The organism is Mycolicibacterium sp. XJ662 (genome assembly GCF_053484035.1).
Window position 1 is genome coordinate 224391 of the sequence record NZ_JBEFTL010000001.1, and the last position, 57554, is coordinate 281944.

Annotated in this window: 53 protein-coding genes and 1 pseudogene (2 of these 54 cut by a window edge); 22 read left to right on the forward strand and 32 right to left on the reverse strand. The window is 68.0% G+C overall.

Annotation, left to right across the window (positions count from 1 at the left end; genetic code table 11):
* The 4 genes from ABQE93_RS01190 to ABQE93_RS01205 form a co-directional block, all read left to right on the forward strand.
* On the forward strand, window positions 1-27 hold the 3' portion of the coding sequence (locus ABQE93_RS01190; protein WP_448405434.1) for a TgpA N-terminal domain-containing protein. The gene continues 1476 nt to the left of window position 1, outside the view; 27 of the gene's 1503 nt are visible here — the last part of the coding sequence; the start codon falls outside the window, past its left edge; it ends in the stop codon at window positions 25-27.
* Window positions 20-1447 (forward strand): glycosyltransferase family 2 protein, encoded by a 1428-nt coding sequence (locus tag ABQE93_RS01195; protein ID WP_448405435.1) that lies wholly within the window; start codon window positions 20-22, stop codon window positions 1445-1447. Before ABQE93_RS01190 ends, ABQE93_RS01195 begins: the two co-directional genes overlap by 8 nt.
* On the forward strand, window positions 1444-3381 hold the full coding sequence (locus tag ABQE93_RS01200) for a hypothetical protein (protein WP_448405436.1): 1938 nt from the start codon (window positions 1444-1446) through the stop codon (window positions 3379-3381). The genes ABQE93_RS01195 and ABQE93_RS01200 overlap by 4 nt, the downstream gene beginning before the upstream one ends.
* Window positions 3382-3478: 97 nt before the next feature.
* Window positions 3479-5197: an ArnT family glycosyltransferase gene (locus ABQE93_RS01205; RefSeq protein ID WP_448412337.1), complete on the forward strand. Its 1719-nt coding sequence runs from the start codon at window positions 3479-3481 to the stop codon at window positions 5195-5197.
* Here the strand turns inward: ABQE93_RS01205 and fgd are convergent.
* Window positions 5100-6110: a glucose-6-phosphate dehydrogenase (coenzyme-F420) gene (gene fgd / locus ABQE93_RS01210; RefSeq protein ID WP_448405439.1), complete on the reverse strand. Its 1011-nt coding sequence runs from the start codon at window positions 6108-6110 to the stop codon at window positions 5100-5102. The genes ABQE93_RS01205 and fgd overlap by 98 nt on opposite strands.
* 34 nt (window positions 6111-6144) lie before the next feature.
* On the opposite strand from fgd, the gene ABQE93_RS01215 reads away from it, so the two are divergent.
* Entirely contained in the window at window positions 6145-6891 is a 747-nt protein-coding gene (locus tag ABQE93_RS01215) for an MBL fold metallo-hydrolase (protein ID WP_448405440.1), read from the forward strand.
* Here the strand turns inward: ABQE93_RS01215 and ABQE93_RS01220 are convergent.
* Together ABQE93_RS01220 and ABQE93_RS01225 are read right to left on the reverse strand one after the other, a co-directional pair.
* Window positions 6884-7180 carry a hypothetical protein gene (locus ABQE93_RS01220; protein ID WP_448405441.1) on the reverse strand — a complete coding sequence of 99 codons (297 nt, stop codon included), beginning with the start codon at window positions 7178-7180 and terminating at the stop codon, window positions 6884-6886. The genes ABQE93_RS01215 and ABQE93_RS01220 overlap by 8 nt on opposite strands.
* Window positions 7177-7704, reverse strand: a complete 528-nt coding sequence (locus ABQE93_RS01225; RefSeq protein ID WP_448405442.1) for a GNAT family N-acetyltransferase — start codon at window positions 7702-7704, stop codon at window positions 7177-7179. The genes ABQE93_RS01220 and ABQE93_RS01225 overlap by 4 nt, the downstream gene beginning before the upstream one ends.
* Before the next feature lie 73 nt (window positions 7705-7777).
* Here ABQE93_RS01225 and ABQE93_RS01230 point away from each other — a divergent pair, with 73 nt between their 5' ends.
* Window positions 7778-8629, forward strand: a complete 852-nt coding sequence (locus tag ABQE93_RS01230) for an SDR family oxidoreductase (RefSeq protein ID WP_448405443.1) — start codon at window positions 7778-7780, stop codon at window positions 8627-8629.
* 29 nt (window positions 8630-8658) lie between these two features.
* On the opposite strand, the gene ABQE93_RS01235 is transcribed toward ABQE93_RS01230, so the two are convergent.
* The 6 genes from ABQE93_RS01235 to purT form a co-directional block, all read right to left on the reverse strand.
* Window positions 8659-9564, reverse strand: a complete 906-nt coding sequence (locus ABQE93_RS01235; RefSeq protein ID WP_448405444.1) for a putative endonuclease domain-containing protein — start codon at window positions 9562-9564, stop codon at window positions 8659-8661.
* 135 nt (window positions 9565-9699) lie between these two features.
* Window positions 9700-10113 carry a hypothetical protein gene (locus tag ABQE93_RS01240; protein ID WP_448405445.1) on the reverse strand — a complete coding sequence of 138 codons (414 nt, stop codon included), beginning with the start codon at window positions 10111-10113 and terminating at the stop codon, window positions 9700-9702.
* Window positions 10113-11333: an O-succinylhomoserine sulfhydrylase gene (locus tag ABQE93_RS01245; protein WP_448405446.1), complete on the reverse strand. Its 1221-nt coding sequence runs from the start codon at window positions 11331-11333 to the stop codon at window positions 10113-10115. The genes ABQE93_RS01240 and ABQE93_RS01245 overlap by 1 nt, the downstream gene beginning before the upstream one ends.
* Complete coding sequence (locus ABQE93_RS01250; protein WP_448405447.1) at window positions 11330-11743, reverse strand: rhodanese-like domain-containing protein; 414 nt, start codon at window positions 11741-11743, stop codon at window positions 11330-11332. The genes ABQE93_RS01245 and ABQE93_RS01250 overlap by 4 nt, the downstream gene beginning before the upstream one ends.
* 19 nt (window positions 11744-11762) lie before the next feature.
* Window positions 11763-12203, reverse strand: coding sequence for an Rv0361 family membrane protein (locus tag ABQE93_RS01255; RefSeq protein ID WP_448405448.1), 441 nt, complete (start codon window positions 12201-12203; stop codon window positions 11763-11765).
* A gap of 2 nt (window positions 12204-12205) precedes the next feature.
* Window positions 12206-13429 carry a formate-dependent phosphoribosylglycinamide formyltransferase gene (purT, locus tag ABQE93_RS01260; protein WP_448405449.1) on the reverse strand — a complete coding sequence of 408 codons (1224 nt, stop codon included), beginning with the start codon at window positions 13427-13429 and terminating at the stop codon, window positions 12206-12208.
* 65 nt (window positions 13430-13494) lie between these two features.
* Between purT and ABQE93_RS01265 the strand changes: the two genes are divergently transcribed.
* From ABQE93_RS01265 to ABQE93_RS01280, 4 genes are all read left to right on the forward strand, one after another.
* Entirely contained in the window at window positions 13495-15513 is a 2019-nt protein-coding gene (locus tag ABQE93_RS01265; RefSeq protein WP_448405450.1) for an MMPL family transporter, read from the forward strand.
* A 9-nt stretch (window positions 15514-15522) separates the two neighbouring features.
* Window positions 15523-16728 (forward strand): cytochrome P450, encoded by a 1206-nt coding sequence (locus ABQE93_RS01270; protein ID WP_448405451.1) that lies wholly within the window; start codon window positions 15523-15525, stop codon window positions 16726-16728.
* On the forward strand, window positions 16725-16916 hold the full coding sequence (locus ABQE93_RS01275; RefSeq protein ID WP_448405452.1) for a ferredoxin: 192 nt from the start codon (window positions 16725-16727) through the stop codon (window positions 16914-16916). Before ABQE93_RS01270 ends, ABQE93_RS01275 begins: the two co-directional genes overlap by 4 nt.
* A gap of 571 nt (window positions 16917-17487) precedes the next feature.
* Window positions 17488-18624 carry a PGRS repeat-containing protein gene (locus ABQE93_RS01280; protein WP_448405453.1) on the forward strand — a complete coding sequence of 379 codons (1137 nt, stop codon included), beginning with the start codon at window positions 17488-17490 and terminating at the stop codon, window positions 18622-18624.
* Window positions 18625-18628: 4 nt separating this feature from the next.
* Here ABQE93_RS01280 and ABQE93_RS01285 read toward each other — a convergent pair whose 3' ends face one another.
* Genes ABQE93_RS01285 through ABQE93_RS01295 form a run of 3 tightly spaced genes read right to left on the reverse strand, consistent with a single transcriptional unit; the run spans window position 18629 to window position 21152 of the window.
* Window positions 18629-19225: a hypothetical protein gene (locus ABQE93_RS01285; protein ID WP_448405454.1), complete on the reverse strand. Its 597-nt coding sequence runs from the start codon at window positions 19223-19225 to the stop codon at window positions 18629-18631.
* Window positions 19222-19857: a PaaI family thioesterase gene (locus ABQE93_RS01290; protein ID WP_448405455.1), complete on the reverse strand. Its 636-nt coding sequence runs from the start codon at window positions 19855-19857 to the stop codon at window positions 19222-19224. Before ABQE93_RS01290 ends, ABQE93_RS01285 begins: the two co-directional genes overlap by 4 nt.
* On the reverse strand, window positions 19854-21152 hold the full coding sequence (locus ABQE93_RS01295; RefSeq protein ID WP_448405456.1) for an adenylosuccinate synthase: 1299 nt from the start codon (window positions 21150-21152) through the stop codon (window positions 19854-19856). Before ABQE93_RS01295 ends, ABQE93_RS01290 begins: the two co-directional genes overlap by 4 nt.
* Window positions 21153-21241: 89 nt before the next feature.
* Here ABQE93_RS01295 and ABQE93_RS01300 point away from each other — a divergent pair, with 89 nt between their 5' ends.
* The 3 genes from ABQE93_RS01300 (at window position 21242) to ABQE93_RS01310 (ending at window position 23761) form a co-directional block, all read left to right on the forward strand.
* Complete coding sequence (locus tag ABQE93_RS01300) at window positions 21242-21820, forward strand: peptidase M50 (protein ID WP_448405457.1); 579 nt, start codon at window positions 21242-21244, stop codon at window positions 21818-21820.
* A 98-nt stretch (window positions 21821-21918) separates the two neighbouring features.
* On the forward strand, window positions 21919-22698 hold the full coding sequence (locus ABQE93_RS01305) for a site-2 protease family protein (protein WP_448405458.1): 780 nt from the start codon (window positions 21919-21921) through the stop codon (window positions 22696-22698).
* A 172-nt stretch (window positions 22699-22870) separates the two neighbouring features.
* Window positions 22871-23761, forward strand: coding sequence for a cation diffusion facilitator family transporter (locus tag ABQE93_RS01310; RefSeq protein WP_448405459.1), 891 nt, complete (start codon window positions 22871-22873; stop codon window positions 23759-23761).
* A 207-nt stretch (window positions 23762-23968) separates the two neighbouring features.
* Here the strand turns inward: ABQE93_RS01310 and ABQE93_RS01315 are convergent, their stop codons facing one another.
* Window positions 23969-24385: a DUF3151 domain-containing protein gene (locus tag ABQE93_RS01315; RefSeq protein ID WP_448405460.1), complete on the reverse strand. Its 417-nt coding sequence runs from the start codon at window positions 24383-24385 to the stop codon at window positions 23969-23971.
* Between the two features lie 93 nt (window positions 24386-24478).
* Here ABQE93_RS01315 and ABQE93_RS01320 point away from each other — a divergent pair, with 93 nt between their 5' ends.
* A complete protein-coding gene (locus tag ABQE93_RS01320) occupies window positions 24479-25324 on the forward strand; it encodes an Rv0361 family membrane protein (RefSeq protein ID WP_448405461.1) in 846 nt (281 codons plus the stop codon).
* 8 nt (window positions 25325-25332) lie between these two features.
* Here the strand turns inward: ABQE93_RS01320 and ABQE93_RS01325 are convergent, their stop codons facing one another.
* Window positions 25333-26346 carry an alcohol dehydrogenase catalytic domain-containing protein gene (locus ABQE93_RS01325; RefSeq protein WP_448405462.1) on the reverse strand — a complete coding sequence of 338 codons (1014 nt, stop codon included), beginning with the start codon at window positions 26344-26346 and terminating at the stop codon, window positions 25333-25335.
* A 131-nt stretch (window positions 26347-26477) separates the two neighbouring features.
* On the opposite strand from ABQE93_RS01325, the gene ABQE93_RS01330 reads away from it, so the two are divergent.
* Window positions 26478-27152, forward strand: coding sequence for a VTT domain-containing protein (locus ABQE93_RS01330; protein WP_448406479.1), 675 nt, complete (start codon window positions 26478-26480; stop codon window positions 27150-27152).
* Here the strand turns inward: ABQE93_RS01330 and ABQE93_RS01335 are convergent.
* From ABQE93_RS01335 to ABQE93_RS01370, 8 genes are read right to left on the reverse strand one after another with little or no spacing between them, the layout of a single operon-like run.
* On the reverse strand, window positions 27149-28345 hold the full coding sequence (locus ABQE93_RS01335) for a vWA domain-containing protein (RefSeq protein ID WP_448405463.1): 1197 nt from the start codon (window positions 28343-28345) through the stop codon (window positions 27149-27151). The genes ABQE93_RS01330 and ABQE93_RS01335 overlap by 4 nt on opposite strands.
* 2 nt (window positions 28346-28347) lie before the next feature.
* Window positions 28348-29004 carry an SRPBCC family protein gene (locus tag ABQE93_RS01340; RefSeq protein ID WP_448405464.1) on the reverse strand — a complete coding sequence of 219 codons (657 nt, stop codon included), beginning with the start codon at window positions 29002-29004 and terminating at the stop codon, window positions 28348-28350.
* Between the two features lie 22 nt (window positions 29005-29026).
* Window positions 29027-29914 carry an AAA family ATPase gene (locus ABQE93_RS01345; protein ID WP_448405465.1) on the reverse strand — a complete coding sequence of 296 codons (888 nt, stop codon included), beginning with the start codon at window positions 29912-29914 and terminating at the stop codon, window positions 29027-29029.
* The gene (locus ABQE93_RS01350) at window positions 29911-30507 is read right to left on the reverse strand and encodes a nucleotidyltransferase family protein (protein ID WP_448405466.1); all 597 of its coding nucleotides are present in this window, start codon (window positions 30505-30507) and stop codon (window positions 29911-29913) included. Before ABQE93_RS01350 ends, ABQE93_RS01345 begins: the two co-directional genes overlap by 4 nt.
* The gene (locus tag ABQE93_RS01355; protein ID WP_448405467.1) at window positions 30489-31265 is read right to left on the reverse strand and encodes an XdhC family protein; all 777 of its coding nucleotides are present in this window, start codon (window positions 31263-31265) and stop codon (window positions 30489-30491) included. Before ABQE93_RS01355 ends, ABQE93_RS01350 begins: the two co-directional genes overlap by 19 nt.
* An 8-nt stretch (window positions 31266-31273) precedes the next feature.
* On the reverse strand, window positions 31274-33676 hold the full coding sequence (locus ABQE93_RS01360) for an aerobic carbon-monoxide dehydrogenase large subunit (RefSeq protein ID WP_448405468.1): 2403 nt from the start codon (window positions 33674-33676) through the stop codon (window positions 31274-31276).
* Complete coding sequence (locus ABQE93_RS01365; RefSeq protein WP_448405469.1) at window positions 33673-34173, reverse strand: (2Fe-2S)-binding protein; 501 nt, start codon at window positions 34171-34173, stop codon at window positions 33673-33675. Before ABQE93_RS01365 ends, ABQE93_RS01360 begins: the two co-directional genes overlap by 4 nt.
* Window positions 34174-34192: 19 nt before the next feature.
* Window positions 34193-35065 carry an FAD binding domain-containing protein gene (locus ABQE93_RS01370; protein WP_448405470.1) on the reverse strand — a complete coding sequence of 291 codons (873 nt, stop codon included), beginning with the start codon at window positions 35063-35065 and terminating at the stop codon, window positions 34193-34195.
* Window positions 35066-35202: 137 nt separating this feature from the next.
* On the opposite strand from ABQE93_RS01370, the pseudogene ABQE93_RS01375 reads away from it, so the two are divergent.
* Window positions 35203-36179 (forward strand): annotated as a pseudogene (locus tag ABQE93_RS01375) (LysR family transcriptional regulator).
* Here the strand turns inward: ABQE93_RS01375 and nhaA are convergent.
* The 7 genes from nhaA to clpB form a co-directional block, all read right to left on the reverse strand.
* A complete protein-coding gene (gene nhaA, locus ABQE93_RS01380; RefSeq protein ID WP_448405471.1) occupies window positions 36176-38020 on the reverse strand; it encodes a Na+/H+ antiporter NhaA in 1845 nt (614 codons plus the stop codon). The pseudogene ABQE93_RS01375 and the gene nhaA overlap by 4 nt on opposite strands.
* Window positions 38017-39117 (reverse strand): glycoside hydrolase family 76 protein, encoded by a 1101-nt coding sequence (locus tag ABQE93_RS01385; RefSeq protein ID WP_448405472.1) that lies wholly within the window; start codon window positions 39115-39117, stop codon window positions 38017-38019. The genes nhaA and ABQE93_RS01385 overlap by 4 nt, the downstream gene beginning before the upstream one ends.
* Before the next feature lie 14 nt (window positions 39118-39131).
* The gene (locus tag ABQE93_RS01390) at window positions 39132-39773 is read right to left on the reverse strand and encodes a TrmH family RNA methyltransferase (RefSeq protein ID WP_448405474.1); all 642 of its coding nucleotides are present in this window, start codon (window positions 39771-39773) and stop codon (window positions 39132-39134) included.
* Window positions 39766-40665, reverse strand: a complete 900-nt coding sequence (locus tag ABQE93_RS01395; protein ID WP_448405475.1) for a hypothetical protein — start codon at window positions 40663-40665, stop codon at window positions 39766-39768. Before ABQE93_RS01395 ends, ABQE93_RS01390 begins: the two co-directional genes overlap by 8 nt.
* Before the next feature lie 12 nt (window positions 40666-40677).
* The gene (locus tag ABQE93_RS01400) at window positions 40678-41466 is read right to left on the reverse strand and encodes an SDR family NAD(P)-dependent oxidoreductase (protein WP_448405476.1); all 789 of its coding nucleotides are present in this window, start codon (window positions 41464-41466) and stop codon (window positions 40678-40680) included.
* Between the two features lie 14 nt (window positions 41467-41480).
* Window positions 41481-42278: a trehalose monomycolate transport factor TtfA gene (gene ttfA, locus ABQE93_RS01405; RefSeq protein ID WP_448405478.1), complete on the reverse strand. Its 798-nt coding sequence runs from the start codon at window positions 42276-42278 to the stop codon at window positions 41481-41483.
* 76 nt (window positions 42279-42354) lie between these two features.
* On the reverse strand, window positions 42355-44910 hold the full coding sequence (gene clpB / locus ABQE93_RS01410; protein ID WP_448405479.1) for an ATP-dependent chaperone ClpB: 2556 nt from the start codon (window positions 44908-44910) through the stop codon (window positions 42355-42357).
* Between the two features lie 169 nt (window positions 44911-45079).
* Here clpB and ABQE93_RS01415 point away from each other — a divergent pair, with 169 nt between their 5' ends.
* Together ABQE93_RS01415 and ABQE93_RS01420 are read left to right on the forward strand one after the other, a co-directional pair.
* Window positions 45080-45481 (forward strand): Rv0361 family membrane protein, encoded by a 402-nt coding sequence (locus ABQE93_RS01415; protein ID WP_448405480.1) that lies wholly within the window; start codon window positions 45080-45082, stop codon window positions 45479-45481.
* 30 nt (window positions 45482-45511) lie between these two features.
* Entirely contained in the window at window positions 45512-46162 is a 651-nt protein-coding gene (locus ABQE93_RS01420; protein ID WP_448406480.1) for a GAP family protein, read from the forward strand.
* Here the strand turns inward: ABQE93_RS01420 and ABQE93_RS01425 are convergent.
* Window positions 46157-46771, reverse strand: a complete 615-nt coding sequence (locus ABQE93_RS01425) for a TetR/AcrR family transcriptional regulator (RefSeq protein WP_448405481.1) — start codon at window positions 46769-46771, stop codon at window positions 46157-46159. The two genes, ABQE93_RS01420 and ABQE93_RS01425, sit on opposite strands and share 6 nt — an antisense overlap.
* Window positions 46772-46872: 101 nt before the next feature.
* Here ABQE93_RS01425 and ABQE93_RS01430 point away from each other — a divergent pair, with 101 nt between their 5' ends.
* The 4 genes from ABQE93_RS01430 (at window position 46873) to ABQE93_RS01445 (ending at window position 51221) form a co-directional block, all read left to right on the forward strand.
* Window positions 46873-47889, forward strand: a complete 1017-nt coding sequence (locus ABQE93_RS01430; protein ID WP_448405482.1) for an ABC transporter permease — start codon at window positions 46873-46875, stop codon at window positions 47887-47889.
* A gap of 16 nt (window positions 47890-47905) precedes the next feature.
* Window positions 47906-49072: an FAD-binding oxidoreductase gene (locus tag ABQE93_RS01435; RefSeq protein WP_448405483.1), complete on the forward strand. Its 1167-nt coding sequence runs from the start codon at window positions 47906-47908 to the stop codon at window positions 49070-49072.
* Window positions 49073-49229: 157 nt separating this feature from the next.
* On the forward strand, window positions 49230-50291 hold the full coding sequence (locus ABQE93_RS01440) for an NAD(P)-dependent alcohol dehydrogenase (RefSeq protein WP_448405484.1): 1062 nt from the start codon (window positions 49230-49232) through the stop codon (window positions 50289-50291).
* Between the two features lie 27 nt (window positions 50292-50318).
* The gene (locus tag ABQE93_RS01445) at window positions 50319-51221 is read left to right on the forward strand and encodes an aldose 1-epimerase (RefSeq protein ID WP_448405485.1); all 903 of its coding nucleotides are present in this window, start codon (window positions 50319-50321) and stop codon (window positions 51219-51221) included.
* Window positions 51222-51224: 3 nt separating this feature from the next.
* Here the strand turns inward: ABQE93_RS01445 and ABQE93_RS01450 are convergent, their stop codons facing one another.
* Together ABQE93_RS01450 and ABQE93_RS01455 are read right to left on the reverse strand one after the other, a co-directional pair.
* Window positions 51225-51899, reverse strand: a complete 675-nt coding sequence (locus ABQE93_RS01450; protein ID WP_448405486.1) for a methyltransferase family protein — start codon at window positions 51897-51899, stop codon at window positions 51225-51227.
* A gap of 45 nt (window positions 51900-51944) precedes the next feature.
* Window positions 51945-57554: the 3' end of a non-ribosomal peptide synthetase gene (locus ABQE93_RS01455; protein WP_448405487.1), read on the reverse strand. The gene runs 6861 nt beyond the window's last position; 5610 of the gene's 12471 nt are visible here — the last part of the coding sequence; its start codon lies off the right edge, out of view — the gene reads right to left on this strand; its stop codon occupies window positions 51945-51947.

Consider the following 57554-nt stretch of genomic DNA (forward strand, 5'->3'; position numbering starts at 1 on the left):
GCCGCCGGGGCACCGACCAGTGACTAAAGCCCTCACCCCAGCGCACCTGCCAGCCCACTTCTCGGCACGCACGGCGCTGAACCGTAAGTCACTCCTGCGATTCGGCGCACTGGCCGCGATTGTGGCAGGCACCGTCATTGCGGCGCCGCACATCGTCGCGCCACTGTTGACAGGTATCGTCGCTCTGTTCTACCTGGCTGCGACCATCGACCGGAACTACCTGCTGTTCAAGGGACTTCGCGAATCGGCGATGGTGCGTGTGACCCGCGAGGAAGCGTTGGCCCTGTCCGACGACGAACTCCCCGTCTATACGGTCCTGCTACCTGTGTACGACGAACCGTCGATCGTGACGAACCTGATCAACGGAGTCGGCAAGCTCGACTACCCACGCGACAAGCTGGAAGTGCTGCTGTTGGTCGAAGAGGACGACGTCGCCACCCAGGCGGCGCTGATCGGCGCCGAACTGGAATCGGTGCGGGTTGTCCTGGTCCCTCACAGCCTGCCGAAGACCAAACCGAAGGCCTGCAATTACGGGATGTCGCTGCCGGATCTACGCGGCGAGATGGTGACGATCTATGACGCCGAGGACATCCCCGAGCCGTTGCAGTTGCGCCGCGCCGTGGCCGCGTTCCGCCAGCTCCCCGACGAAATCGGTTGCCTGCAAGCAAGACTCGGCTACTTCAACGAAAAGCAGAATCTGCTCACGCGCTGGTTCTCCCTGGAATACGACCAGTGGTTCGGCGTCATCCTGCCCGCTGTCGAGAAGGCCCGCTGCGTGGTCCCGCTCGGCGGTACCTCAAATCACATGTCGACCGCCACCTGGCGAGAGATCGGCGGATGGGACGAGTACAACGTCACCGAGGACGCCGACCTGGGCGTGCGACTGGCGCGGCACGGCTACCGCACCCTGATCCTGGACTCGATCACGTTGGAAGAGGCCAACTCCGACGTGGTGAACTGGATCAGGCAACGATCCCGCTGGTACAAGGGCTACCTGCAGACCATGCTCGTGCATCTGCGCAACCCCTCGGGACTGCGCAGCGAAATTGGAACGAAGGCCATACTCCGACTGCTCAACATGACCGGCGGAGTACCGTTGACCGCCGTCTGCAACCTGGTGTTCTGGTTCACGATGCTGGTCTGGGTACTGGGACGCCCGCACTTCATCGCGATGGTCTTTCCGCCGACGACCTACTACATCTGCTTGGCGCTGTTCCTCATCGGTGCGCCGCTGTCGATCTACTCCGGGCTGGTCGTCACCAAAGAACTCGGCAAACCCCATCTGTGGCCAGCCGCACTTCTGACACCGGTGTACTGGCTGCTTCAGGCGGTGGCCGCCGTAAAAGCCATCTACCAGTTGCTCTTCCGACCGTTCTTCTGGGAGAAGACAGTTCACGGTCTGACAACTCCGCATATTTCAACACCATCCGCTGGAGGTTCTCGGTGACCGCAATCGTTCGGACGGTGGGCGTCGCCCTCGTCGTCGTCGCGGCCCTTTGGGCGCAAGTCATGCAACCCGAGCTGCCACGTGCCTCAGCGGACCCACGGGACTCTGGCGTTCCCGGCTCCAACGTGACGCCGCCGATCGTCTGGCCGGAGTTGGGGCTTCCGGACCGCATGGAGCTGATCGGGTCGAACCAGTCGACCAGCGTTTCGATTCCGGTGCCGTCGGGCGTGACACCGACGACGCTGACCGGTCAGATCGGATCGGTGGTCAACGTCCTCGAGGGCCGGATCGAGGTTTCCGACGGACGCGGCGTCGTGCTCGGCACGATCCCGGTACCAGCCGATATGGCCACCGTGCCGTTCAAAGTCGACATCTCACGCGCCGACGTCAACGACGGCCAGGCTCAGCTCAGTTTCGTGCTGCGCGACAAAACGGTCGCCGTCGACAGCTGTTCACAACGGCCCTCGCTGGCGTTGAGCCAACTGGCCGCGGCGTTCTCCGGCCCCACTCCGGCACCTCGCACGGTCGCGGATTTTCTGCCCGGCTACCTCGACCAGGTCCTCATCCGTGTTGGTTCGGCACCAACGGAAAGTCAACAGCAGGCCGCGTTGGATCTGGTCGCTGAACTGACCCATCTGTACCGGCCGATGCCCGTGCGGATCGAGGTGGACAGTTCCGACGGCCCGGTGCCGCCGGCGCGCAGCACAGCGCGGCGGGTGATCGACATTCGCGACGGTGGAACTGCGGCGCTGAAGGTCGAGAACGCCGGCACACAGGATGCGGCGTTGGCGATCACCGGCACCGGGCAAGAGCTGGTGCAGCAGGTCGACCTGTTCGCCGACCGCCGATTCAGCCTGGCCCAGACACCCTCGGCCGCAACGCTTTCAGCGCTGGAGGACCGCAGCCAGGCCACCAACATCAAGACATTCGCGCAGCTCGGCATGACCGGCGAGGCATCGGTGCTGGGGACCAGCACGCTGTACGCCGGCTTCGACGTCAGCAAGTTCGCTCTCGGGCCGATAAGTCACGCGAAGGTGCACTTCAAAGCCAAGTACACGCCCGTGGTCGGCGGCGAAGCATCGATCCTGATCCGCTCCGGGTCCACCGTGCTGGCCACCCATGTTCTCGACGAATCCGGCGTCCTCGACGTCATCGGTGACATACCTCCCGAGTCGATCACCTCAACGATCGGTATCGCTATGGAGCTGCGGTACAGCCCGCGTCAGGAATGCGCACCGTTGAACGATCGCATGACCTTCGCGCTGGACCCACAGTCGACGGTGACCGTCACACCCGGCACCCACAACCGTGGCGGGTTCCCGGTCCTGCCCATGGCGTTCACGCCGGACTTCGATGTAGCCATCGGCAACCCGGAGCACCTGACCTACGCCGCGCAAGCGATCAACCTGATGGGACAACAGACGACGGTGGCGCTGCGTCCCAAACTCACGTCGTTCGCGGAAGCCGCCTCTGCCGGCACTGGCCTGTTGGTGGTGACCGAAGGTAGCGAAATGGCAAGCGCCGGAATGACTCCGCCGATACAGCTGGGTGCAGCGAACACCGTCAACGTCAACGCGAGCCCAGATACCGAGCTGGATCTGGGCGGTCCGCTGGGCGTCGTACAAGCGTTCACTCACAACGGCCGTACCGTGCTGGCGATATCAGGCAGCGGTGACTGGTCTCTGGTCGCAGACGCGTTCAACTACATCCGCGGCCTCGACAACCGCTGGGCATCGCTGTCCGGCGACGTCGTTGCCACCGGCGCCGAGCGGCAGACCGTCAACCTCACCGTGCGCGAAGGCGGCGGGCTGATCAACGAATATCCCGGGGACCACTGGAAGTGGTGGGCATGGGTGTCGATCGCGGCCGGTGTCGCGATCGTGATCGCAGCGGCTGTGCTGCTGGTTGTCCGCCGGCGACGCCGTACCCAGTGAGGTGGTAACCGTACGGCCTTCCATCGCTGGCGGCGCAGGGTCAGTCGCCAGCGACCCCGCGCCCGCCACTGAACCTCGGCGCGCCTGGGGGGTCGGCCTGTTCGTTGCGCTGTCCACCCTGTACTTCGCCGTCGGGGCCGTACTCGTGTTGCAGTTCAACATGTTCGACCCGGATGCACCGAGCCGCGTCGCCAATGCTGGGTACGTGGTGATGAGCCGTCACCCGCACCTGTCGGCCATCGGCTTCGTCTGGAATCCGCTGCCGAGCATGGTTCAGATACCGATGCTTCCGTTCAGCCAGTGGTGGCCCGAACTGAAGACCCACGGGCTGGCCGGCGTCATGCAGAGCGCGTTGTTCATGGCGGCCGCGGCTGTGATGGTGCGGCGTATCGCGCTGGACCGCGGCGTGGGGAAGGCCTGGCGTTGGTTGGCCGTCGGATGCTTCGCGCTGCAACCGATGATCGTCATCTACGGGGCGTCCGGGATGAGCGAAGCGGCCCACACATTTTGTCTCCTGTGGTGCGTGCGCCACCTCCTGCAGTGGGTGCGCCTCGAGCGCGTGGGCGATTTGGCCTGGGCCGGCATCGCTTTGGGCCTTGGCTACCTCTGCCGCTATGAAACGGTCCCCGCCGCCTGCGGTGCGGCGCTACTCGTAGGGGCCTTCGCATTCCACGCCGCACGTCGATCGCAACGAGTCAACAACGCCATCCTCTGCGTCATCATCGTGATCTTCCCGTTGGCCACAGCCTTCATCGTCTGGGCACTGACCAGCTGGGTCGTTTCGGGTGAACTGTTCGCGACGTTGTCATCGCAATACGGCAACGACAGTCAGGTCAGCGCTGCAGCGGAGCGGGGCGGCCCGCTTGGCGAGGCCGCGTCCAGCGACTGGGTGGTGATCGCCGCACGATTGCTCGGTATGCAACCGTTCGTCGTGTTGGCTGTGGCGGTCGCCGTCGCGCACAGCGCGCTGCGCCGGAGAGCCGACGCGCTGGTGCCGGTCGCCGTGCTCGGGCCCGTTCTGGCATTCGCCGTGTGGGGTCAGTACACGTCGTCCACATTCGGCTGGTTCCGGTTCTACCTGCTGGCCGTCCCGCTGGTGATCTGTGTTGCGCTGGCACTGTGGGAGCCCGGTTCACCTGGCCCAGAGGTTCGATGGCGTGCCGAGAATGTAGCGGCTCGCGCGGGTGCGGTACTGCTGTGCGTCTCGCTGATGATCGGAATTCCGGTGACCCTCGCCGCGATGGCCGACGAACGGATCGGCAACCAACAACTTCAGTTCGGTCTGCGGTCCCTGGTCGACCCGCAGCGGTATCCGCCTGAGGAACAGTGGTACCGGCGGCTGATGGTCAACGACCGTGCGCTGGCCGACTACTTCGACCGCAAGCGACTGCCCGACGGCGCGGTGTTGATGGACACGTTCAACACGTGGGGGGTCTGGTTGGCGTCGGACCGACCACGCCAATTCGTGATCACCAGCGATTACGACTTCGCCTCGGCGTTGAACCGGCCGTGGGACTTCGGCGTGCAGTACATCGTGGCGAGCAACCCGAACATCAGCAATGCCGATGCACTGAACCTGCGCTATCCAACGCTATGGCAGGACGGCGCCGGGCTCGGCACGCTGGTGCATTCGGTGTACGGCGCGACGGGCGACGAACGGTTCCGGATCTACCGCACAACCGGGCGGCCGGCGGCCGCCGAGCCGACCGCGGGTCAGATCAGCCAAGCCGGCGCAACCGGGGCGCCAGATCCTTCTGAAACAGCTCCAAAAACCGGCGCTGATCGTGACCCGGCGCGTGGAACACCAGGTGGTTGAGCCCCCACTTCACGTACTGGCCAACCTCTTCGACGGCTTCGTCTGGATCTGATGCGACGATCCAGCGCTTGGCCACCTGTTCGATCGGCAACTCGTCGGCGGCCTTCTCCATCTCGATGGGGTCGTCGATGCTGTGCTTCTGCTCGGCCGTCAGCGACAGCGGCGCCCAGAACCGGGTGTTCTCCAGTGCCAGCTCCGGGTCGGGGTCATAGGAGATCTTGATCTCGATCATCTTGTCGATGCTCTCGGCGTTGCGGTCAGCCGCCTCGGCGCCTTCTTTGACCGCGGGGATGAGCTTGTCCTTGTACAGCTCCTCACCCTTGCCGGAGGTGCAGATGAACCCGTCACCGGCGCGTCCGGCGTACTTGGCCACCACCGGCCCGCCGGCGGCGATGTAGACCGGTATGCCGCCGTCGGGCACGTCGTAGATCGAGGCTCCCTTGGTGTGGTAGTACTCGCCGTCGAAGTCGACCCGGTCGCCGACCCACAGCTCGCGCATCAGGTTCACCGATTCGCGCAACCGCGCGAACCGCTCCTTGAACGCCGGCCACTCGCCCTCGTAGCCGGTGGCGATCTCGTTGAGCGCCTCACCGGTGCCCACCCCGAGGAAGATCCGGTCGGGGTAAAGGCAGCCCATGGTGGCGAACGCCTGCGCGATCACGGCCGGGTTGTAGCGGAACGTCGGCGTCAACACCGACGTGCCCAGCACGATGCGCTTGGTGCGTTCACCGACCGCGGTAATCCAGGACAGCGAGAACGGCGCGTGACCGCCCTCGTGCCGCCACGGCTGGAAGTGGTCGCTGACCGTCGCGCTGTCCATGCCGTGCGCTTCGGCCTCTACGCCCAGCTCGACGAGTTCCCGCGGGGCGAACTGCTCCGCCGACGCCTTGTATCCGAGTTTGAGTTCAGCCACGTCTCAGTTCTACTCCACTGCCTAGACTCGCGGGATGGCACCGGTCCTGACCGCCGTCACCGACACCGTCCATTTCGCGCACACCGAGCTCGTCAACTGGACCCTCGTCGCCGGCGGCGACGGTGTGCTGCTGATCGACGCCGGTTTCCCCGGCAGCCGCGACGACGTGCTGGCGTCGCTGCGCCAACTGGGCTTCGGCGTCGAGCAGCTGCGGGCGATCCTGTTGACCCATGCCCACGTCGACCATTTCGGTTCGGCCATCTGGTTCTCCAAAACCCATGGCACACCGGTGTATTCACATGCCGCCGAAGTGGGCCACGCCAAACGCGAGTACCTGGAGCAGGCATCGCCGGCCGACATCGCCAAGCACATCTTGCGCCCGCGTTATCTGGCGTGGAGTGTGGCGATCACCCGCAGGGGCGCGCTGACCCGCGAAGGAATACCGGCGGCCCAACCACTCACCGACGACGTCGCCGCGGCGCTGCCCGGCCAGCCGGTTGCGGTTGCCACCCCCGGCCACACCGGCGGGCACTGCTCCTATCTGGTCGACGGGGTGCTGATCAGCGGCGACGCGCTGGTCACCGGTCACCCGCTGGCCCCGCGCGGCGGGCCGCAGCTGCTGCCCACGCTGTTCAACCACGACCAGGACGGCTGCGTGCGCAGCCTGGGCACGCTGGCGAGGCTCGACGCCGAGGTGATGCTGCCGGGACACGGTCCCCTGTGGCGCGGGTCGGTCCGGGAGGCCGCCGAAACCGCCAGGCGCGAGGCAACTCTCAAATGAGGCTCTGGTAGCCGAACAGGAAGATCGCGGTCAGGCACAGCCCGCACCCCACCACGACGGCCGGCATCAGGATCATGCTGTCGAGTTCCTCATCGTCGAGCACGTCGTCCTCGAACCGGCCGAACAGCACACTTGCCACCCCCGTCTTGCGGAACAACCGGACCATCCGGCGCACCGCCCTGGTGTTTCGCCTCCGGCCGATGAACACGCGCGACGCGAGCCCGAGCGCAAACGTTCCGGCGGCAGCCAACAGAATCAGCCAGCCGACGGTCGTCTGCGTCAACGTCACATGCCCACTTCCGTGTCCGCGTCGATGGCCACGGTTTGCCCGTTGAGGGCTTTGACAAACGCGACGGGAAACACCTCACCGTCGGAGGGCAACGGTTCGTCCAGGCGGAGGTATCCGGTTGCGAGGTAGAGCGCTTCAGCCTCGGGTTGGCGGTCTCCGGTCGTCAGGTACACGCGCCGGTAGCCGCGTGCGGCGATCTCGGCCTCCAGCGCGGCCAGCAGCGCCCGCGCGTGGCCCTGGCGCCGAAACCGGCTGTCGGTCCAGATGCGCTTGAGCTCTGCGGTGTCGTCGTCGAAGCGCGAGAACCCGCCGCCGGTGACCGGCTGGTCGCCGAGCATCCCGATCAGCAGGCCGCCGCTCGGCGGGGTGAACGCGTGCGTGGGCACCGAACGCAGCCATTTCATGACGCGCTCCTCGGTGCCGCCGTAGCGACCCGCGTATTCCACCGCCAACTCGGCGAGTAGCGGCTGGGCCAGCGGGTCGTCCTGAGCGACCGGTACGAAGCGAAGGTGCATCACATCCATGTCTACCGCGAGGGGCTCAGCCGTATTCCGGCACGTTTCCCCCGAGAACTTGACAGGTGTAAAGTTTGGCCGCATGGACAACATCAGGGGCAAGACCATTGCGATCACCGGCGCTGCCCGCGGCATCGGCTACGCGACCGCGAAGGCGCTGCTCGAGCACGGCGCGCGGGTGGTGATCGGCGACCGTGACGTGGCCTTTCAGGAGTCGGCCGTCGCTCAGCTCACCAAGCTCGGGCCGGTGTCGGGATATCCGCTCGACGTCACCGACCGCGAATCGTTCGCGACATTTCTGGACAAGGCGCGCACCGACGGTGGCGGACACATCGACGTGCTCATCAACAACGCGGGCGTGATGCCGATCGGCCCGTTCCTCGAGCAATCCGAGCAGTCCATCCGGTCCTCGATCGAGGTGAACCTGTACGGCGTCATCGCGGGCTGCCAGCTGGTACTGCCGGGCATGATCGCGCGCCGCAGCGGACACGTCATCAACATCGCCTCGCTGTCGGGTCTCATTCCGGTGCCGGGCCAGGTGGTGTACGTGGGCGCCAAGTTCGGCGTGGTGGGGTTGTCGGCCGCGCTGGCCGACGAGATGGCGCCGCACGGTGTCGACGTCTCGGTGATCATGCCGCCGTTCACCAACACCGAGCTGATCTCGGGCACCAAGAACAGCGGAGCCCTCAAACCGGTGGAGCCCGAAGACATCGCGGCGGCCGTCGTCAAGACACTGCAGAAGCCGAAAACCCATGTGTCCGTTCCGCCTCCGCTGCGGTTCACCGCGCAGGCCGCGCAGATGCTCGGGCCGCGCGCACGTCGTTGGCTGAACAACAAGCTGGGCCTGGACCGGGTGTTCCTGGAGTACGACACCACTGCGCGCCAGGGCTACGAGCAGCGCGCGCAGGACGCCCAGGGTGTGGTGGAGGACTAATCATCCCCGTCAGCCCCGCCGAACGTTCCTTACCACTTGAACTTTTGCGGAAATTTCGAGCGGTAAGGAACGTTCGCGGCCGCGAAAGGGGCGCCCGCAGCGAGTAAAGCCGCTCGAGTGCGGCTGATGATGACCTCGGGGCGGTAGCGGAGCATATTCGCGCTGACGCGGATGATCTGCCATTTCAAAGTTTGGAATTTGGCCTGCTTCTCGATGTCCCTTTCGCGCACCAGCGGGTCCGTCCAGTGTTGAATTCCGTCGTACTCCACGCCCACACCCCAGTCCTCCCAGCCCATGTCGAGGCGGCCGACGACTTCGCCACAATCATCAAAGACCTCGAGTTGCGTGTGCGTTGGCCGTAGTCCGGCGCGGGTCAAGATCAGTCGGGTACGCGTCTCCTGCGGCGACTCCGCTCCGGCATCAGACAGGCTGATCGCTTCACGCAACTGAACGATGCCGCGCGCACCGCGATGGCGATCGGCGAGCAACTGGATATCTGCAGGCTTGAGATCACTCGCCTGCATCAGCGCGTCAAGCCGCATCACCGCCGTGGTCAGGCCCGGGCGACGTCCCAGGTCATACGCCGTTCGTGCGGCGGTTGTCGCCGATATGCCGTTTAGGACAAAGACCTCGTCTTCGGCGAGCTTGTCGGAGTGCAGCAAGATCTTCTTGGTCTTGTGACGATGTGGCTGGTTGATCTCGGCGGGCAGGTGGGCGTCGATCCATAGCGTGCCGTGCAGCGCGGCGGCGGAAAGACCCGCAGCGGTGGCACGGCGCTCCGACCACAGCCAAGCCGCCACGGCCTTGTCAACGGGTGTGACGACGTATCCGCTGGGGACATATACGTTGCGGAACACCGCATCGTATTGCGTCGCCAGTTGGTAGCGATTGAGGACTCCGGCTGCCACGGCCTCTGAACCAATAAACGGGCCCATGGATATTTGGACGCGCTGAGCCGCCGCCCGGTTCCATGGGGCCGCGAACGTTCCTTACCGCTCGAAATTTCGGCCGAACTTCGAGTGGTAAGGAACGTTCGCGCGGGGTTGAGAGTTCGCGCGGCGTTGACGCCACTAGTCGAACTCCGGGCGCGGATCGCCGGCGCGGTAGGCCTCGATCACGTCGAGGCACTCGAACAGCTCCTCGAAGCCGAACTGGTAGTCCTCGCCGGTGCCGACGAACACCACGTGGACGATGTCGGCGTTGTCGGCTGCGGTCAGCACGATCGTCGTCGCGTCGACGATGTCGTCGTCTCCGACGTCGGCCTGTGAGGGCGGATAGAACCACAGCGCCGACTCGTCGTCGGAGGCGTCGTCGTCGAAGACCCAGCCGCGCTCGGTGATTCGCTGGTCGAACTCCTCGAGCACCGCGGCGATTTCGATGTCGTCGGACATCGCGGCCATGACGGAGTCCGGCACCCAGCGGGCGTCGCGCGCGGCCCGCCGCTTGCGCCGCCGCGCCTTCTTCTCATTCGACCGCCGCGACACTAACTCAACGCCTCGTCGATGTCGGCGATGAGATCCTCAGTCTTCTCCAGCCCCACCGAGATTCGCACCACACCGTCGCCGAGGCCGATCGCCGCCCGGCCCTCGGGGCCCATCGCGCGGTGGGTGGTGGTCGCCGGATGGGTGACCAACGACTTGGCGTCGCCCAGGTTGTTGGAGATGTCGATGAGCCGCAGTTTGTCGAGCACCTCGAAGGCGCGCTGCTTGGTCGCGCCGACCAACTCGAACGTGATCACCGTGCCGCCGCCGGTCATCTGGCGCTTGGCCAGGTCGTACTGCGGATGCGATTCCAGGAACGGGTACCGCACCCAGCTGACAGCGGGGTGGTTCTCGAGGAACTCGGCGATCCGCTGCGCCGACGCGTTCTGGTATTCCACCCGAAGCGCCAACGTCTCCAAACCTTTCAGCAGCGTCCACGCGTTGAACGCGCTGATCGCCGGGCCGGTGTGGCGCATCAGTTTCTGCACCGACTCGTCGATGTAGTCCTTGTCGCCCAGAATCGCCCCGCCGAGCACGCGGCCCTGCCCGTCGATGTGCTTGGTGCCCGAATACACCACGACGTCGACGCCGAGCGGAAAACCTTGCTGCAGAATCGGTGTGGCAAATACGTTGTCCAGCACCACTTTTGCACCTGCGTCATGGGCGAGGTCACACACCGCGGCAATGTCGACCAGCGACTGCATCGGGTTCGACGGCGTCTCGAAGAACACCGCCGTGGTCGGGACCGACAGCGCCTCTTCCCACTGGGACAGATCGTCGCCGTCGACGAAAACCGTTTCCACACCCCACCGCGGCAGGATCTCGTCACACACCACAAAGCACGAACCGAACAGGCTGCGCGCGGCGACCAAGCGGTCACCTGCGCCCAGCAGCGCCCCCAGCGACGTGAACACCGCCGCCATCCCGGTGGCCGTCGCAAAGCAGGCGGGCGCGCCTTCGAGCAGCCGCAACCGCTCTTCGAACATCGAGATGGTCGGGTTGCCGTAGCGCGAATACACGTAGCGGTCGACCTCGCCGGTGAACGCCTTCTCGGCCTCGGCGGCCGATGCGTAGACGTATCCCGACGTCAGGTACAACGCCTCGGCGGTCTCCTCGAACTGTGACCGCAGCAGCCCACCCCGCGCGCCGATGGTGGCCTGCCCGACACCGTCGGGCAGTTCGGCGGGCCGCCGCACCGATGGCACTTCGGGATCGTCGCTCATGACTGCTTCCACGGCAGGCCGACGGCCTTCCACCCGCTCCCCCCGCGGTGCCGGCGTTCGTCGAGGTGGCCTTCGAACCCGTCGAGCACGTTGTAGGACGGCGCGATACCGGCCGCGGTGGCGGCCTCGGCGGCGCCGATCGAGCGGTGACCCGAGCGGCACAAGAACACCACCGGCCGCTCGGCGCTGTCACCGATTTTGTCGACGAGGTTCTCGACGAACGCCTCGTTGTGCGTACCGTCGGAGCGGTTCCATTCGATGAAGACGACATCACGCTGCAGCGTGCCCAGATCCGGAACGCCGACGAAACGCCATTCGGCTTCGGTGCGACAATCCACCAGCACTGCCTCTGGGACGTCGCTCAGCAGCGTCCAGGCCTCCTGCGGGGTGATGTCTCCGGCATAGCTCACGGACCGAAGTCTCCCATAGCTACCTGGGACCGGCCGAACAGACCTTCCATGCCCCGTCTTCGCGGACAAAGCTCATCGGAACAGTGGTTTTGGCGTCCGGCGCCTTGTCGAAGTGGTAGGTCACCTTGGCGCTGGCACGGTCCCCGTCGACCTCGACATCGGAGACGTCGTCGACGAACCGCTCGCCGCGCGACTCGACCGAGTCCTGTTGACCGGCAAGCATGTCGGCTTCGGTGCCGCGTTCGGCGGCACACGTGTGGGATCGGAAATCGGCGTAGCTCTCCCGCTGCAGCGCATCGTTCTGCGCGATGACGGCACGGGCGACCTGCTGCTCGGCGGATGGTTCGCCGTCGCCCAACAGGTTGAACATCATGATTCCGACCCCGACGAGCGCCACGACGGCAAGCGCGGCCAGAAACGGGCCCATCGTCGGCCGGTCGGCCTGGTTCGGCTCGGACATGGCTACCAGAGCCCGCGCAGCGAGGCGGTGACGCGCCTGGCGCGATCGCGGGCCACGATCGGGTCGGCCGCGGTCGCGATCGCCACCGCGAGCCGGCGCGGCGTCTCGCCGTCGTCGGGCCGGTTGAACAACCGCACGTCGCTTTCGGCCACGGTCAGCGCATCGGCGAGCACGGCCTGCGGATCCACCCCGGCCCCGGTGGTGGATTCGGCACCGGCGTAGGTCACTTCGGCGGCGGCCGGGGAGATCATGATGGTGTCGACCGGCAGGCCGAGGATCGCACGCGCGTGCAGTTCGAATTCCGAAAGCCGTTGGGAGCGCAGCGTTACCAGCCCGCTGTCGTGCAGACGCGGTTGCACGCTGTCGAAGTAGAGCTCGTCGCCGCGCACCAGCAGCTCGACACCGAACACGCCGCGCCCGCCCAGCGAGTTGACGATGCGCGCGGCGATCGACTTGGCGACATCCAGCGCGGCCGACGGCATCGGCTGCGGCTGCCAGCATTCCAGCACGCCGCCGTCGACCTGGCGGTGTCCGATCGGCTCGCAGAAGTGCACCGTGGGCCCCGTCGGCCCGGTGGTCCGCACGGTCAGCAACGTGACCTCGAAGTCGACGTCGACGACCGTCTCGGCCATCACCCGGTTGTGCGGGATCCGGCCCGCGACGACGGCGCGCTGCCATGCCGGCTCGATGTCCTCGACCCGCAGCAGCACCGACTCACCCTCCCCTGGCGCCGCCGAGACGGGCTTGACCACCAGCGGAAAGCCGGCGTGTTGGGCCACCGCGGTCAACTCCTCGGCCGAACCGGCGAACCAGAACGGCGCGGTGGGCAGGCCCAGTTCGTCGGCGGCCAGCCGGCGCAGACCCTCCCGGTCCAGTGACAGCCGGGTGCTGCGCGGGGTCGGGAACACCTCGACGTCGCCGCGTTCGGCGACCGCGATCAGCGCATCGGCGGCGATCAACCCGGCCTCGGCCACGATGTAGCGCGGCGCTTCCTTCTCGATCAGCGCGGTCAGCGCGTCGGCGTCGGTCATCTGGGCGACGACCGACCGATCAGCCACCCCGTGTGCGGGCGCGTCGGCGTAGCGGTCCACCGCGATGACGTCGGCGCCCAGCCCCTGAAAAGCCAGCGCCAGCTCGCGGCTCAGCTCGCCCGCGCCGAGCAGCATCACCGTCGAATTCGCGGCTTCCGGCTCTGCGGGGGTGTCCTGTTCGGTCATGTCACTCATCGCGCCGTCCAGCCTGCCAGATACCGGGCCAGCGGGGTCATGGGCATCTTTGAAATATTGGAGGCATGTCGCGACGCGTGTCCTGGGTATTGGCAGTGCTCGTGGTCGCCCTCTCCGGCGTCCTGATGGCGCTGATCGGCAGCGATGAATCCAGCGGCCGCTCGCCGGTCCCGGTGCCCGACTCCGCCGAGTCCGCCCGCGTCGACGAGTTGCGCGCACAGTTCCCCGGAGGCGACGCCGCGCCTGCGATCATCGTCGTCACCCGCACCGACGGCGCGCCGCTGAGCCCGGCCGACATCGACGCGGTCAACCAGAAGTGGCCCGCACAGGTCTCCGCCGACGGCCAGGCCGCGCTGGCGGCGGTGCCGCTGGACTCGGAGCTGTCGGGCTTCGAGCTCAACGACGCGGTCAAGCAGTTGCGGGAGGAGGCCGCGGCGGGGCTGCCGCCGGACCTGCGCACCGAGGTGACCGGTGGCCCGGCGTTCGGCGCCGACATCGCCAACTCGTTCTCGGGCGCCAACATCACGCTGCTGGCGGTGACGGCCACCGTCGTGGCGGTGCTGCTGATCATCACGTACCGCTCACCCGTGCTGTGGCTGGTGCCGTTGGCGGTGATCGGGTTCGCCGACCGGGTGGCCGCGGTGCTGGGCACCGCCGTCGCTCAGGCCGTCGGCATGACGCCGGACGGGTCGACGTCGGGCATCACCAGCGTGCTGGTGTTCGGCGCGGGCACCAACTACGCGTTGCTGCTGATCTCGCGCTACCGGGAGGAGTTGGGTCGCACGGAGAACCACCGTGAGGCGCTGGGCACCGCGGTGCGCCAGGCCGGGCCGGCCATCTTGGCGAGCAACGCGACGGTGGTGCTGGCGTTGGTGACGCTGATCTTCGCCTCGTCGCCCAGTGTGCGCAGCCTCGGGGTGCAGGCCGCGGCGGGGCTGATCGTCGCGGCGGTGTACGTGCTGCTGGTGCTTCCGCCGCTGCTGGCGTTGTTCGGCAGGCGGTTGTTCTGGCCGTTCATCCCGCAGGTGGGCGCCAAACCCCTTACCGACAGCGGGATCTGGCACCGCATCGCCGAATCGGTGGCCCGCCGTCCCGGCCCTGTCGCCGCGGTGTCGATCGCGGGGCTGGCGCTGTTGTGCATCGGGGTGTGGAACACGCCGGTCGGCCTGTCGCAGACCGAACAGTTCCGGGTGCAGGCCGAGTCCGTCACCGGATACGAGCGGCTCTCAGAGCACTTTCCCAGCGGCCTGACCGACCCGACGCAGGTCGTCGCGCCGACGGATCGGGCGGCCGACGTCGAACGCGCGATCACCGAGACGCCCGGCGTGGTGTCGGCGACGCCGGCGGGCCAGAGCCCGACCGGGCTCACCCAGTGGTCAGTGGTGCTCGACGCGGAGCCGGCGTCCGACGAGGCGTTCAGCATCATCGACGAGCTGCGGGCCTCGGTCAGGGCGGTCGACGACGACGCGTTGGTCGGCGGATCGGATGCCACCGCGCGCGACGCCAGCGCCGCCGCGGGCCATGACCGGGTGGTCGTGATACCTGCGATCCTGGTCGTGGTGCTGGCGGTGCTGTACGTGCTGCTGCGGTCGGCGCTGGCGCCGCTGGTCCTGGTGGCGGTGACGGTGCTCAGCGCGCTGGCCGCGCTGGGTCTGGGTGGCTGGGCCAGCGTGCACATCTTCGGGTTCCCGGCCCTGGACAACACCGCGCCGCTGTTCGCGTTCCTGTTCCTGGTCGCGCTGGGCGTGGACTACACGATCTTCCTGGTCACCCGTGCCCGGGAGGAGACGCCCGAGCACGGCACCCGCAACGGCATCGTGCGGGCCGTTTCGGCGACCGGCGCCGTCATCACCAGCGCCGGCATCGTGCTCGCGGCGGTGTTCTGCGTGCTGGGCGTGCTGCCGCTGATCGTGTTGACCCAGGTGGGCATCATCGTCGGGTTGGGCATCCTGCTGGACACGTTCCTGGTGCGCACGGTGATCATCCCGGCGTTGTTCACGTTGATCGGCCCGCGCATCTGGTGGCCCGCGCTGCGTGAGCAGCGTGCCCAACGTCGATCTCGGCACGGGGCTGCGCGCGGGTAGCGTCGAAGCATGACCGAGTCCGTCGCGGCGCCGCCGCTGCACATGCGGCGCGACGGGTTCGACCCGACGCCGGCGCTGCGGGAGATCCGCGAGGGCCTCGGGGTGGCCACGTCGACCAACTCGTTCGGCATGCAGGTCTACCTGGTGACCCGCCATGACGACATCAAGGCCGTGCTGTCGGATCACGAACGGTTCTCCAACGTCCGTCCGCCCGGTTTCGTGCTGCCCGGCGCGCCGACGCTTTCCGAGGAAGAGTTGGCCAGGGCCCGCTCCGGAAACCTGCTGGGCCTCGACCCGCCCGAACACCAGCGGCTGCGCCGGATGCTCACCCCGGAGTTCACCATCAGGCGGATGAAGCGGTTGGAACCGCGCATCACGCAGATCGTCGATCAGCACCTCGACGCGATGGCCGACGCCGGTCCGCCCGTCGACCTGGTCGAGGCCTTCGCGCTGCCGATCCCGTCGCTGGCGATCTGCGAACTGCTGGGGGTGCCCTACGAAGACCGCGCGGAGTTCCAGCAACGCAGCGCACGTCAACTCGACCTGTCCGCGCCCGTCGCCGACCGGCTGGACATGCAGCGCCAAGGCCGCGCCTACATGGGTTCGCTGGTCGAGCGCGCCCGCACCGACCCCGGCGACGACATCCTCGGCATGCTGGTCCGCGAGCACGGCGCCGACCTCACCGACGACGAGCTCATCGGCGTGGCCGGCCTGCTGCTTCTCGCCGGACACGAGACGACGTCGAACATGTTGGGGCTGGGCACATTAGCCCTGCTGCGCCACCCCGACCAGCTGGCCGCGGTGCGCGACGACCCGGACGCCGTGGGGCCCGCGGTGGAGGAGCTGATGCGGTGGTTGTCGATCGTGCACAGCGCGATTCCGCGCTACACCACCACCGACGTCGAGGTGGCCGGGGTGAAGATCCCGGCGGGCGAACTCGTGTTCGTGTCATTGCCTTCGGGCAACCGCGATCCGGACTTCGTCGACGCGCCCGACGTACTGGACATCCGGCGCGGCGCGATCGGGCATCTGGGGTTCGGCCACGGTGTGCACCACTGCCTCGGCGCGCCGCTGGCCCGGATGGAGATGCGCATCGCGTTTCCCGCACTGCTGCGCAGGTTTCCGACGCTTCAGTTGGCCGAGGATTTCGACGATGTGCAGTTCCGGTCGTTTCACTTCATCTACGGTCTGAAATCGATGAAGGTGAAATGGTGAGAGTTCACGCCGACCGCGACGTGTGTATCCAGGCGGGAAACTGTGTGATGGTCGCCGACGCCGTGTTCGATCAGGACGACGACGGCATTGTGGTGGTGCTCGTCGATGAGGTGCCCGAGGACCAAGTGCACAACGTGCAGGAGGCGGTCAAGCTCTGCCCCTCACAGGCGTTGCGCATCGTCGACTAGTAGTAGTGCCCTCGACGCCGGGCCCAAAGTGCAGTAGCGCAGTACTTAACGCGGCACGCCACGTCACCCGCAAAGTATCCCTCGCAGGCGGATTCCTCGATTCGCCCGAAAGGGGATTGTCATGGCCGGCCTCCAAGCGTACGAGCGGCAGTCAACACGTCCGACACCGCAATTCCTGGCCGCTCTGGCAGCGGGCCTGTTGACGGTGACTGGCGGCGTCATCGCTGACAACCCCCCGCGGGCTGCGGACGCGCGACCCACAGCGGCCAGCCACCACCACGTCAGCACAACGCCAGGCGTCGCCCACATGCGGCCGGCGTTGCTGGCGGTGTCGACACCGATGACGGCCGATGGCGGTTCAACACCGTCTGCGTTGGCCATACTCGGCGTGCTCGCACCGCGCCCGGCCCAGCCCACAGCATCCGGTTCCGCCGCGCTCACAGCTCCGTCGCGGGCCTCCTATCGGCGGTCACAGCCGAACTACTTTGCGCCAGAGCGCATTCAGATAGCCGCATTACCACTCGGCGGTCAGATGTCGGCAACGTCGACGGCCAATCCTCTGGCTTCACTGGTGGGCGGGATCAATTTCGTCCATCTGATCGGGCCCGGCGGACTGCTGATCGGCAACGGACTCGACGGCGATGAGCCGGGCGAGGACGGAGGTCCGGGGGGCCTGTTGTGGGGCAACGGCGGTAAGGGCGCCGCCGGTGCGCCCGGCCAAGCCGGCGGAAACGGCGGGCGCAGTGGGCTGTTCGGCAACGGCGGGGCCGGAGGTGCGGGTGGGCTGGGCGCCCGGGGTGGCAACGGAGGCGACGCGCAACTGTTCGGCAACGGCGGCGCAGGGGGCGCCGGCGGCGCGGGATCTGCTGGCGCCCACGGCGTCAACCCGACATGGGACAACACCAGCGTCGCCGGGACGGGCGCACCAGGGATCGACAGTCCGGCTGGTTCCTCGGTCGGCACGAACGGCTACAACGGCTATGACGGCCGCACCGGGTTCGCCGGCGGTGCCGGTGGCGACGGCGGAGTCGGGTTCAATCCCGGCGCTCTGGTCGGCGCCGAGGGCGGCGACGCCGGCAACGGCGGTGACGGAAGCCCCGGAGCGCCCGGCGGCAACGGCGGCACCGGCGGCGACGCCATCATTCTGGGGGAGGGCCCCTCTCAGCCCGCGGTGGGAGGGCGCGGCGGGGACGGCGGCGCCGGCGGGACCGGCGCCCAAGGCGGCGAGGGCGGCGCAGGCGGTTTTGCCACCGTCGCGGACTGCGAAGGGTGTGTCGCGGCGGGCGGCAACGGCGGCGATGGTGGCCCGGGTGGCGCCGGCGCGCCTGGCGAGGCCGGCAGCCGAGGAGCAACCGGCGGAAACGGCGGTCGGGGCGGCGTGTTCCACGGTACGGGCGGGACCGGCGGCGCCGGCGGTCGGGGCGGCGACGGTGGCGACGGTGCGGATGGCGGCAGCGGCGGCCGGGGCGGCAACGGCGGCACCGCCAGCCACGGTAGCGGCGGCGTCGCGCTCACGGGCCTGGCCGGTAACGGCGGCACAGGCGGCGCTGGCGGCTCCGGCGGTGCAGGCGGCGCAGGTGGTCAAGGCGGCGCTGGCGGGCCGGCAGGGGCATTCGGTCGGCCCGGCACCAATGGAGTCTCGGGTGAATCGGGCACCGCCGGCGACGACGGCGAAGACGGCAGTGACGGTGAGAGCGGGATCCGCTAGGCGCTTAGCGGTCCAGGTCGATCACACCGGCCCGGGTGAGCAGCAGCACGCTGACGAAGAGCACCCACAGCGGAAACGCCAGCACCAGCCACATGGAGACGTCGCTGGCCACCAGGATGCCGGCCGCGGCGACGTAAGTCGTTAGCACCAGCCAGCGTGGCATCAGGTTGGTTTTCAGCCAGATGGTGGCCAGCGTGATCATGAACACCGCCGCCATCCGCAACCCGTAGGTCTTGGCCAACGCGAGCATCAGCTCGTGCGCGAACTCGCCCGTCGTCCCGCTACTGTGCGCCGCCGCCATATTCGTCGCCGACGCGGCGAACATCATTGCCAGGAACAGCAATCCGCTGCCGATGAACACCGTCGAGAAGAACTTGTCCTCGAAGCCGCCGAAGCCGTCGCGCACCACGCCGATGAACCATAGGAACGCGATGCCCGCGAACGGCATCAGCACTGCGGCGACCCGGGCCCTGACATCGTTGCCGTCGGGCACGACACCGCGCATCAGGACCAGCACGGTGCCGAACAGCAGCGCGAACAGCACCCCCGCGAACGCGGCCGCCCGCGGTGTCGAAAGCCGGTGTGACGCTGGCGCGGTCACGGCTGACCTGGCAGCAGCCGGATCATCAGCCCGTTGGCCTCGGCGAGCAGGTTCTCGTCGGGGTCGCGAAGTTCGGCGTTGACGAATGCCTTGCGGCCCTCGGCTTTTCGCATCCAACCCCGCGCGGTCAACGGCGTGTCGATGGGGGTCACCTTGCGGTAGTCGACGTGCAAAAACGCGGTGCGGCTGATCGGCCGGCCGACGGCGTGGATGACCATGCCGAACACCGAGTCGAACAGCAACGGCAGCACACCCCCGTGCACCGCGGAGTTACCGCCCACCGAGAACCGGCTGAACTGCACGGTGAGCTCGACACCCTCGGGGCTCATGGTGACATCGCGGTACGGCGGCATCAGCAGGCTGCCGGCGCCGGGCAGATCGGGCACCCGGTTGGCCGGCCCGATGCCTTCGGGCGCTTCAAAAGGTTCGAGGAGGTCGACGAGTTCCTCGGTGCGGTCGGCGGCCAAACCCCAAGTATCACCGTCGGGATCGGCGGAGACGGCGAGGTCCTGCAGGCGGCGCATCGCGCTCAGGAACCGGCCGAACCCTGGTCCCGGCTGCGCGGGTTCGAAATCGGGGAAACCGCCGTGCTTGGCATAGTCGGGATCGATCAGGTGCGGGTCATCGGTCACGAACGGGCCGCCAGGACGTCGCGGCGCACGATGGTCTGTTCGCGGCCAGGTCCCACCCCGATACACGAAACATATGCTCCTGCAAGCTCTTCTACCCGAAGCACGTAGTCGCGCGCCTTGGCGGGCAGATCGTCGAAGTCGCGGGCCCCCGAGATGTCTTCCCACCAGCCCGGCAGTTCCTCATAGATCGGTTCGGCACGGGCGATGTCGGACTGCGTCATCGGCATGTCGTTGAGGCGTTTACCGTCCACCCGGTAGCCGACGCACACCGGCACGGTTTCCAGGCTGGACAACACGTCGAGTTTGGTCAGGAAGTAGTCGGTGATTCCGTTGACGCGGGTGGCGTAGCGGGCGATCACCGCGTCGAACCATCCACAGCGGCGCTGTCGTCCCGTCGTCACACCGACCTCGCCGCCCGCCTTCGAAAGGTATTCGCCCTTCTCGTCGAACAACTCGGTCGGGAATGGGCCCGAACCCACCCGCGTCGTGTACGCCTTGAGGATTCCCAGCACGGTGGTGATGCGGGTGGGGCCGATACCGGATCCGACCGCCGCACCACCGGCCGTCGGATTCGACGATGTCACATAGGGATACGTGCCGTGGTCGACGTCGAGCAGCGTGCCTTGCGAGCCTTCCAGCAGGACCGTCTCGCCGTCTTCCAGCGCGGTGTTGAGCAGGTAGCGGGTGTCGGCGATGCGTTGTTCGAACCCCTCAGCCTGCTCCAGCAGGGTCTCGACCACCTCATCGGCATCGACCGCTTTGCGGTTGTAGACCTTGACCAGCACCTGGTTTTTGAATTCCAGTGCGGCTTCGATCTTTTCGGCGAGCAAAACGGGATCGCGGACGTCGGCGACGCGGATTCCGATACGAGCGATCTTGTCCTGGTAGCACGGGCCGATACCGCGGCCGGTGGTGCCGATCTTCTTGCTGCCCGCATAGCGTTCCACGACCTTGTCGATCGCGACGTGATACGGCATCAGCAGGTGGGCGTCGGCCGAGATGAGGAGCCGCTCGGTGTCGATGCCGCGGTCTTCGAGCCCCTTGAGCTCGGTGAGCAGCACACCGGGATCGACGACGACGCCGTTTCCGATGACGTTGGTGACGCCGGGCGTGAGGATGCCCGAGGGGATCAGGTGAAGGGCAAAGTTCTCGCCGGTGGGCAGCACGACGGTATGGCCGGCGTTGTTGCCGCCCTGGTAGCGCACCACCCACTGGACACGCCCACCGAGTAGATCGGTGGCTTTTCCTTTGCCCTCGTCGCCCCATTGGGCACCGATGAGCACGATTGCCGGCATGGCTCGGTCCTCGCAGTTCGCCGCTACTCTTGCATCAACACTTTGCAGCCGGTGAGCTACCTTATCCCAGCCCCATGTGAGGAGCCGCGTTGAGCGCCGCTGACATCGCGGTGTTGTCGTTCGGCGACCGCCGACTGCCCCGCCCGCTGCGTGGTTTGCCCGTCGCCGACAGCCCCGAGGTCGGCTGTCGTCGGATGATCGTCGTCGGGTCGGATGCCGACCTGGCCGGCGTGCTGACCCGGCTACTGCGCACCGACCGGCTCGACGTCGAGGTCGCCCATGTACGACGTCCATGGCAGGCGCGTCGGTCGCTGCGGGGCGCCGCTACCCGGGTGCCGTTGATCCGCGACGAAACCGGCACCGTGATCGTCGGCGCCGCGGAATGGCGCGGGGACCCGGCCGATCAACCCCTTGTCGGCGAGGCCGTCGTCGACGACACCGTGCTGTTCGACGGCGACGTGCCCGCGGTGCGCGTCGAACCCACGCTGACGCTGCCGGGACTGCGCGCGGCGGTGCTGCGCCGGGGCCGGCCGCGTTGGGTCACCGGCCGGGCCGCCCAACTGGGTACGACGGGCGCGATCGTGGTGCGCGACGGGGTGCCGGGACGACGGCCGCTTCGGCGCTCGACGTTCTACCGCCACACCGAGGGCTGGCTGCGGGTGGGCTGACGGGCCCCTCCTTGGGGCGCCGAGACCGACGAAATGGTCGATTTTTCCCGCACATTTCCGCCCGATTGTCCGTTTCGGCGAAAAGGTAGCGTCGAGCCGTGACCATCCGTCCGCTGAACCAGTCGGTGCGGCCCAGCCCGGTCTTCCTGGCCATCGTCGCGCTGACGGCGGTCGGCGGCGCACTGGCATGGGCGGCCGCCGACGCGCCGGACGTGCTGGCCTACGTCGGGGTGTTCATCTTCGTCATCGCCGGCTGGGTGGTGACGCTGTGCCTGCACGAGTTCGCCCACGCCTTCACCGCATGGCGCTTCGGCGACCACGACGTCCCCGTCCGCGGCTACCTGACCCTGAACCCGTTCAAGTACTCCAACCCGCTGCTGTCGATCGGGCTGCCGATCCTGATCATCGCGATCGGCGGCATCGGCCTGCCCGGCGGAGCCGTGTGGGTGCGCACATCGTTCATGACCAACCGCCAGAAGACGCTGGTCAGCCTCGGCGGCCCGGCCGTGAACCTGTTCTTCGCGATCGTGCTGCTGGCGCTGACCGCGGTGCTGCGCGACCCGCAGCGGTCGGTGTTCTGGTCCGGTGTGGCGTTCCTGGGCTTCTTGCAGGTCACCGCATTTGTGCTCAACATGCTGCCCATCCCCGGCCTCGACGGTTACGGCGCCCTGGAACCGCACCTGAGCCCCGACACCCAGCGCGCCCTGCAACCCGTCAAGCAGTGGGGCTTTTTCATCCTGCTGATCCTGCTGCTGGCCCCCGGGCTCAACCAGTGGTTCTGGGACATCGTGCTGTGGTTCTTCGACCTCTCCGGCGTGCCTCAACAGCTGGTGGGTACCGGCAACGCGCTGACCCGGTTCTGGTCGGCCTGGCTCTAACGGCGCGCGCCGACCCGCGCGACTGTGCCCCGGCCCGCGACTGTGCGTCCCCATACGCCCCGCCCGGCGTGTCGCGTATGAAACCGCACACTCGGCGAGCCAGCACGTTCCGGGAAACCGCGCCACCGCGGCAAAGCCTTGACATATGCGTATTTATGCATAGATTGCTGGCATGGGTGTCGGACATGATCACAGTGCGGTTGATGCCCGCGTTTCGCGGATGGTCATCGCCGCGGCGATCCTCACCGCCTTCTTCGTGCTGGAGCTCACGACCGCGCTGCTGATCGACTCGATCGCGCTGCTCGCCGACGCCGGCCACATGCTCACCGACCTGGTCGCGATGTTCATGGGCCTGACCGCGGTGCTGCTGGCCCGCCGCGGCAGCACCTCGCCCGCCCGCACCTACGGTTGGCACCGCGCCGAGGTGTTCACCGCCGTCGCCAACGCGGTGCTGCTGGTCGGGGTGGCGGCGTTCATCCTCTACGAGGCGGTCGACAGGATCGGCGACGCGCCCGACGTGCCCGGCGTACCGATGATCGTCGTCGCGCTGGCCGGGTTGGCCGCCAACGCGGCCGTCGTGGCGCTGTTGCGGTCGCACTCCGAAAGCAGCCTGGCCGTCAAGGGCGCTTACATGGAAGTCCTCGCCGACACCGTGGGCAGCGTCGGCGTGCTGATCGCCGGCATCGTCACGGTCACCACGCACTGGCCCTACGCCGACGTGGTGGTCGCCGTCTTCGTCGCGCTGTGGGTGCTGCCGCGGGCGTTCTCGCTGGCCCGCGCCGCCCTGCGGATCCTGTCGGAGTCTTCCCCGGCCCACATCGACGTCGACGAGCTGCGCACCGCGCTGTGCGAGGTCGAGGGCGTCACCGAAGTGCACGACCTGCACGTGTGGACGCTGGTGCCCGGTAAGGACATGGTCACCGCGCACCTGACGAGCACCCGCGACTCCGCGCGGGTGCTCGACGACGCGCGCGCGGTGTTGACCGCTCGGGGGTTGGACCACTCAACGGTTCAGGTGGAGCCGCCCGACGACGCCGCTGACTGCCGATGCGAAGCGGAGTGACTGCGCAGGACGAGTCCTGCTTCCCGTCGAGGCGGCCGGCCGATGAACAACGTCGCGCTGCAGTCGCGATTGGTCATGCCCGATGCGGCGAGCTCGGCGACGCGTCGTTCGGGTTTGGTGAGCTCTGCGGTGGCGGTGTTGCTGACCGCGCCGCCATTGTCTTGCACAGGCTTGGGGCCCACGTCAGCAAAAGGAATAGGGGACCGCTCAGCCGAGCCCGAGCGCCGCGCGGGCTCCCGGATCGCAGTCGTCGAGCAGGTCCAGGCAGCGCTGGTACTCGTCGGATTCTCCGATCGTGTCGGCGGCGCGGGCCAGCGCCGCGACACACCTCAGGAATCCGCGGTTGGGTTCGTGGCTGTAGGGCACCGGCCCGTAACCCTTCCAGCCATTGCGGCGCAACTGATCCAGCCCGCGGTGGTAGCCGGTGCGGGCGTACGCGTAGGCGGTGACGGCCTGATCGTCGGCCAGCGCGGCCTCGGCCAGTGCCGCCCACGCAACCGACGCCGTCGGATGCGCAGCCGCCACGATGGCGGGGTTCTCGGCGTCCGCCAACTCGGCTTCCGCGGCGCTGTCAGCGGGAAGTAGTACCGGATCCGGCCCGAGAAGATCACCCATCCGCGTCATGGCTCCCATTGTGCCGTGCGTCGGGCAAAGCAGAGATCCGGCCGGATGATTAAGCTTCCGGCCGTAGCGTCGTAAGGGAGGAATGCAGCACGGATGCCGAACCCATCAGGGCCCGACCAGCCAGATGACGAGGTCGACGAGACCGCCGCCGACGACGCCGACCGCGTGGATTCGACCGAATCCGGCGATGACGCGCGCCACGAGTCCGACGCGGCCACCGAGGTGCTGCCGCCCCCGGATCCCGATCACGAACCGGCCACCGAGGTGATCTCGCAGGCCGAGGCCAACACCGAGCAGGCTCCGGTGAGCCAACCGGGCGAGCGCCGGTTCACCGCGCCGTCGGGCTTCGACGCCGGCTCCACCCAGCAGATCGACACCCCACACGATCCAGCCACCGAGGTGTTCTCGCCGCCGCCCGGCGCGCCGCCACCGCAGAAACCCGTTGCACCACAGGTGATTCCGCCTCGCGGCGAGGAGCCCAAGCCACCGCAGAACCGCCGCAGCTGGGGCTGGGTGATCGCGGTGGTCCTGGTGATCGCGGCGTTGGTGGCGGTCGCCATCCTCGGCACCGTGCTGCTGACGCGCGGTTCGGAGTCGAGGGTGTCGCAGGAGGAGCAGGTTCGCTCGACGATCCAGAACTTCGACATCGCGATCCAGAACGGCGACCTGGCCACCCTGCGCAGCATCACCTGCGGCGCCACCCGCGACAGCTACGTCAAGTACAACGATCAGGCGTGGGCCGAGACCCACGCCCGCGTCGCGGCCGCCAAGCAGTACCCGGTGGTGGCCAGCATCGACGAGGTGGTGATCAACGGCGACCACGCCGAGGCCAACGTCACCACGTTCATGGCGTTCGCCCCGCAGACCCGCTCGACCCGCAGTTTCGACCTGCAGTTCCGCGACGACCAGTGGAAGATCTGCCAGGCCCCCCAGGCTTAGCGCCCAAATCACATGGTGAGGACCACGCGGTAGCGGGCCCGGCCGGCCTCCATCGCGGCGTACGCCTCGGCGGCCTCGGCCAGCGGCCGCTCCTCGATCCAGGCCCGCACCCCCGTCTGCACGGCGAAGCGCATGGTCTCCTCCACGTCGCGCGACGTGCCCGACGGGTGCCCGGTGACACGCCGCCCGGCCATGATCAACTCCCCGGGGGTGATCGGCAGCGGATCGGGTGACACGCCGACGACCACCAGATCGCCCTCCGGGCCCAGACCGCCGACGGCCTGGCCGATCGCCGCCGAGTTCGCCGCGGTCGCCAACACCACGGTCGCGCCGCCGAGCGCCTGAAGCGCCGCCGCGACGTCCTCGGCGGTGGAATCGATGTAGTGGTGCGCACCGAGGGTGCGGGCGTCGTCGGCTTTGTCGGGGCCACGGGCGACCGCGACCGTCTCAAAGCCCATCGCCCTGGCCCACTGCACCCCGAGATGTCCGAGCCCGCCGACGCCGACGACCGCGACAAGGTCACCGGGCCGCGCCGCGGTGCGTCGCAGCGCATTGAAGGTGGTCACGCCCGCGCAGCCCATCGGTCCTGCCTCGGCGAAGGACAGCTCGTCGGGGATGCGGGCCAGCGCGGTCACCGGTACGACAGCCGACTCGGCATATCCGCCCGGGTAGTGCCAGCTCGGCACCTGCATCCGCACGCACTGCATGAACTGGCCTTTGCGGCACGGCACGCACTTGTTGCAGTTGCCGCCGAACCAGCCGACCGCGACCCGGTCGCCGACCGCGAAAGTGTCGACACCGTCGCCGAGTTCGGCGATCGTGCCGCTGAGCTCGTGCCCCGGCGTGATCGGCCATGTCATCCCCGGAAAGGCGCCGTTGACGATGCCGTGGTCGGTGCCGCACACCCCGCACGCCGCGACGGCGATGCGCACGTGATCACGCGGCGGCGACGTCGTCTCGACGTCGCTGAGCACTAGGGGCGCCCCGGCGGATTCCACGAGGACGGCTCTGTGCGTCGGCATATTCGAAACAGTAGTGGCGTCGACGCGCGCGCGCCCGCCGACGACGTTTTCCTGGATCGGCGCGGGCGACGGTATCTTGGGGCGTTGTGACCACAACGGCTTTTTTGGCGGCGAGTGACCAGCTGGCGCTCATGCCGGACTTTCTGGACCCGATGACGCTGCTCGGGTACTTCGGTACCTGGGCGCTGGTGGGCCTGCTGGTCGTGATCTTCGTCGAGTCGGGGGTGCTGTTCCCGATCCTGCCGGGGGATTCGCTGCTGTTTGTGGCCGGAATGCTCGCCGCAGGCACGGCCGCGCTGGCCGAAGAGGGCGGCCAGACCATCAACTTCCAGCTGTGGCAGCTGCTGGTGTTCATTCCGATCGCCGCGATCCTCGGCGGTCAGGTCGGCTACTGGATCGGGCGCAACGTGGGCACGGCGATGTTCAAACCCGATGCGCGGTTCCTCAAGCAGAAATACCTGGACGAGGCCCACGTCTTCTTCGAGCACCGCGGGCCGTTCGCGATCGTGATCGCCCGGTTCGTGCCGATCGTGCGGACGCTGGCGCCGCTGACCGCCGGTGCCGCGCGGATGAACTATCCGGCGTTCGCGTTCTTCAACATCCTGGGCGCCGTCGTGTGGGGGGTCGGGCTTACGTTGCTCGGCTACTGGCTCGGCCGGTTCGAGGCCGTGCAGCAGCTGCTGGAACCGATCGTGCTCGCGATCGTGGTGCTGTCGGTGCTGCCGATGGTCTATGAGTGGTACAAGCGGCGCCGGGCCGCCAAGCGCGCGGGTCTGGCCGTCCAGCCGGTCATCGAGCAGCCCTAGCCCGTCTGGTCGGCGAGCACGGCGAACAATTCCTTCAGCCCGGTTAGTGAGTGCGCCGGCAGGAAGTGATCGCAGTACGGCATCGCGGCGGCCATCGATGCGGCCAGCGGTCGAAAGTCCGGGTGCGCGGCGCGCGGGTTGAGCCACACCAGCGTCTGGGCGCGTCGACGCAGCCGCGCCAACGCCCGGTCGAGCACCTCGGGCGGGTCGCTGTCCCACCCGTCTGAGGCGATGATCACCACCGCGCCGCGCAGCGCGTTGCCGTGCGGCGCCGACAACAGTTCCCCCACGCAGTGGCCGACGCGCGTTCCGCCGTATCGGTCCGTGACCTTGGCGTTGGCCTTGGCCAGCGCGACCTCCGCGGAACGGTGGGAAAGCGCCGCGGTGAGCCGGGTCAGCGATGTGGAGAACGCGAACACCTCGGGTCGAATTCCGCTGTGCCGCAACGCCGCAGCGCGCATCAGGTGCAGATAGATGGTGGCGTAGGGCTGCATTGAGCGGCTGACGTCGCACAGCAGCACGACGCGACGCGGGTGTGCACGGGCCCGGGTGCGCGCGACCCGCATCGTCTCCCAGCCTGTCTCGCGCGACTGTTTCATGGTCGCCCGCAGGTCGATGCGTTTGCCGGAGCGATGCGGTTCGCGACGCATGGTGCGGCGCTGCGGCCAGCGCACGGCGGACTGTTCAAGCCACCGGCCCAGCAGCCGAAGCTCGTCGGGGTCGAAGCTGTCGAACGGTTCGTCGGCGCATGCCACGATCCGGCTGGGCAGGGTGTCGGGGACGCCGAGATCGCCGTCGTGCGGGTCGGTCGCCGTCACCGATGCGGGCCTGGTGCTCCACGGCAGCCCGCCTTCAGCGACGACGTCCGCGCGGCCGGGTACGCCTGCTTCGGTGGCGACGGTGGTGCCGAGGCTGCGTTTGAGCCCGGGCGGGTCGACGCCGAGTACGGCGTCGGCGAACACCCTGTCGAACACCGCGTCGAACGGCGCGATGTCCTCGACTCGGTTAACCAGGGTCAGCCGCGCCGCCCAGTACAGCTGCGTTCGGGTGGCGGGCCATCGGTGTCGCAGCACCTCGACGAATCCCGTTGGGCCGCTGGCGGAGACCGCCACACCGCCGCTGTGTAACCGATCCACCATCGCGACGGCGAAGGAGGCGATGTCGACGCCGCGCAGCAGATACGGTGTCGTCATCGTTACGCGCGCCGGGCCTTTCGCGCGAGCGTCAACACGACAACCGCGGCCAGCAGGGCGCCCAGCACCGCAGGCGCGTATTTCTTCAACGCTCCCCCACCGGCCAGTTCGAGCAGGTCGATGGCTTCCGATTGCGGCTTGGCGGCGGCGGGTTGCGGCAGCGGGGTCACCGATGCGGCGCCGTCGTGTTCGGGTGCCGGCAGCGCGGCCGCCCGGTCGGCGGCCAGCTTCTCCTCGAGCGCCTCGACGAACTGGCCGAGCAGCTTCTCCGAAACCTGTTGCAGCATACTGCTTCCGAACTGGGCCAGCTTGCCGACCACTTTCAAATCGGTGTCGACGTTGACGCGGGTGCGGTCGCCTTCGCCGTGCAACTGGGCGACGACGGTGGCGGCGGCATTGCCGGTGCCGCGGGCCTCCTTGCCCTTGGCGTCGATGACCGCGCGGTACTCCTCGGAGTTCTGTTCGACGAAATGCACCTTGCCACTGAACTCACTGGTCACCGGGCCGACCTTCACCTTGACCTTGCCCAGCACGTCCTCACCGTCGCGGCCGGTCATCTGGGCCCCCGGCATGAGCGGGATGATCTGCTCGAGGTCGTTGAGCAGCTTCCAGGCATCTTCGACGGGGACACTGACGGTGAACTCGTTAGCGATCTTCATCAAGTATTTCCTCTCGGTTTTTTCAGCGGTATTCGGCGAACGCGTCCTTGATCAGCGCGTAGTCGTCGGGGGTCTTAGCCAACGCGCCCAGGCTGGCCAGGCCTCGTTGGCTGTCGGCGGCCACCAGGTCGCTCACCCCGAGCGCGACCAACGCCGCGACCCAGTCGATCGTCTCGGCGATGCCCGGAGGCTTGTCGAGGTCGAGTTGTCGTGCCGCGCCGACGAACTGGGCGGCGTGCTCGATCAGCGGGGCGTCCGCGCCGGGGACGGTGCGACGCACGATATCGGCAGCCCGGACCGGGTCGGGGTAGTCGATCCAGTGGTACAGGCACCGTCGGCGCAATGCGTCGTGCAGATCTCGGCTGCGGTTGGAGGTGAGCACCACGACCGGCGGTTGCTCGGCGACAAAAGTGCCCAGCTCCGGCACGGTGACGGCGGCTTCGCCGAGGAACTCCAGCAGCAGCGCCTCGAATTCGTCGTCGGCTCGGTCGATCTCGTCGATCAGCAGGATCGGCGCGCCGGGTCCGCGGTACCGGACGCACTGCAGGATCGGCCGGTCGACCAAATACGCCTCGGTGTACAGATCGGATTCGTCGATCCCGTCGCCGCGGGCTTCGGCCAACCGGATCGACAGCAGCTGACGCTGATAGTTCCAGTCGTAGAGCGCCTCGGCGGCGGTCAGCCCCTCATAGCACTGCAGCCGCAGCAGCGGTGAACCCGAAACCGCGGCAAGGACTTTGGCCGCGGTCGTCTTGCCGACCCCGGCTTCACCCTCCAGCAGCAGCGGACGTCCCAGCGTGACCGCCAGATAGATCGCCGACGCGGTACCGGTGTCCAGCAGGTAGTCGTGGGAGTCGAAGCGACGGATGACGTCGTCGACATCGGCGAACAGTGCCGATGATCGAGTCATCGCGCCACCGATGCGAGCAGGCGCTCGTAGTCGTCCCAGGTGTCGACGTCCAGCGGTATCGCCTCGTCGATGTCGACGTGCCGCACGTCGTACCGACCGGACTCGATCATCCGCCACACACCCTTGTCCCCGTGCAATTCGGCGAGATCGCCAAACACTTTGCGGCTCAACCAGAACGGATGGCCGATGCCGTCAGCATACCGGCACACCGCGATCGGGGCCCGCCGGCCCGCCGCGATGAGTTCGGTCACCGTCTCACGCGCGACGCCCGGTTGGTCGCCGAGCATCAGCACGATGCCCTCGGCGCGCGGGTCCACCCACGGCAACGCGGTGCGCAGCGACGAGGAACAACCCGATGCCGGGTCGTCGGCGATCACGATATCGATGCCGTCGAGGAACACCGCCTTGCGCACCGCGTCCGCCGCGCCGCCGAGGGTGACGATGAGCTGGTCGAACGGACAGCTTCTGGCGACCGCGAGGGAGGCGCCCAGCAGGGTGGTGTCACCGAGTTTCAACAACTGCTTAGGCGTACCACCCAGCCGGCGAGATGAGCCCGCCGCCAGGACAATTCCCGTCACCGGTGACCGTGGCATGCTTCCTCTCTCGGCGTCTCGGGTGTGCTCGCCGCGGCGCGGGCGGCGGTGAGGCCGTCGACGCGGATGCCCCGGATGACCTCGGCCAGAATCGACACCGCGATCTCCGCCGGTGTCCTCGCGCCGATCGGCAGGCCCACCGGGGTGTGTACACGTTTACGCTGCGCATCGGTCAGGTCGAGTTCGTCGACGATCGCCTGGCCGCGGACCTTGCTGGCCACCAACCCGACGTATCCCGCGCCGGCATCGAGCGCCGCGCGGATCGTGTCGGCTTCCGGGCCCCCGTGGGTGGCGATGACGACCGCGGTGGCGCGGGCGAAATCGCCGTCGTCGTCGCGGGCGACGTCGTAGCCCAGGAGCGTGCACATCTCGGCCAGCGCATCGGCGATCGGGGTGGCGCCGCAGACCCGGACCAGGGGCGGGGGCACCTGGGGCGCCAGGAAGATCTCCAGCGCCCCGCCCGACAGACACGGGTTGACGACGACACACGCGCCGGGAGCGTCCGGATAGTGCACGTCGCCGTCGGGCAACACCCGCAGCAACACGCTCTCACCGGCCTGCAACGCGCCCAGCGCCGCCTTGCGCACCGAGTTCTGCGCGCAGTGGCCTCCGACAAACCCCTCGATCGTGCCGTCGGACAACAGGATCGCCTCATCGCCCGCGTGCGCCGACGCGGGTTGTTGGGCACGCACCACGGTGGCGTGCACGAACGGTGTCCGTGCGTGCCGCAACTGGGCGACGCGTTCGGTGATCGTCATGTCAGCTCCTAGATCGGCGGTTGTGCCCGGCCCTGCATCGCCTCCCACACCCGCGACGGGGTCAGCGGCATGTCGGCGTGGCGAACCCCGAACGGCGCCAACGCATCCAGCACCGCGTTGACCACCGCAGGCGGTGAGCCGACGGTGGCCGACTCGCCGACTCCCTTGGCGCCGATCGGGTGGTGCGGCGACGGCGTCACGGTGTGGCCGGTCTCCAGGTTGGGCACCTCGACGGCGGTGGGGATCAGGTAGTCCATCAACGATCCACCGAGACAGTTGCCCTCCTCGTCGAAGGCGATCATCTCCATCAGCGCCATGCCGATCCCGTCGACGATGCCGCCGTGCACCTGCCCCTCGATGATCATCGGGTTGATGCGGGTGCCGCAGTCGTCGACGGCGAGGAACCGTCGCACCTTGACCACCGCGGTGCCCGGGTCGATGTCGACGACACAGAAGTACGCGCCGTACGGGTACGTGAGGTTCTCGGGGTTGTAGCAGATCGACGCGTCGAGGCCGCCCTCGAGCCCCTCGGGCAGGTCGCCTGCGCCGTGGGCGCGCATCGCGATGTCGGCGATGGTGACCGAGGCCGACGGGTCGCCTTTGACCCGGAAAGTGCCCTTGTCCCATTCCAGATCGGCGACGCTGGCCTCGAGCATCCCCGCGGCGATGATCTTGGCCTTGTCGCGGACCTTGCGTGCCACCAGGGCGGCCGCCGCACCCGACACCGGTGTGGACCGGCTGCCGTAAGTGCCCAGCCCGAACGGGGTCTGGTCGGTGTCGCCGTGCACCACGTCGATATCGTCGGGCGGGATGCCGAGTTCCTCGGCGACGATCTGGGCGAACGTCGTCTCGTGGCCTTGCCCCTGGGTCTGAACCGACAGCCGCACAACGGCTTTACCGGTGGGATGCACCCGCAGCTCGCAGCCGTCGGCCATGCCCAGACCGAGGATGTCCATGTCCTTGCGCGGGCCTGCGCCCACGGCCTCGGTGAAGAACGACATCCCGATGCCCATCAGCTCGCCGCGCTCGCGCTTCTCCTTCTGTTCGGCGCGCAACCCGTCGTAGTCGACCATCTCCATGGCCAGGCGCATCGTGGTCTCGTAGTCGCCGGAGTCGTAGACCCATCCGGTCTTGGATTTGTACGGGAACTGGTCGGGTTTGAGCAGGTTGGCCAACCGCAGTTGCGCGGGATCCATCTTGAGCTCGTAGGCCAGACAGTCCACCAACCGCTCGACGAGGTAGACCGCCTCGGTGATGCGGAACGAACAGGCATAGGCCACCCCGCCGGGCGCCTTGTTCGTGTACACCGCGGTCATATGGCAGTACGCGGCCTCGATGTCGTAGCTGCCGGTGAACACCCCGAAAAACCCGGCCGGATACTTCACCGGGGCCGCGGTGCCGTTGAACGCGCCGTGGTCGGCCAGCACGTTGGACCGGATCGCCAGGATCTTGCCGTCGTTGGTGGCGGCGATCTCGCCGAGCATGACGTAGTCGCGGGCGAACCCGGTGGACGTCAGGTTCTCGCTGCGGTCCTCCATCCACTTGACCGGCTTGCCCAACAGCAGCGAGCCGACGATCGCGCACACGTAACCCGGGTAAATCGGCACCTTGTTGCCGAACCCGCCGCCGATGTCGGGGGCGATGACCCGGATTTTGTGTTCGGGCAGCCCGGCGACCAACGCGTACAGGGTGCGGTGCGCGTGCGGGGCCTGGGTGGTCGACCACAGGGTCAGCTTGCCGCTGACCGGGTCCAGATCGGCGACCGCGCCGCAGGTTTCCATCGGCGCCGGATGCACACGCGGATAGACGATTTCCTGTTTGACGACGACGTCGGCCTTGGCGAACGCGGCTTCGGTGGCGGCGGCGTCGCCGGTTTCCCAGTCAAAGCAGTGGTTGTCGGTCTTGCCCTCCAGATCGGTGCGGATCACGGGGGCGTCGGGGTCGAGGGCCCGTCGTGCGTCGATGACGGGGTCGACGGGGTCGTAGTCGACGTCGATGAGCTCGAGCGCGTCGCGCGCGGCGTAGTGGTCCTCGGCGACCACGAAGGCCACCTCCTGACCCTGGAAGCGCACCTTGTCGGTGGCCAGCACGGCCTGCACGTCGTTGGACAACGTCGGCATCCACGCCAACCCCTTGGCGGCCAGGTCGGCGCCGGTGACCACGGCCTTGACCTTCGGATGTGCTTGTGCCGCAGTGGTATCGATGCCGACGATGCGGGCGTGCGCATACGGTGAGCGCAGGATCGCCAGGTGCAGCATCCCGGGCAGCGCCACGTCGTCGACGTATTGTCCGCGGCCCCTGATGAAGCGGGGATCCTCCTTGCGCAGCATCCGGCCGTGTCCGCACGGCTTCTGGTCGTTGTCGACGGCGTCGTCCGGCCGCCCCTCGGGGCGTACTTCGGTGGTGGTCATGCGTTGGCCGCCTCTTCTGTCGCGGGTTCTGTCGCGTCACGTCGTGCTTGCGCGGCCCACTGAATGGACCGCACGATCGTCGTGTAACCAGTGCAGCGGCAGATCTGTCCGGAGATGGCCTCGCGGATGGTCTCCTCGTCGGGGTCGGGATCCTTGTCGAGCAGGGCACGCGCCGTGATCATCATCCCGGGGGTGCAGAAACCGCACTGCAGCCCGTGGCACTGCATGAAGCCCTCCTGCACGGGATCGAGTTGGCCGTCGACTTCCAGGCCCTCCACGGTGCGGATGGCGCGCCCGCTGGCCATCGCGGCGAGCACCGTGCACGACTTGACCGGCTCGCCGTCCATCTCGACGACACAGGTGCCGCAGTTGCTGGTATCGCAACCCCAATGGGTTCCGGTGAGCCGCAACTGATCTCGTAGGAAATGCACGAGCAGCGTGCGGGGCTCGACCTCGGCGGCCACTGGTTCGCCGTTGACGGTCATGTTCACTTGCATTCTCAGACCCCTTCGGCCTTCAGTTGTTTCGCGCCCGCGCCACCGCGGTGCGCAACGTTCGGATGATGAGTTCGGAGGCGAGGTGGCGCTTGTACTCCGCGCTGCCGCGCATATCGCTGACCGGGTCGCAGGCCTGCGCGGCGTCGCGGCCCGCCTCGGTGAACGTCTCCTCGGTGGCCGGTCGCCCGGCCAGGCCCGCGCCGACGGCGGCCAGCGCGGCCGGGTCGCTGTTGACCGCGGTCAGCCCGAGCCGGGCGGCGGCCAGCGTGTCACCGTCCAGCGTCACCGCGGCGCCGGCGGCGGCGACCGCCCAGTCCCCGACGCGACGCTCGACCTTCGCGTAGGCGCTGGAGCTGTGCCTGCGCAGCGGGATGCGGACCTCGGTGAGCAGTTCGTTGTGGGCCAGCGCGGTCTCATACGGCCCGGCCAGAAAGTCGTCGATGGGAATCTCCCGCTCCCCCGCCGGGCCGCGGGCCACGCACACCGCGTCGAGCACGGTGCACACGGTCGTCAGATCCTCGGCGGGATCGGCCTGGCACAGGGAGCCGCCGACGGTGCCGCGGTTGCGGACCACCGGGTCGGCGATCACCTTCTCGGCGTCCCGGAAGATCGGGCACACCGCGGCGAGCTCGTCGGACTCCAGGGCCTGCCGGTGCCGCGTCATCGCGCCGACGCGCACCCGGCTCGGTTCCACCTCGATGTAGCCGAGCTCGCCCGCCAGGTCGTTGATGTCGACGAGGTACTCGGGGTTGGCGATGCGCAGCTTCATCATCGGCAACAGGCTGTGGCCTCCTGCGACCACCATCGCCCCGTCTCCGAGGCGGTCCAGGAGCCCGACGGCGTGACTGACGCTGGTGGCGCGTTCGTATTCGAATGGTCCGGGGACCTGCATGTGATTGTCCTCACAGGTTTGGGCTGGGCCCCTAGTGTGGGTGCCGTTGACCAGGGCGTCAACCGCGAGTTAAGCGATCGCTTAACTAGCTCGTCGACTTCGGTCCGCTCGGGCGATCACCGACGTAGTCTTCCGTCGTGACCCCGGCTCAGCTTCGTGCGTTCTCGGCGGTCGTGCGGTTGGGTTCGGTGCACGCGGCCGCCGAGGAACTCGGCGTATCCGACGCCGGGATCTCCATGCACGTCGCGCAGTTGCGCAAGGAACTCGACGACCCGTTGTTCACCCGGACGTCTGCGGGTCTGGCGTTCACCCCCGGCGGTCTGCGGCTCGCCAGCCGGGCCGTGGAGATCCTCGGCCTGCAGCAGCAGACGGCGATCGAGGTCACCGAGGCCGCTCACGGTCGGCGGCTGCTGCGCATCGCGGCGTCCAGTGCGTTCGCCGAACACGCGGCGCCCGGCCTGATCGAGCTGTTCTCGGCGCGCGCCAAGGACCTCTCGGTGGAGCTGAGCGTGCACCCGACGAGCCGGTTCCGGGAACTGATCGCCTCCCGGGCCGTGGACATCGCCCTGGGCCGCATCGCCGACGACGTCGGCGGCCTCGACGACGGGTCGATCGTCCTGCGGCCGTTTCTCAACTACCAGATCCTGACCGTGACAGCGCCCAACAACCCGCTGGCGGCGTTCGCCGATGCGCCGCCGCCGCTTTCGGCGCTGCACGAACAGCAGTGGATGCTCGGCCCGTCGGCGGGCAGTGTCGACGGTGAGATCGCCTTGATGCTCGAGGATTTGGCGATTCCGGAGGGACAACAGCGGATCTTCCAAAGCGACGCCGCCGCATTGGAGGAGGTCGCGCACGTCGGGGGTGTCAGCCTGGCGATCGGTTTCGCCGTGGGTAAGGACCTGGCCGCGGGCCGGCTCGTGCACGTCAAGGGTCCGCGGCTGCAGCGGCCCGGCGAGTGGTGCGCGATGACGTTGTCGCCCGCGGCGCGCCAGCCCGCCGCCTCCGAGTTGCTCCGGTTCATCACCACACCGCGGTGCACCCAGGCGATGCTGCGGGGCGCCGGGTGGGCGTGCGGCGGTTTCGGCCCAAGATCCACGTCACGCTCTGGAGCTAGCGGGCCGCCTCCAACGCGCGGATCAGGCTGGCGGCGTCCCACGGGCCCTTGTGGCGCTTGCCGTTGACGAAAAACGTCGGCGTGGCGTTGAGGTCCATCTCCTCGGCGTCCTGCGCGTCGTCGGTCACCCGGTGCAGCACCTTCGACGGTTGCACGCGCACGTCCTGGTCGAACTGCTCGATGTCGCAGCCGGCGGCCACCGCGTAGCGGTACATGTCCGACCACTCCAGGTCGTCCTGGTGTCCGAACAGCTCGTGGCCCATCTCCCAGAACTTGTCCTGAAGCGCGGCGGCCTCGCTGGCCCTGGCGGCGTCGAACGCCCGCGGATGCGCCCGCTCCAGCGGCAGGTGGCGCCACACGTAGCAGAGCCGGTCGCCGAAATGGGTGAGCACCTCGTCGATGGCGCCGGTGGTGCGGCTGCAGAACGGGCATTCGAAGTCGCCGTACTCGACCAGGCTCAGCGGGGCGTCGGGGTTGCCGCGGATGTGGTCGCGGTCAGGATCGATCGGTCGAATCATCTTGAGCCCGACGGGTTCTGGCGGGCTGCGCCAGTCGGTGACCCGGAATATCGCCCAGCCGAGGGCGAACGCCAGCAGGGAGGCGGCCAGCACACCGATGCGGGCCTGGTCCTGGCGGCCGGGATCGGCGATCGCGATGTCGACGATGAAAAGCGAGATGGTGAACCCGATTCCGGACAGCGCGGCGCCGCCGGCCAGCCGCGTGACGGTCAGCCCGGGCGCCAACTGCCCGTAGCGGCTGCGCTGCATGAACCACGTCGCGGCGGTGATGCCGATGAACTTGCCGAGCACGAGGCCGGCGATGATGCCCCATGTCAACGACGACCGGAACGCCTCGGCGAGGCTCTCGGCGTCCAGGTGCACCCCGGCGTTGACCAACGCGAACAGCGGCAGCACGAAATACGATACGGCCGGCCCGAAGTCGGTCTGCAGTCGCTCGTTGATCGAGATCGACTCGCGCAACCGGCGCGCCGCGGTGCGCGCGTACTGCGAGTTCGGCGACTGCCGGAACGCGCGGATCACCTCGATGGCCTGCTCGACGCTTTGACGTTCGGGGGTGAAGACCGGGATCAGCAGCGCGACCGCGACACCGGCCAGGGTTGGATGAATGCCCGCGGCGGCCAACGCCACCCACAGCGCGAACCCCAGCACGGCGTACGCCGGGCCGCGGGCCTTCGGCAGGTACCGCACCAGCGCGATCGCCACGATCAGCGCCACCGCCAACGCCAGCGGTACCACGTCGATGCGGTCGGAGTAGAACAGCGCGATGACGATCAGCGCGCCGACGTCGTCGACCACCGCCAGGGTCAGCAGGAAGATCCGCAGCCGGCCGGGGAACTTGGGTTTGATGATGGCCAGCGCACCGACCAGAAACGCGGTGTCGGTGGAGATCACCACGCCCCACGCGTGCGCGTTCTCCCCCGACGAGTTGATCAGGACGAAGATGAGCGCGGGCAGCACCAGCCCGGCGATGGCGGCGACGACGGGCACCGCCGCCCGCGAGCGGTCGGTGAGCTCGCCGATCGTGAACTCGCGGGTGACCTCGAGGCCGACGATGAAGAAGAAGAACGTCATCAGGCCGTCGTTGACCAGATGCTTGACGGTCAGCTCGTAGGTGCTTGTCCCGAACGTGAACCCGACATGGGTGTCCAAAAATGCCCAATAGCTGTGGTCCCACGGCGAATTCGCCCAGAGGATCGCGATGAGCGTGAACGCCAGCAGCAGGGCCGCCGCGGTGTTCTCACCGGTGCGTGACGCCTTGCCGTCGCGGCGCAGCCGCGTGGGCAGCAGGCGGACGATCCGCGGTGCCGATTCGGCGCTCACGTTTGGGAGGCGGCGTGCGCGGCTTCCATCAACATCCAGCCGGCCAGCTGCACCGAAAGGTCGCGTTCGGCCACCTCGGAGGGGTTGACGGCACCCGCCACGAACTGCGCTTCTTCGCTTGCGGCCGTGGGTATTTCGGCGACGCGGTCCCAGAAAGCGGGAAACAGCGGCAGACCGTCGACGGTTTGGCGGTTGTCCCAGGCGGCCTGCGCGGAGTCCAGCACCAGTGCGCGGGCGGTGTCGCGCGCCGCGGCGTCCTGCGGGTCATTTTGCGGCAGCATGGTGACGACCAACGCGAGGTAGCGGGCCAAAATTCCGTTGAACAGCCCGCCGTCGCCGCCGCCTGCGCCGCGGATCACCCCGCCCGGTGCCATGTGGTCCTTGACGGCGTTGACGAGCCGATGCACCCGCGGGGCGTGGGCGGGGTCCTCGGTGCGCACGGCAAGCTCGGTTTCCAGGCCGAGCACGACGCCCTGGCAGTAGGTGTACTGGGCGCGCACCAGCGAGCCGGCCTTGATGCCGTCGAACACCAGGTGGGTCTCCGGGTCGATCAGGGTCTCGTCGAGCCAGTCGGCCATCTGCTGTGCGCGCCGCAGCCGGTCGTCGTAGCGGGCCAGGAAGATGCCGGCCGGCCCGTTGGCGGGGGCGTTGAAGAACTGGTCCTGTTTGCGCCACGGGATGCCGCCACCGTCCTCGGGCACCCACGCGTTGACGAACTGTTCGGCCAGCTTCTTCAGCGCCTTGGGGTATTCGACGCCGGCCAGGCGCCCGGCGCGCTCCAGGGCCAGCGCCAGCCACGCCATGTCGTCGTAGTAGTCGTTGACCCAGCCGGTGTTGCGCAGCCACAGCCCCCGGATCTGGTTGCGGATCGCCTTCTCCCGCTCGGGCGAGGGGTCGCGGACCTGCGCGTCGACCAGGTTGTCGAGCAGATGCGCCTGCCACCAGTAGTGCCAGGTGCCGAACCATCTGTGGTTGCGCGATGCGGGCCAGGCCACCACGCCGAGTTGGGTGCCGGGCAGCCCCCACAGCTTTCTCAGGTGTCGTTTCTCGATCGCGGCTTCGGCGCTGGCTGCGCGGTTGGCCCATACCTGATCCATGTGTCGATCCTGCCCTACCAGGCCGTGGAAATGTCCCCGTGTTGGGTGATCCAGGTGTGCATCGCGATACCCGCGGCGACGGCGGCGTTGATGCTGCGGGTGGAGCCGAACTGCGCGATCGACACGGTGAGGGCCGCGCCGGTCTTGGCGTCGTCGGTGATACCGGGCCCCTCCTGGCCGAAGATCATCAGGCACTGCCGCGGCAGCGCGGTGTGTTCGATGCGTGCGGCGCCCGCCACGTTGTCGACGGCGACGACGGTCAACCCGGCCTCGGCGGCGAACGCCAGCAGCGCCGCGGTGGTGTCGTGGTGGCGCAGCCGCTGATAGCGGTCGGTCACCATGGCGCCGCGCCGGTTCCAGCGGCGCCGCCCGACGATGTGCACGGTGTCGACGGCGAACGCGTTGGCGGTGCGTACGACGGCGCCGATGTTGGCGTCGTTGCCGAAGTTCTCGATCGCGATGTGCAGCGGGTGCCGTCTGGTGTCGATGTCGGCGATGATCGCTTCGCGGGTCCAATAGCGGTAGGCGTCAACGACATTGCGGGTGTCGCCGTCGCGCAGCAGCGCCGGGTCGTAGCGCGGGTCGTCGGGCGGCGGGGCCTGCCACGGTCCGACGCCGGGGCCCGAACCCCATTCGGTCGGGCCGGGCTCATCCATCGGCGGTCCACAGCCCGGCATGGGTACCGATCACCGAAACGGTGCTGTACAGCAGGGCCTGGTTGATCTCGCCCTGTGAACACAGCGATACGCGGACCTGCACCGCGTCGCGCGAGGCGTCGGGCAGCACCAGCACCGAGGCGCCGTAGACGTCGCACGCGTGGCTCATACCCGGCGCCGGCAGCGTCGGCGACACGACGATCATCGTCGGGCCGCCCCGGCGCTGCGAAGCTTCGCGGTATTGCTCTGCCAGACCGCTGATCTCGAGGCCGAGCAGCATGTAGCCCCCGCCTTGGAACGCGTCGGGGTCACCGAGCGCGTTCGGGCCGAGCATCGCCCCGTCGGCGCGGAATGCGTCGAGGCTCGTGGTCTGGATCGACAGACCGGTCTCGTTGTCCTTCGTCGGTGGCAACCCGACCGGGAACGCCGCCGGATGGGCCGTCGTCGTGCCGGCGATGCGGTCCTGCGGCGAGTACACATACACCCCGCGCACCTGCACCAGGTCGCGGTGCGGGCCCAGGCACACGGTGCCCGACATCCGGTCCGGCGTGGCTTCCGAGACCGGCTTCAGCGCAAGGTTTGTCACGTCGCGACAGCCGCCGATGGCATTGGCTTCGATCGGGTGGGCCAACGCACCGTAAAGGCCGAACCTGATGTCCTCGGGCTTGGCGTGCGGGGCGTCGGGCTGCGCGGGTGCGGCGTCGACGTCGATCAGCACATGGTCGCCCTCGACGCGCAGGTTGGACACCGACATGTTCCAGCCCAGCACCGCAAGCGATTCCCCGACGGCGGCGGTCTGCGCGGCGTAGGGAGATTCAAGCGGGTCGTCGGTGGAGCACGCCGGGGCCGCGACGACGACAACCGCGGCCAGCGTCGCGATCAGCGCGCGCACGTATGTCCGGATCTAGGTTCTGTTCCGGCCACGGCCAACAACTTTCGTCATGGCCCGCACCAGCCTGCGCGGTATGAGGCGCCCTCCGGTGGTGAGCACCTTGTACTGCAGCCCGGGAACGATCACGACGGCGGTCTTCTTGGTGTCCTTGCGCACGTGCGCCATCGTCTCGCGCACCACGTCGTCGACCTGCAGCCACAGAATCGACGGGGTGCCGCTCATCTCGATGCCTGCGCGCTCGTGGAACTCGGTGCGGATGAACCCCGGGCACAGCGCATAGACACCGACGCCGGTGCCGCCCAGCCCGTTGGCCAGCCCCTCGGAAAACGCGACCACCCAGGCCTTCGACGCCGAGTACGTCGAACCGCGCCCGGGCAGCAACCCGGCGACGCTGGCGACGTTGATCACGGTGCCCTCGTGGGCGACCAGCATCGGGGGCAACGCGGCGTGGGTGAGCTGCATGACCGCGGTGACGTTGACGTCGAGCTGGGACTGCAGCAGCGCGTAGTCGGCGGTCCAGAACTCGCCGGAGGTACCGAACCCCGCGTTGTTGACCAGCACCTGCACCCCGGCGGTCAGCCGGTCGGCGACCTTGGCCCGGTCGGTGGCTTCGGCGAGGTCGGCGACGATCACTTCGACGTCCGCGCCGGCCTCGCTGCGCAGTTCGGCGGCCAGGCGTTCGAGGCGCGCGGCGTCCCTGGCGACCAACACCAGGTCGTAGCCGTCGAGCGCGTACCGGCGCGCGAACCCCTCACCAAGGCCGGCCGTCGGTCCGGTGATCAGCGCGACAGGGCGTGACATGCCTAAGAGGGTACTTACCGCTGGTAGTGCGGTGACTGCCGTCCATTGCGCGCCTGCGGCGGGCGGCGGACGCCCTGGGGCGGCGCCGGCCGCTGCGGGTAGGGGCCCATGTCGGCGCGCTCGGGCGGCTCTGCGCGGCCCGGCACCAGCGGACGGCTCGGTGCCGCGTTACGCCGGGCCGGCGCGGCCTGCGCGCCGGGCTGCGGCGTCGGCGGCAGCACCCGCAGCAGGTCGTTGAACTGGCGCACCGTGCGCAGACCCTCGTCCCACTGGGCGCGGGTGGACGTCACCGGCATGGAGACCAGCGTCCAGTGCTCCTCGTTCCACATGATCTCGGCGCTGTCGGGGGCGGTGTGGGCGAACGTCACCATTCGCCGGTCACATGCGCGCCGGGCGGCGTCGAGGTTCGTCGAGTAGACCATCCGCGGGCCGATGGCCCCCAGCAGCCAGATGTCGTTCTCCCGCGGCTCGGCGATTCCCTTGAGCCGCAGGTCGACGACGACGTTGGTGCCCACCTTGCGGTGCAGCGCGATCACCGTCGCGACGTCTTCGAGGTCGAAGATGAACACCGCTTCACCGCGGATCTGGCCGAGCACGACGTTCTTGGCGCTCACGTCGCCGACCGTCGACATCACGCCGCGCTTCCAGCGTTTGAGGATGTCGGAGGATTCGTGCTCGTAGTCGAACCCGTGCGACTTGGCCCACGACTTGCGTCGTCGGCCCAGCCCGCGTCGACGATCGATGTCGACGTACAGCAGCACCGCCGCACCCACGAAACAGAGTGCGGACAGCGTGAACCAAAGCGGCACCATTACGCTCAGCCTACTTGCAGGAGCCGCCAAATCCCGAACTCGGATTGGTCACAGGCTCATCTCAGCTGCCCAGTGGTCAGCCCAGGACCAGCTTGTCGCCGTCGGGGCTGACGTTGACCGGCACCACGTCGCCGTCGTGCACGGTCCCGGCCAGCAGCAGCTTGGCCAGCTGGTCACCGATCGCCTGCTGGATCAGCCTGCGCAGCGGGCGGGCGCCGTACTGCGGGTCGAACCCGCGGTGGGCCAACCACTTCTTGGCGGGCGCCGACACTTCCAGCGTCAGGCGACGCTGCTCGAGGCGCTTGGCCAGCTGTGCCAGCTGGATGTCGACGATGTGGACCAACTCCTCGGGGTTGAGCCCGTCGAAGACGATCACGTCGTCGAGCCGGTTGATGAACTCGGGTTTGAACGCCGAGCGCACCGCGGCCATCACCTGCTCCTCGGTGCCGCCGGCACCCAGGTTCGACGTCAGGATCAAGATGGTGTTGCGGAAGTCGACCGTGCGGCCCTGACCGTCGGTCAACCGGCCCTCGTCGAGCACGGCGAGCAGCACGTCGAACACGTCGGGGTGGGCCTTTTCGATCTCGTCGAACAGGATCACCGTGTACGGCCGCCTGCGCACCGCCTCGGTCAGCTGTCCGCCCTGGTCATAGCCGATGTAGCCCGGCGGCGCACCGACCAGCCGAGCCACCGAGTGCTTCTCGCCGTACTCGCTCATGTCGATGCGGACCATCGCGCGTTCGTCGTCGAACAGGAACTCCGCCAGCGCCTTGGCCAGCTCGGTCTTCCCGACGCCCGTCGGGCCCAGGAACATGAACGACCCCGTGGGCCGGTTCGGGTCGGCGACTCCGGCACGGGCGCGCCGCACCGCATCGCTGACGGCAGTCACCGCCTTCCGTTGCCCGACGACCCGTTTACCCAGCTCGTCTTCCATCCGCAGCAGCTTGGCGGTCTCGCCCTCGAGCATCCGGCCGGCCGGAATACCGGTCCACGCCGACACCACCTCGGCGATGTCGTCGGGTCCGACCTCCTCCTTGAGCATCACATCTTCGCGCGCCTCGGCGTGCGGCAATGCCGCGTCGAGCTTCTTCTCGACCTCGGGGATCCGGCCGTAGCGCAGTTCGGCGGCCCGTTCCAGGTTGCCGTCGCGTTCGGCACGGTCGGCCTCGCCACGCATCGACTCGAGCTGTTCCTTGAGCTCGCGGACCACGTCGATGGCGTTCTTCTCGTTCTGCCAGCGGGTGGTCAGCTCGGCGAGCTTCTCCTTGTAGTCGGCCAACTCGGCGCGCAGCTTCTCCAGCCGCTCTCGCGTAGCGACGTCTTCCACTGTGTCTTCGCGGGCCAGCGCCATCTCCTCGATCTCCAGGCGCCGGACCAGGCGTTCGACCTCGTCGATCTCGACGGGTCGCGAGTCGATCTCCATCCGCAGCCGCGACGCGGCCTCGTCGACCAGGTCGATGGCCTTATCGGGCAGGAACCGCGCGGAGATGTAGCGATCCGAGAGGGTGGCAGCCGACACCAGCGCGGAGTCGGTGATCCGCACACCGTGGTGCACCTCGTAGCGGTCCTTAAGACCACGCAGGATGCCGATGGTGTCCTCCACCGACGGTTCGCCGACGAACACCTGCTGGAAGCGGCGCTCCAGCGCGGCGTCCTTCTCGATGTACTTGCGGTACTCGTCGAGCGTGGTCGCGCCGACCAGCCGCAGCTCGCCGCGCGCCAGCATCGGTTTGATCATGTTGCCCGCGTCCATCGAGCCCTCGCCGGTCGCGCCGGCGCCGACAATGGTGTGCAGTTCGTCGATGAACGTGATGATCTGGCCCGCCGAGTCCTTGATCTCGTCGAGCACGGCCTTGAGCCGTTCCTCGAACTCGCCGCGGTACTTCGATCCCGCGACCATCGAGCCCAGGTCGAGGCTGACGACGGTCTTGTCGCGCAGGCTCTCCGGCACGTCACCGGCCACGATCCGCTGGGCCAGGCCCTCCACAATCGCGGTCTTGCCGACGCCGGGTTCACCGATGAGCACCGGGTTGTTCTTGGTGCGGCGGCTCAGCACCTGCACGACGCGACGAATCTCGTTGTCGCGGCCGATGACCGGGTCCAGCTTGCCTTCCCTGGCGCGGGCGGTCAGGTCGGCGGAGTACTTCTCCAGCGCCTGGTAGGTGCCCTCCGGGTCGGCGCTGGTCACCCGCGCGCTGCCGCGCACCTTGGTGAACGCGTCGCGCAGCGCCTGCGGTGAGGCGCCGTGGCCGGTCAGCAGCTTGGCTGTGTCACTGTCGCCGGTTGCCAGGCCGACGAGCAGGTGCTCGGTCGAGACGTATTCGTCGTCCATCTCGGTGGCCAGGTGCTGCGCGGCGGTGATCGCGGACAGTGACTGCGGCGAAAGCTGCGGCTGGGTGGCCGCACCGGTGGCGCTGGGCAACCGGTCGAGCAACCGCTGGGTCTCCGCCCGGATCGTCGCGGGTTCAACTCCGACAGCCTCCAACAGCGGGGCGGCAATGCCGTCGTTCTGCGTCAGCAATGCCATCAGCAGGTGTTCGGGCGCGATCTGCGGGTTGCCTGCGGCGGTCGCCGCCTGCAACGCCGACGTCAGCGCCGCCTGGGTTTTGGTCGTCGGGTTAAACGAGTCCACGACTACCTCCGTTTCATCCAAAGAAAAGCGTTGTCGTGATCTACAACGCAGTCAAGGTTGAGTCTGTTCCGCTCAAGTCTGACAATTTTTCCGTGGCCGCGCATCCCGATCGGCAACACGCCGGTGGCGACATCCCGATCCGCGCGCCCGCGTCGGCGAACCTTGACAGATGGTGCGAATGCTGGGGGCGGTGACGGCCCTGGCGGCCGTCGGCCTGGTGTGCTCGCCCGGCCCCGCCGCGGCGGCCACCGACAAGGAACAGGTCCGCGCGGTCCTCAACGGGATGAACGACTCGTATAACCGTTTCGACTTCGATGCGTTCGCCACGTATGTGTGCGCTGCGATGCGCGACGACGACGGTTTCGAGCCGGCCTGGTATTCCAGCAGGCGCGTCGACGGGCCGACGCGCATCAGCGTCGGATCGGTATCGGTGGCGGGCGATCCGGCGACGTCGGCGATGGCCAACGTGCGCTTCGAGGCGGCCCACCACACTGAGACACTGGCCGTCGAGTTCGTCCGCGAGGGCGCACAGTGGAAGGCCTGCCGATATCACGCCGTCGAGGCCGTTTAGCTCAACGAAAGGTAGTCCGTGCTGGTATCGGTGCTCACCGAACTGATCCCGTTGGCGCTCGTCGTGGCGCTGTCTCCGCTGTCGATCATCCCGGCGGTGTTGGTCCTGCACACTGCGCGCCCGCGCCCGACCGGGCTGGCGTTTCTGGCCGGCTGGGTGATCGGCATCGCCGCCCTGACGACGGCCTTCCTCGCGGTCTCCAGCCTGCTCGGCGGCCTGGACCGCGAACCTCCGGGCTGGGCCTCATGGCTGCGCATCGTCGTCGGCGTCGCGCTGATCTGCTTCGGTATCTACCGGTGGTCGATGCGTAAGAAGTCCGCGCACATGCCGCGCTGGATGCAGAGCTTGAGCAAGCTGACCCCGGCCCGTGCCGGCGGTACCGCGCTGGCCCTGACCGTCGTCAACCCCAAGGTGTTGTTCATCTGCGCCGCAGCGGGTCTGGCGATCGGCTCGGCGGGCATGGGCCGATCGAGCGTCTGGGCGGCCGTGGTGTGGTTCGTGGTGGTCGCCGCGTCGTCGGTGGTGATACCGATTCTCGGCTATGCCGTATCCGGGAAACGCCTCGACAACGCCCTGGCGCGGCTGAAGGACTGGATGGAGCAACAGCACGCGGTCCTGATGGCGGTGATCCTCGTCGTGATCGGGCTCATGGTGCTGTACAAGGGGATTTCGCACCTATAGCTCATCGGTGAGATACCGCGTCACCGTCGGCGCGATCAACCGCACCACCTCGTCGTCGGGCAGGGCCGCCAACGGCCCCACCTTCATCACGTACCGCAGCATCGCCATACCCACGAGCTGGCTGGCGGCCAGCATCGCGCGCAGCCGCGCGTCCTCGTCCCCGCCGAGCGCCCCGGAAACCGCGGTCAGCACGAAGTTCTGCATGAACGCGCGGAACGCCTCATACGCGTCGCTGTTGGAGGTGGCCGACTGCAGCATCGCCACCATGCTCGAACCGGTGTCGGGTTCGGCCCAGATCCGCAGGTATGCGCGCACCAGCCGGGTGCCGATGTCGGGGTCGCCGTCGGGCCCGCCGGTGAGCGCGGCCACCAGCACGTCGGGATCGACGATCAACCGCAACGACTCGCGGAACAGGTCGGCCTTCGACCCGAACAGGTACAGCACCATCGCCGGATCGACGTGGCTGTCCCGCGCGATCGCGCGCAGCGTCGTCTTGTCGTAACCGTCGGTGGCGAACCGCTTCTTGGCGGCCGCCAGCACCGCCTCCCGCGACACCGGATCACCCTGACGGCGGCCCCGCCGTTTGGGCGTCCGGGCTGGTGACGGCATATCGCGACACTAACATTTCAATAAATGTTGAAATATTGGCCGACGCAGGGTTACGCTCTGCGCACGGTGTAATTCAACGACAGATGAAAAGGTTGCGAACCATGACCGGAACCCGGCTGGACACCTCGCCCTCCACAACCCGCCACGAACCGCCCGCGGCGATCCGCGCGACCGGCATCGTGCTGGTGCTCACCGTCGTGATCGCGATCGTCGCGCTGGCCTTCGCGCTGCCCGCGGTAAACACCGCACCCCGCGACGTGCCGATCGGCGCGGCGGGCCCCCAGGCCGCCGCCGGACTGGGGACACCGCAAGTCGAAGCGATGCTCGAGCAGCGCGCACCCGGCGCTTTCACCGTCACCTACTACCCCGGCGAGGCGGCGCTGCGCGACGCCATCGAAAGTCGGGATATCTACGGCGGCATGGCATTTGGCCCCGACGGGCGAAGGCTGCTGATCGCCACCGGCGCCAGCCCGGCCGTCGCGCAAATGCTCACCCAGATCGCCGACGGCATCGCCAAACAGACCGGCACGCAGGTCCAGGTCGAGGATCTCGCGCCGCCCACCGCCGACGATCCGCGCGGTATCGGGTTGGCCGCCTCGGCGTTGCCGCTCACGTTGGCTGCGCTGCTGCCCGCGGTCGCGCTGGTCATGGTGCTTCGACACGAGATCTGGACGCGGATGGCGGCCATGGTCGCCTTCGCCGCGCTATCCGGCGTGACGATCGCGGCGCTGCTGCGCTACGTGCTCGGCTCGATCGACCAGAACTTCTGGGGCGTCACCGCCGGCTTGTCGCTGGGCGTGCTCGCCGCGGGACTGGCGCTGCTGGGGCTCGGCTCGGTGTTCGGCCGCGCCGGGCTGATCATCGGCGCGCTGCTGGCCGTGCTGGTCGGCAACCCGCTGTCCGGGCTCAACAGTGCACCGGAGATGTTGCCCAGCGGCTGGGGCGAAGTGGGCCAGTGGTTGCCGCAGGGTGCCAACGCCACCCTGCTGCGCTCGACGGCATTCTTCGACGGCGCGGGCGCGGCCCTGCCGGTTCTCGTTCTGACCCTGTGGGTGCTGGTCGGTGCGGCGCTGATGGTCGTCGCCGCGCTGCGCCAGCGGAGCAACGGGCCGAGCTGACTTACACTCGGGCGGCGTGGGACTCGACGACCGTGACGCGCTGCAGACGCTGCGCCACGCCGTCGATCCCGCGCGCGGCTCCGACGCCCTGATCGCCGCGTTCTACACCCACTGGTTCGCCTCCGACCCGTCGGTGCGCGACCTGTTTCCGCCCGATATGGCCCAGCAGCGTGCCGTGTTTGCGCACGCGTTGACCTGGTTGTTCGGTGAACTCGTCGCGCAACGCGCCAACGAGCCGGTGGCCTTCCTGGCCCAGCTGGGTCGCGATCACCGCAAATACGGTGTGACACAACAACATTACGACAGCATGCAACGTGCTCTGCTGAGGTCGCTGCACGATCACCTCGTCGAGCGCTGGGATGACAGGCTGGCCGAGGCCACCCACGACGCGGTCGCGCTTTTCATCGGCGTCATGCGGGGCGCGGCCGAGGCCGAGGAGGGCCCGCCCTACTGCGACGGCACGGTGATCGAGCACATCCGCGCCACCCGTGACGTCTCGGTGGTGCGCCTGCAACTGGACCAACCGCTGGCCTACCACCCCGGCCAGTACGTCACCGTGCAGGTGCCGCAGTGGCCGCGGCGGTGGCGGTATCTGAGCCCGTCGATTCCGGCCGAACCCAGCGGGGGCATCGAGTTCCACATTCGTTCGGTCACCGGCGGCATGGTGAGCACCGCGATCGTCGGCGAGACCCGACCCGGTGACCGGTGGCGGCTGTCCAACCCGCACGGCGGCCTGCACATCGACCGCGACGGCGGGGACGTGCTGATGGTCGCCGGCAGTTCCGGCCTGGCCCCGCTTCGGGCGCTGATCATGGACCTGACCCGGTGGGGGGTGAACCCCCGGGTCCATCTGTTCTTCGGCGGGCGCTACCCCTGCGACCTCTACGACCTGCACACCCTGTGGCAGATCGCTTCGCAGAATCCGTGGCTGTCGGTGACCCCGGTCTCGGAATACAACGTCGATCCGCCGTGGGCGGCGCAGTATCCCGACGTCAACCCGCCCCGCGGGCTGCACGTGCGCCAGACGGGCAGGCTGCCCGACGTGGTGACCAGATACGGCAACTGGGGCGACCGCCAGATTCTGATCTGCGGCGGGCCGCAGATGGTCGAGGCCACCAAGGCCGCGCTGATCGCCAAAGGCGCACCGGCCGAGCGGATTCAGCACGACCCGCTCTCCAACTGAGGTGGCGCGCGGGGCTACTTTTTTCGCGCGAGCAGACGCAAAGGGCCCCTATTTGGCCCCGAAAAGGGGCTCTTTGCGTCTGCTCGCCGAAGATTGGCGAGCGCCAAGCCGCACCTGCTTTTACACTGATCAAGATCTTTCGGGCTGAGGAGAAGCCATGCCGACCATGCGCGCCGCACGGATGTACGGGTACCGGCAACCGTTGAAGCTCGAAGAGATCCCGATACCCGATATCGAGCCGGGCCAGGTGCTGGTCAAGGTGGGCGGTGCCGGCATGTGCCGCACCGACTTTCAGCTCATCGAGGGCTACTTCGGCACGGATATGCCGCTACCGGCGACTCCGGGCCACGAGATCGCGGGCACCATCGACCGGCTCGGCGCCGACGTTCCCGCCACCGCGGGGCTCTCGGAGGGCGACCATGTGGTGGTCTTCGGCCCGCAGGGCGACGGCTCCTGCCGCCAATGTCAGCGCGGCAACCAACACATCTGCAATCAGGGGCACTGGATCGGCTTCGGACCGCACGGTGGCTACCAGGAATACGTCCCGGTCGCCTACCAACAGCTGATCAAGGTCAGCGGTGCGCACTCGGCCCTGTCGCTGGCACCACTGACCGACGCCGGCCTGACGCCCTACCGCGGCCTTAAGAAGCTGCGCGCCGCCGGGGTCCTGGGCCCGGGCACCACGCTGGCGGTGATGGGTGTCGGCGGGCTCGGCGCCTACGCCGTGCAGTACGCGAAACTGCTCGGCGCGGGGGCCACGGTGGTCGCGTTGGCGCGTAACCCCGGAAAGCTCGCGTTGGCAAGGGAAAACGGAGCAGATCACGCCATCGACATCGGCGACCGGTCCGATGATCAGGTGCGCGACGCGCTCGAAGCGGCCACCGGCCGCCGCGAGTTCGACGCCGTCATCGAATGCGCCGGAGCCGAGAACAGCATCCGGCTGGCATTTGCGCTGCTGGCCACCGAGGGTGCGGTCGCCACGGTCGGGTTGGTCGGCAACCGCATCGACATGCCGTTGTTCCCGCTGGTCAGCCGCGAATACACATTGTTCGGCTCGTTCTGGGGGAACTACAGCGATCTGACCGAGGTGGTTGCGCTCGCTGAGGCCGGCAAGATCAAGGACTCGGTGACCCAGGTCCGTTTCGAGGATGTCAACGACCACATCGAGGCGCTGGGCCGCGGCGATTTCGTCGGCCGCGCGGTGATCGTCTACGACTGAGCGCATCCGGTGGCAGGATCGGCTGGTATGGCCGAGTTGGAGAGCGTCGCGCTGAAGGATCCGGCATCGTCGATGACGGCGACGTTCGTCCCGGCGGCCGGCATGGTCGGCACCTCGCTGGCCGACGGGGATGATGAGTTCCTCGGCCAGCGCCGCGGGTTGGACGCGTACGTGACATCCGGCAAGACGATGGGCATTCCGCTGCTGTACCCGTGGGCAAACCGGTTGAGCGCCAACACGTATGAAGTAAGCGACGCCGTCGTCACCTTGACCCCCGGCGCCGGTGGCGTCCGCACCGATGAACACGGCGCTCCGATCCACGGCGTGCTGGCCGCCTATTCGGGATGGCTGGTCACCGCCCGATCGGAAAACTCGCTGACGGCGGTGCTCGACTACGGCGGCAAACCCAGGCTGCTGGCGTCGTTCCCGTTCCCGCACGTGCTGTCCCAGACCGTCACGCTCGAAGAGCGCACGCTGACCATCGAAACCACCGTGATGGCGACGACGTCGGCGCCGGTGCCGTTGTGCTTCGGCTACCACCCCTATCTCACGATTCCTGGAGTACCGCGCGAGCAGTGGCGGCTGACCACCCCGACCATGCGCCGGTTGCCAATCGATTCGCGGGGCATTCCGACCGGGGAACATCAGGAGTGGCACGGCGGCACCGAACCGCTCGGCCGCGTCGAGTACGACGACGGCTTCGACGACGTGCCCGACGGGGCGGTGTTCTCGCTTTCGGGCGGGGACCATCGCATCGACGTCAGGTTCGAGGCGGGTTACCCGGCGGCGCAGATCTTCGCGCCCGGCGGCGACGACGTCGTCTGCTTCGAACCGATGGCCGCCCCGACCGACTCGCTCCGCCGCGGCACCTACCGCTGTGCCGTCCCTGGCAAGCCTGAGACGTTGCGGTTCTCGATCAGCGTGCGTTGACCGTCACCACATCCCCGGCACCATGCGGTAGCGCACCTTCTGCATGTACTCGAGGTACCCGTCGAGTTCCTCGCGCAGCAGGTTCTCCTCGTCGCGGATGCGCATGGCCAGCACGATGAAGCCTGGAACGACAAGGATCAGCGCCCAGTAGGAACCGAGCGCGAGCGGGATGCCGACCATCATGATCACGTTGCCGGTGTACATGGGGTGTCGCACCAGCCCATACAGGCCGGTGGACGCCAGCCGCTGTCCTGCCTCCACCTGGACGGTCGAGCCGGCGTAGTTGTTCTGAATGACCACCAGCATCGGCGCCATCAGGCCGACCGCCACCGCGATATTGCCGACCAGCGAGATCGCCGGGGGCACATGGGTCCAACCGAAGCGGTGGTCGAGGCCACTGATCACCAGCATCATCAGCAGCGACAGCCACAACCCGGCCATGACGGCCTTCTGCACCGCCCGGGTCTCGGCGCCCGGTCCCCCGCGCATCCGCCGTTGCAGCGCCGCGGGATGGACTCGCAGCAGGTAGAGGTTCGACGTCCACACCGATACCAGGAACACCGCCACCAGAAGCCACGCCTGCCAGTAGTCGACCGTGCCCGCGACCGCGAACACGATCACCGCCAGCACCACAGGCTGGGCCAGCCCCGAGATCAACAGTCTGAGAACGGCTTTCACCGATCCTCCTTATTCGAAAAGTGCTGACGGCAGCCGCATGTTCGGCTATTCCGTCGGGTCGGAGTTCAGGTACCGGCTCAAGCCGCTGACGCTGGGCGCCTCCAACAGGGTGGGCAGCGACACAGCACGCTCGAAGGCGGCATTGACCGCGGATACGAGCCGCATCGCTGTCAGTGAATCCCCGCCCAGGTCGAAGAACGACTCGTCGGCGCCGATGTCCTCGCGGTTGAGCACCCGGGCATAGAGGTCCGCCAGGCGCTGTTCGACGGGGGTGGCCGGGCCGCGCCCATTCTCATCGGTATGGGCCGACTTAGGTTGTCCCACCGCCTGGTTGAGGCCGACGAGCGCGCCGCGGTCCGCAAGCGGTTGGTGCGGTTGGGTGGCCATGTCCGTCAAGATCTGTGTAAACCGTTCGGTGACTGCCGCGATACCGGCATCGCCGAACACGTCGGCGCGGTATTGGAACCGCAGGTCCAGTTCGTCGCCGGGCACGGCCTGCAGGGCCAGCGGATAGTGGTAGAAGTCGCGGTTGTCGAGTGCGGTGATGCTCAGCCCGTCGGCGCCGACGAGTTGGGCCGGGTCGGTCGGGTAGTTCTCGTAGACGACGACGGTGTCGAACAGCCGTGGCTGTCCGGTGATTCGGTGAATCTCGTTGAGCCCCAGGTGTTCGTGCTCGAAGGTCTGGTTGCGCACGCGGTGGAGTTGGTCGACGAGGTCGGCGGTGGTGGTGGCGGCGCCGACGTCGGCGCGCACCGGCACTGTGTTGATCAACAGGCCCACCATCGAGTCCGCGCCGGTCACCTCGGTCGGCCTTCCGGCGACGACGGTGCCGAAGGCGACGTCGCGTTGACCGGTCAGCGACATCAGCAACTGCGCCCATGCGCCCTGCAGCACGGTGCTGACCGTGGTCTGTCGGGAGCGCGCCAACTCGCCGAGCGCTCGGGTGGTTTCCTCCGAAACACGAACCGTCGCGACGCGTCGGCTTGCCGGTCCCACCCGGTTGGGGTGCCCGACCAGCGTGGGGGTGTCGAAACCGTCGAGCACCTGGGCCCACGCGGTGCGGGCGGCGTCGAGGTCGCGATCGGCCAGCCAGCTGATGAACCGGCGATACGGTGTAGCGGGAGGCAGCCGCTGCCCGTAGTAACCGGCGAACACTTCGCCCAGCAGAATCGGCAACGACCACCCGTCGAGCACGATGTGGTGGTTGGTCAGCACGAACCGGTGCTCGTCGGCGGCGGTGCGGAAAAGCACCGCCCGGATCGGCAGTTGGCCTGCCAGGTCGCAGACCGCGGCACGTTCGGCGTCGGACACCTGCGCAATGCGTTCGTCAATGTCGTGGCCGTCCGTCACCAGATCGAGGTAGCGCCACGGTATCTCGGGGCTGGCGGAAAGAAGCTGGACCGGTTCGCCGAACTGCTGGGTGAACCGGACCGCCAGGTTGGGGTGGCGGGTGATTACCGCCTGCACGGCATCGTGGAGGCGATGGCGGTCAAGCCGGCCGCTGAGCGTGATGTCCAGTTGCACCGCATATACGTCGTCACCGCAGCCGTGCGCGATCCCGGCGTGGAACAACAGGCCCTGCTGCAAGGGGGTCAGCGGCAAGATGTCGGCGACCTGCCCGGCGCGGCACAGTTCGTCGATCTCGTGCTGCGCCAACCGGGCAGGGGCGATGTCGGAGGGGGTGAGCCCGCCGCCGCCGCCGCGCACGTGGGTGCAGATGCCGGTGAGCGCGTCGAACCAGAGTTCGCTGAGCCGGTTGATCTGGGCGTGGTCCAACGCGGAAAGCGCCCATGTCCAGCCGCCGCGCAGACGTGGACCGGCGTCGGTGTCGACGGTGCCGGCGTTGAGCGCGAGGGTGTACATCAACGGCATCGGGATCCTCGCGGCGGCGCCGGTGACCGAACCGTCGTGGCAGATCTCCCAGTAATCGCCGTCGGCCTGCGTAGCCGCTGCGGCCATCCGGCCAAGGTAGTTGAACCCGATCGGCGGGTCGGCTCCGTCGAGGTCGACGTCGGTGTTGAGGTAGCGCAGCACCCCGTAGCCCAGCCCGTCGGGCAGGGTGTGTAGTTGTTCTTTGGCGGCTTTGATGATTTCGCCGAGTTTGGCATCGCCGGCGCGCACCTGCGTCCAGTCCAGCCCGGCGACGTTGAGCGCGACGGGGTATTTGGCGGTGAACCAGCCGATCGTGCGGGACAGGTCGATGTCGGCGGCGAGGTCTTCGTCGCGGCCGTGGCCCTCGACGTCGACACAGACGGCGCCGGAGACACCGAGGAATTCGGTGAGCGCCAAACCGAAGGCGATCAACAGGATTTCGTTGATCCCGGTGTGAAACGCCGCGGGTACCTCGCCGAGCAGCATCCGGGTCGTCTCGACGTCGAGCTCCACCGACAAGCCGCCGGCGTTGGCGTAGGTGTCGACGGTGGGTCGGACCGCGGGCAACAGGGCGGGGGCCGCGGCGATGTCGCGCCAGACCTGCGCCTGCTCAACGACTTTGCGATCGCGGGCATGCTCGGTGAGCACTTGCGCCCACCGCTGGTAGGAGGTGCCCGTGGCGTCCGGCAACACGGGTTGGCCGGTGCGGTGTTGGGTCCAGGCCAGGTTGAGGTCTTCGAGCAGGATGCGCCAGGAGACGCCGTCGATGGCCAGGTGGTGCACGATGGCCAGTAACTGCCGGGTGGAGGTGACCCATAGTGCGCTGACCATCTGCCCGGCGGCCGGGTTCAACCGCGACCGGGCTTCGACCACGGCGTCGTCGGTGAGGGTGGCGACGGTGTGTAGGCACTGCGCGGCGTCGACGGCGCCGGGTTCGGGCACCGTCAGCGACCAGCCGCCGGCTCCGTCGTCCTCGACACGCAGGCGCAGCATCGCGTGGCGATCCAGCAGCGCTTGGACCACGGCGACGACATCGGCCTCGGTCACACCCACCGGCGCCTGGAGCAACGCGGTCTGGTTGAACTCATCGGTCGGGCCGTCGATGTCGCGCAGCCATCCGATGATCGGGGTGATCGGCACAGCGCCCAGGCCCGCATCGTGTTCGCCAACCGAATCGTCGGCGATGGTGGCGGTTTGGGCGAGCCGGGCCACGGTTTGTTCGACGAAGACATCGCGGGGCCGGCACAGGATTCCGGCGGCGCGGGCGCGGGCGACCACTTGCATGGACAAGATGGAGTCCCCGCCGAGTTCGAAGAACGAGTCGTCGACCCCGACCCGGTCCAGCCCCAATACCTGCGCGTAGATGTCGGCAAGGATCTGTTCGACGGCATCAGCGGGTGCGCGGTAGGTATCGGTGTTCTGGTATTCCGGTGCGGGCAGAGCGCGTTTGTCGAGTTTGCCGTTGACCGTCAACGGCATTGCCTCGACCGCGACCACCGCGGCGGGCACCATGTAATCGGGCAGTTGTGCCGCCAACTGCGCACGAACCCCGGTGGGGTCGGCGCTGCCGGTGATGTAGCCGACCAACCGCTTATCACCGGGGCGGTCCTCGCGCGCGATCACCTCGGCCTGCACCACCCCGTCGACCGCGGCCAACGCCGCCTGCACCTCACCGAGTTCGATGCGATACCCGCGGATCTTGACCTGTTCGTCGGCACGGCCCAGATAACGCAACTGCCCGTCGGCACCCCAGGCGACCACGTCACCGGTGCGATACATCCGTTGTCCGCCTGCGCCGAACGGACACGCCACAAACCGAGACGCACTCAGCCCCGCCCGGCCGACATACCCGTAGGCCAACCCGGCTCCGGCCACATACAACTCACCAGCCACGCCCACCGGCACCGGCCGCAGCCGTCCATCCAGCACGAAGAAACCCAAGTGGGCCAACGGAAGCCCGATCGGGCTGACCCCACCGTCGACATCGGCGGCGGTGATCTCGCGGAACGAGGCGTGCACCGTGGTCTCGGTGATGCCGTACATATTGATCAACCGCGGCCCGTCGCGATGGGCGGCCAGCCACGGTTTGAGCCGTGCGGGCTCTAAGGCTTCCCCGCCGAACACCACCGCTGCCAACGCCAACCCCGCACCAGCTTCGGCGTCGAGTTCCTCGACGGCCTGCAACGCATAGAATGCCGAGGGCGTCTGACTCAACACCGTCACGCCCTCGGCGACCAACAGCGCGTGCAGCTCCTGTGGCGAGCGCACCACCGTATCGGGGGCGACCACCACCTGGCCGCCAAACAGCAACGCCCCCCAGATCTCCCACACCGAATAGTCGAATGCCAACGAATGACATTGTGACCACACTTGACCCGCCAACCCCATCTGGGCGTCGAGGGTCGCCAACAACTGCGTCACACTGCGATGAGCCACCGCCACTCCCTTGGGAGTTCCTGTGGTCCCCGAGGTGTAGATGACGTAGGCGACGTCATCTGCGTCTGGTTCGGCCGGCGTCGTCACCGGCTGATCGAGCAACCCGGGGTCGGCCACATCGATCACCGGCACCCCTTGGCCGTCGACGCGATCAGCCAACGCGGCCGTGGTGATCACCGCTACCGGCGCCGCGTCACCCAACACAAATCCCACCCGCGCCGCGGGTACCGACGGATCGATCGGCACATACGCCGACCCGGTTTTGAGGACCGCCAAAAGCGACACGACCGCGTCGGCTGAGCGTGGTAGCAGCACGCCCACTCGATCACCACGGCCAACCCCACGGGCAACCAACAGGTGGGCAAAACGGTTGCTGGCCTCGTCTAGCTCGCGGTAGGTCCACGAACGCCCATTCCACGTCAGCGCCACGGCTTCCGGTGATCGCTTTACCTGTCCGGCAAAACGCCCCACGATCGTGTCCGCCGAACGGGTGGGCTCATCCACCACCGCCTGGTTGCTCCACTGCTCAAGCTGCACCCACTCACTGGGCTCCAGGACGTCGATCGCCGAAAGCGGTTGCTGTGCATCGGTGGTCAACGCGACCAACACCCGCTTGAAGCGTTCGATCAGCGCTTCGATGCTGGTGGCGTCGAACACGTCGGTGCGGAACTCGACCTCTCCGGTGATTCCGTCCGGCGTCCCGTCCGCGCTGAACCGCTCGCCCATGCCGAAGGAGAGGTCGGTGCGGGCGGTCCTGGTGTCCAGCGGCTTCTCGGTGACCTGTACGTCACCCAATGTCAGCGCGGAGGATTCGCTGTCCTCCTGCACTTTTCGCCACGACAGCATGACCTGCACGAGCGGGTGGTGGGTCAGCGATCGGGTCGGGTTCAGGCGCTCGACGACGACTTCGAACGGCACATCCTGATTCTCGTAGGCGGCCAGGCTACGCGCGCGCACCTGGGCCAGCAGGTCGGCGACGGTGGGGTCACCGCCCACATCGACCCGCAGCACCAGCGTGTTGACGAAGAAGCCCACCAGGTCGTCGAGCGCGGGATCGCGCCGCCCACCGATCGGAAAGCCGACCGCCACATCGGAACTCGCGCTGAGCTTACCGAGTAGCAACGCCAGGGCGGCTTGCATCACCATGAAGTTGGTGACGTTGTGCTCGCGGGCCAACCGGTCGATGCCCGCTTGTAGTTCAGCCGGCCAGTCGAACGCCACACTGGCGCCGCGGTAGTCCGCCACCGGCGGGTAGGGCCGGTCGGTCGGCAACGGCAAGTGTTCGGGCATGCCGGCCAACGCATCCATCCAATAGGCCAACTGGGCGGCGATGGGGCTCTGGCTGTC

Coding starts and splice junctions, on each gene's coding strand:
- ABQE93_RS01215 (WP_448405440.1), top strand. CDS start 6,145: ATGGCACCGGTCCTGACCGCCGTCACCGACACCGTCCATTTCGCGCAC.
- ABQE93_RS01225 (WP_448405442.1), bottom strand. CDS start 7,704: ATGGATGTGATGCACCTTCGCTTCGTACCGGTCGCTCAGGACGACCCG.
- ABQE93_RS01230 (WP_448405443.1), top strand. CDS start 7,778: ATGGACAACATCAGGGGCAAGACCATTGCGATCACCGGCGCTGCCCGC.
- ABQE93_RS01235 (WP_448405444.1), bottom strand. CDS start 9,564: ATGGGCCCGTTTATTGGTTCAGAGGCCGTGGCAGCCGGAGTCCTCAAT.
- ABQE93_RS01245 (WP_448405446.1), bottom strand. CDS start 11,333: ATGAGCGACGATCCCGAAGTGCCATCGGTGCGGCGGCCCGCCGAACTG.
- ABQE93_RS01255 (WP_448405448.1), bottom strand. CDS start 12,203: ATGTCCGAGCCGAACCAGGCCGACCGGCCGACGATGGGCCCGTTTCTG.
- purT (WP_448405449.1), bottom strand. CDS start 13,429: ATGAGTGACATGACCGAACAGGACACCCCCGCAGAGCCGGAAGCCGCG.
- ABQE93_RS01265 (WP_448405450.1), top strand. CDS start 13,495: ATGTCGCGACGCGTGTCCTGGGTATTGGCAGTGCTCGTGGTCGCCCTC.
- ABQE93_RS01270 (WP_448405451.1), top strand. CDS start 15,523: ATGACCGAGTCCGTCGCGGCGCCGCCGCTGCACATGCGGCGCGACGGG.
- ABQE93_RS01295 (WP_448405456.1), bottom strand. CDS start 21,152: ATGCCGGCAATCGTGCTCATCGGTGCCCAATGGGGCGACGAGGGCAAA.
- ABQE93_RS01310 (WP_448405459.1), top strand. CDS start 22,871: ATGGGTGTCGGACATGATCACAGTGCGGTTGATGCCCGCGTTTCGCGG.
- ABQE93_RS01315 (WP_448405460.1), bottom strand. CDS start 24,385: ATGACGCGGATGGGTGATCTTCTCGGGCCGGATCCGGTACTACTTCCC.
- ABQE93_RS01320 (WP_448405461.1), top strand. CDS start 24,479: ATGCCGAACCCATCAGGGCCCGACCAGCCAGATGACGAGGTCGACGAG.
- ABQE93_RS01325 (WP_448405462.1), bottom strand. CDS start 26,346: ATGCCGACGCACAGAGCCGTCCTCGTGGAATCCGCCGGGGCGCCCCTA.
- ABQE93_RS01330 (WP_448406479.1), top strand. CDS start 26,478: ATGCCGGACTTTCTGGACCCGATGACGCTGCTCGGGTACTTCGGTACC.
- ABQE93_RS01335 (WP_448405463.1), bottom strand. CDS start 28,345: ATGACGACACCGTATCTGCTGCGCGGCGTCGACATCGCCTCCTTCGCC.
- ABQE93_RS01340 (WP_448405464.1), bottom strand. CDS start 29,004: ATGAAGATCGCTAACGAGTTCACCGTCAGTGTCCCCGTCGAAGATGCC.
- ABQE93_RS01345 (WP_448405465.1), bottom strand. CDS start 29,914: ATGACTCGATCATCGGCACTGTTCGCCGATGTCGACGACGTCATCCGT.
- ABQE93_RS01350 (WP_448405466.1), bottom strand. CDS start 30,507: ATGCCACGGTCACCGGTGACGGGAATTGTCCTGGCGGCGGGCTCATCT.
- ABQE93_RS01355 (WP_448405467.1), bottom strand. CDS start 31,265: ATGACGATCACCGAACGCGTCGCCCAGTTGCGGCACGCACGGACACCG.
- ABQE93_RS01360 (WP_448405468.1), bottom strand. CDS start 33,676: ATGACCACCACCGAAGTACGCCCCGAGGGGCGGCCGGACGACGCCGTC.
- ABQE93_RS01365 (WP_448405469.1), bottom strand. CDS start 34,173: ATGCAAGTGAACATGACCGTCAACGGCGAACCAGTGGCCGCCGAGGTC.
- ABQE93_RS01370 (WP_448405470.1), bottom strand. CDS start 35,065: ATGCAGGTCCCCGGACCATTCGAATACGAACGCGCCACCAGCGTCAGT.
- ABQE93_RS01385 (WP_448405472.1), bottom strand. CDS start 39,117: ATGGATCAGGTATGGGCCAACCGCGCAGCCAGCGCCGAAGCCGCGATC.
- ABQE93_RS01390 (WP_448405474.1), bottom strand. CDS start 39,773: ATGGATGAGCCCGGCCCGACCGAATGGGGTTCGGGCCCCGGCGTCGGA.
- ABQE93_RS01400 (WP_448405476.1), bottom strand. CDS start 41,466: ATGTCACGCCCTGTCGCGCTGATCACCGGACCGACGGCCGGCCTTGGT.
- ttfA (WP_448405478.1), bottom strand. CDS start 42,278: ATGGTGCCGCTTTGGTTCACGCTGTCCGCACTCTGTTTCGTGGGTGCG.
- ABQE93_RS01415 (WP_448405480.1), top strand. CDS start 45,080: ATGGTGCGAATGCTGGGGGCGGTGACGGCCCTGGCGGCCGTCGGCCTG.
- ABQE93_RS01425 (WP_448405481.1), bottom strand. CDS start 46,771: ATGCCGTCACCAGCCCGGACGCCCAAACGGCGGGGCCGCCGTCAGGGT.
- ABQE93_RS01430 (WP_448405482.1), top strand. CDS start 46,873: ATGACCGGAACCCGGCTGGACACCTCGCCCTCCACAACCCGCCACGAA.
- ABQE93_RS01440 (WP_448405484.1), top strand. CDS start 49,230: ATGCCGACCATGCGCGCCGCACGGATGTACGGGTACCGGCAACCGTTG.
- ABQE93_RS01445 (WP_448405485.1), top strand. CDS start 50,319: ATGGCCGAGTTGGAGAGCGTCGCGCTGAAGGATCCGGCATCGTCGATG.